This window comes from Rhodococcus sp. 14-2470-1b (assembly GCF_002259415.1).
Classification (GTDB): Bacteria; Actinomycetota; Actinomycetes; order Mycobacteriales; family Mycobacteriaceae; genus Rhodococcoides.
In genome coordinates this window covers 57,672-115,342 of sequence record NZ_NPFY01000008.1, presented here as the reverse complement: position 1 = coordinate 115,342, position 57,671 = coordinate 57,672, and the positions used below count along the sequence as shown (strand labels likewise).

General features: G+C 65.0%; 53 protein-coding genes (2 of these 53 cut by a window edge). 23 read left to right on the top strand and 30 right to left on the bottom strand.

The window, feature by feature from the left end:
- Positions 1–457: the beginning of a gamma-glutamyltransferase gene (gene ggt / locus CH293_RS05475; protein WP_094719600.1), read on the bottom strand. 1,472 nt of this gene lie to the left of the window's left edge; 457 of the gene's 1,929 nt are visible here — the first part of the coding sequence; it begins with the start codon at positions 455–457; its stop codon lies off the left edge, out of view.
- 60 nt (positions 458–517) lie between these two features.
- Positions 518–1,450: a LysR family transcriptional regulator gene (locus tag CH293_RS05470; protein ID WP_094719599.1), complete on the bottom strand. Its 933-nt coding sequence runs from the start codon at positions 1,448–1,450 to the stop codon at positions 518–520.
- A 141-nt stretch (positions 1,451–1,591) separates the two neighbouring features.
- Here CH293_RS05470 and CH293_RS05465 point away from each other — a divergent pair, with 141 nt between their 5' ends.
- A complete protein-coding gene (locus tag CH293_RS05465; protein WP_037108223.1) occupies positions 1,592–2,989 on the top strand; it encodes an SLC13 family permease in 1,398 nt (465 codons plus the stop codon).
- Between the two features lie 108 nt (positions 2,990–3,097).
- A complete protein-coding gene (locus CH293_RS05460) occupies positions 3,098–4,234 on the top strand; it encodes a PrpF domain-containing protein (protein ID WP_094719598.1) in 1,137 nt (378 codons plus the stop codon).
- Between the two features lie 3 nt (positions 4,235–4,237).
- Here the strand turns inward: CH293_RS05460 and CH293_RS05455 are convergent, their stop codons facing one another.
- From CH293_RS05455 to CH293_RS05435, 5 genes are read right to left on the bottom strand one after another with little or no spacing between them, the layout of a single operon-like run.
- Positions 4,238–4,714, bottom strand: coding sequence for a RidA family protein (locus CH293_RS05455; protein WP_094719597.1), 477 nt, complete (start codon positions 4,712–4,714; stop codon positions 4,238–4,240).
- Entirely contained in the window at positions 4,711–6,369 is a 1,659-nt protein-coding gene (locus tag CH293_RS05450) for a M24 family metallopeptidase (protein WP_094719596.1), read from the bottom strand. The genes CH293_RS05455 and CH293_RS05450 overlap by 4 nt, the downstream gene beginning before the upstream one ends.
- Positions 6,370–6,400: 31 nt before the next feature.
- Complete coding sequence (locus tag CH293_RS05445) at positions 6,401–7,174, bottom strand: ABC transporter ATP-binding protein (RefSeq protein WP_019663763.1); 774 nt, start codon at positions 7,172–7,174, stop codon at positions 6,401–6,403.
- 25 nt (positions 7,175–7,199) lie between these two features.
- Entirely contained in the window at positions 7,200–8,222 is a 1,023-nt protein-coding gene (locus tag CH293_RS05440) for an ABC transporter substrate-binding protein (protein WP_094719595.1), read from the bottom strand.
- A 21-nt stretch (positions 8,223–8,243) separates the two neighbouring features.
- On the bottom strand, positions 8,244–9,098 hold the full coding sequence (locus CH293_RS05435) for an ABC transporter permease (RefSeq protein WP_231383853.1): 855 nt from the start codon (positions 9,096–9,098) through the stop codon (positions 8,244–8,246).
- A 490-nt stretch (positions 9,099–9,588) separates the two neighbouring features.
- Here CH293_RS05435 and CH293_RS05430 point away from each other — a divergent pair, with 490 nt between their 5' ends.
- A complete protein-coding gene (locus CH293_RS05430) occupies positions 9,589–10,236 on the top strand; it encodes a TetR family transcriptional regulator (protein WP_037108205.1) in 648 nt (215 codons plus the stop codon).
- A gap of 115 nt (positions 10,237–10,351) precedes the next feature.
- On the opposite strand, the gene dctA is transcribed toward CH293_RS05430, so the two are convergent.
- Both dctA and CH293_RS05420 read right to left on the bottom strand, forming a co-directional pair.
- Positions 10,352–11,794 (bottom strand): C4-dicarboxylate transporter DctA, encoded by a 1,443-nt coding sequence (gene dctA, locus CH293_RS05425; protein WP_020111918.1) that lies wholly within the window; start codon positions 11,792–11,794, stop codon positions 10,352–10,354.
- An 80-nt stretch (positions 11,795–11,874) separates the two neighbouring features.
- Entirely contained in the window at positions 11,875–12,975 is a 1,101-nt protein-coding gene (locus CH293_RS05420; RefSeq protein ID WP_037108199.1) for a tartrate dehydrogenase, read from the bottom strand.
- Positions 12,976–13,165: 190 nt separating this feature from the next.
- On the opposite strand from CH293_RS05420, the gene CH293_RS05415 reads away from it, so the two are divergent.
- From CH293_RS05415 to CH293_RS05405, 3 genes are all read left to right on the top strand, one after another.
- Positions 13,166–14,074 (top strand): LysR family transcriptional regulator, encoded by a 909-nt coding sequence (locus CH293_RS05415; RefSeq protein ID WP_094719594.1) that lies wholly within the window; start codon positions 13,166–13,168, stop codon positions 14,072–14,074.
- Positions 14,075–14,228: 154 nt separating this feature from the next.
- Positions 14,229–14,948: a VIT family protein gene (locus CH293_RS05410; protein WP_094719638.1), complete on the top strand. Its 720-nt coding sequence runs from the start codon at positions 14,229–14,231 to the stop codon at positions 14,946–14,948.
- Positions 14,949–15,045: 97 nt separating this feature from the next.
- Positions 15,046–15,942: a glucose 1-dehydrogenase gene (locus tag CH293_RS05405; protein WP_094719593.1), complete on the top strand. Its 897-nt coding sequence runs from the start codon at positions 15,046–15,048 to the stop codon at positions 15,940–15,942.
- Positions 15,943–15,947: 5 nt separating this feature from the next.
- Here CH293_RS05405 and CH293_RS05400 read toward each other — a convergent pair whose 3' ends face one another.
- The 8 genes from CH293_RS05400 to CH293_RS05365 all read right to left on the bottom strand — a co-directional run bounded on the left by CH293_RS05400 (position 15,948) and on the right by CH293_RS05365 (position 26,256).
- Positions 15,948–16,439 carry a WhiB family transcriptional regulator gene (locus CH293_RS05400; protein WP_094719592.1) on the bottom strand — a complete coding sequence of 164 codons (492 nt, stop codon included), beginning with the start codon at positions 16,437–16,439 and terminating at the stop codon, positions 15,948–15,950.
- A gap of 9 nt (positions 16,440–16,448) precedes the next feature.
- The gene (locus tag CH293_RS05395) at positions 16,449–17,627 is read right to left on the bottom strand and encodes a glycerate kinase (protein ID WP_094719591.1); all 1,179 of its coding nucleotides are present in this window, start codon (positions 17,625–17,627) and stop codon (positions 16,449–16,451) included.
- Between the two features lie 94 nt (positions 17,628–17,721).
- Positions 17,722–18,843 carry a sugar diacid recognition domain-containing protein gene (locus CH293_RS05390; protein ID WP_094719590.1) on the bottom strand — a complete coding sequence of 374 codons (1,122 nt, stop codon included), beginning with the start codon at positions 18,841–18,843 and terminating at the stop codon, positions 17,722–17,724.
- A 22-nt stretch (positions 18,844–18,865) separates the two neighbouring features.
- Positions 18,866–20,449 (bottom strand): alkyl hydroperoxide reductase subunit F, encoded by a 1,584-nt coding sequence (ahpF, locus tag CH293_RS05385; RefSeq protein WP_094719589.1) that lies wholly within the window; start codon positions 20,447–20,449, stop codon positions 18,866–18,868.
- A gap of 131 nt (positions 20,450–20,580) precedes the next feature.
- Positions 20,581–21,144: an alkyl hydroperoxide reductase subunit C gene (ahpC, locus tag CH293_RS05380; RefSeq protein WP_037114445.1), complete on the bottom strand. Its 564-nt coding sequence runs from the start codon at positions 21,142–21,144 to the stop codon at positions 20,581–20,583.
- 181 nt (positions 21,145–21,325) lie between these two features.
- Positions 21,326–21,730, bottom strand: coding sequence for an SRPBCC family protein (locus CH293_RS05375; RefSeq protein ID WP_019663745.1), 405 nt, complete (start codon positions 21,728–21,730; stop codon positions 21,326–21,328).
- 17 nt (positions 21,731–21,747) lie between these two features.
- Positions 21,748–25,248, bottom strand: coding sequence for a bifunctional proline dehydrogenase/L-glutamate gamma-semialdehyde dehydrogenase (locus CH293_RS05370; RefSeq protein WP_255122706.1), 3,501 nt, complete (start codon positions 25,246–25,248; stop codon positions 21,748–21,750).
- A gap of 33 nt (positions 25,249–25,281) precedes the next feature.
- Positions 25,282–26,256, bottom strand: coding sequence for a LysR family transcriptional regulator (locus tag CH293_RS05365; protein WP_037114349.1), 975 nt, complete (start codon positions 26,254–26,256; stop codon positions 25,282–25,284).
- A gap of 136 nt (positions 26,257–26,392) precedes the next feature.
- Between CH293_RS05365 and CH293_RS05360 the strand changes: the two genes are divergently transcribed.
- The 4 genes from CH293_RS05360 (at position 26,393) to CH293_RS05345 (ending at position 30,387) form a co-directional block, all read left to right on the top strand.
- Positions 26,393–27,250 carry a DMT family transporter gene (locus CH293_RS05360; protein ID WP_037114441.1) on the top strand — a complete coding sequence of 286 codons (858 nt, stop codon included), beginning with the start codon at positions 26,393–26,395 and terminating at the stop codon, positions 27,248–27,250.
- A gap of 140 nt (positions 27,251–27,390) precedes the next feature.
- A complete protein-coding gene (locus CH293_RS05355; protein WP_255122705.1) occupies positions 27,391–28,041 on the top strand; it encodes a DUF3159 domain-containing protein in 651 nt (216 codons plus the stop codon).
- Positions 28,042–28,105: 64 nt separating this feature from the next.
- Complete coding sequence (locus CH293_RS05350; RefSeq protein WP_094719586.1) at positions 28,106–28,837, top strand: MerR family transcriptional regulator; 732 nt, start codon at positions 28,106–28,108, stop codon at positions 28,835–28,837.
- Positions 28,834–30,387 carry an alpha/beta fold hydrolase gene (locus CH293_RS05345; RefSeq protein WP_094719585.1) on the top strand — a complete coding sequence of 518 codons (1,554 nt, stop codon included), beginning with the start codon at positions 28,834–28,836 and terminating at the stop codon, positions 30,385–30,387. Before CH293_RS05350 ends, CH293_RS05345 begins: the two co-directional genes overlap by 4 nt.
- On the opposite strand, the gene CH293_RS05340 is transcribed toward CH293_RS05345, so the two are convergent.
- Complete coding sequence (locus CH293_RS05340; RefSeq protein WP_037114338.1) at positions 30,384–31,178, bottom strand: alpha/beta fold hydrolase; 795 nt, start codon at positions 31,176–31,178, stop codon at positions 30,384–30,386. The two genes, CH293_RS05345 and CH293_RS05340, sit on opposite strands and share 4 nt — an antisense overlap.
- Before the next feature lie 156 nt (positions 31,179–31,334).
- On the opposite strand from CH293_RS05340, the gene CH293_RS05335 reads away from it, so the two are divergent.
- The 9 genes from CH293_RS05335 to CH293_RS05295 all read left to right on the top strand — a co-directional run bounded on the left by CH293_RS05335 (position 31,335) and on the right by CH293_RS05295 (position 41,847).
- Entirely contained in the window at positions 31,335–31,742 is a 408-nt protein-coding gene (locus CH293_RS05335; RefSeq protein WP_094719637.1) for a YciI family protein, read from the top strand.
- Between the two features lie 40 nt (positions 31,743–31,782).
- Positions 31,783–32,934: an RNA polymerase sigma factor gene (locus CH293_RS05330; protein ID WP_217900740.1), complete on the top strand. Its 1,152-nt coding sequence runs from the start codon at positions 31,783–31,785 to the stop codon at positions 32,932–32,934.
- A 146-nt stretch (positions 32,935–33,080) separates the two neighbouring features.
- On the top strand, positions 33,081–33,419 hold the full coding sequence (locus CH293_RS05325; protein ID WP_094719583.1) for an L-rhamnose mutarotase: 339 nt from the start codon (positions 33,081–33,083) through the stop codon (positions 33,417–33,419).
- A gap of 39 nt (positions 33,420–33,458) precedes the next feature.
- Positions 33,459–34,805 (top strand): MFS transporter, encoded by a 1,347-nt coding sequence (locus tag CH293_RS05320; RefSeq protein ID WP_019663735.1) that lies wholly within the window; start codon positions 33,459–33,461, stop codon positions 34,803–34,805.
- A gap of 11 nt (positions 34,806–34,816) precedes the next feature.
- The gene (gene rhaI, locus CH293_RS05315) at positions 34,817–35,986 is read left to right on the top strand and encodes an L-rhamnose isomerase (RefSeq protein ID WP_094719636.1); all 1,170 of its coding nucleotides are present in this window, start codon (positions 34,817–34,819) and stop codon (positions 35,984–35,986) included.
- Positions 35,987–35,989: 3 nt separating this feature from the next.
- Positions 35,990–38,050, top strand: a complete 2,061-nt coding sequence (locus CH293_RS05310; RefSeq protein WP_094719582.1) for a bifunctional aldolase/short-chain dehydrogenase — start codon at positions 35,990–35,992, stop codon at positions 38,048–38,050.
- A 7-nt stretch (positions 38,051–38,057) separates the two neighbouring features.
- Complete coding sequence (locus CH293_RS05305; RefSeq protein WP_094719581.1) at positions 38,058–39,518, top strand: rhamnulokinase family protein; 1,461 nt, start codon at positions 38,058–38,060, stop codon at positions 39,516–39,518.
- Positions 39,519–39,585: 67 nt separating this feature from the next.
- A complete protein-coding gene (locus CH293_RS05300) occupies positions 39,586–40,821 on the top strand; it encodes an alpha-hydroxy acid oxidase (RefSeq protein WP_094719580.1) in 1,236 nt (411 codons plus the stop codon).
- A gap of 27 nt (positions 40,822–40,848) precedes the next feature.
- Positions 40,849–41,847 carry a LacI family DNA-binding transcriptional regulator gene (locus CH293_RS05295; RefSeq protein WP_080733127.1) on the top strand — a complete coding sequence of 333 codons (999 nt, stop codon included), beginning with the start codon at positions 40,849–40,851 and terminating at the stop codon, positions 41,845–41,847.
- A gap of 49 nt (positions 41,848–41,896) precedes the next feature.
- Here the strand turns inward: CH293_RS05295 and CH293_RS05290 are convergent, their stop codons facing one another.
- The 6 genes from CH293_RS05290 to CH293_RS05265 all read right to left on the bottom strand — a co-directional run bounded on the left by CH293_RS05290 (position 41,897) and on the right by CH293_RS05265 (position 50,156).
- Entirely contained in the window at positions 41,897–43,588 is a 1,692-nt protein-coding gene (locus tag CH293_RS05290; protein ID WP_094719579.1) for a Na+/H+ antiporter, read from the bottom strand.
- Between the two features lie 19 nt (positions 43,589–43,607).
- Complete coding sequence (locus CH293_RS05285) at positions 43,608–44,255, bottom strand: PadR family transcriptional regulator (RefSeq protein ID WP_037114331.1); 648 nt, start codon at positions 44,253–44,255, stop codon at positions 43,608–43,610.
- Between the two features lie 89 nt (positions 44,256–44,344).
- Positions 44,345–45,679, bottom strand: a complete 1,335-nt coding sequence (locus tag CH293_RS05280) for a serine hydrolase (RefSeq protein ID WP_094719578.1) — start codon at positions 45,677–45,679, stop codon at positions 44,345–44,347.
- Between the two features lie 37 nt (positions 45,680–45,716).
- Positions 45,717–47,375: a serine hydrolase gene (locus tag CH293_RS05275; protein WP_094719577.1), complete on the bottom strand. Its 1,659-nt coding sequence runs from the start codon at positions 47,373–47,375 to the stop codon at positions 45,717–45,719.
- 254 nt (positions 47,376–47,629) lie between these two features.
- Positions 47,630–48,451 carry an alpha/beta fold hydrolase gene (locus CH293_RS05270; protein ID WP_037114325.1) on the bottom strand — a complete coding sequence of 274 codons (822 nt, stop codon included), beginning with the start codon at positions 48,449–48,451 and terminating at the stop codon, positions 47,630–47,632.
- 130 nt (positions 48,452–48,581) lie between these two features.
- The gene (locus tag CH293_RS05265) at positions 48,582–50,156 is read right to left on the bottom strand and encodes a GAF domain-containing sensor histidine kinase (protein WP_094719576.1); all 1,575 of its coding nucleotides are present in this window, start codon (positions 50,154–50,156) and stop codon (positions 48,582–48,584) included.
- Between the two features lie 75 nt (positions 50,157–50,231).
- Here CH293_RS05265 and CH293_RS05260 point away from each other — a divergent pair, with 75 nt between their 5' ends.
- The gene (locus CH293_RS05260) at positions 50,232–50,618 is read left to right on the top strand and encodes a response regulator transcription factor (RefSeq protein WP_342585484.1); all 387 of its coding nucleotides are present in this window, start codon (positions 50,232–50,234) and stop codon (positions 50,616–50,618) included.
- Here the strand turns inward: CH293_RS05260 and CH293_RS05255 are convergent.
- The 4 genes from CH293_RS05255 to CH293_RS05240 form a co-directional block, all read right to left on the bottom strand.
- A complete protein-coding gene (locus tag CH293_RS05255) occupies positions 50,593–51,264 on the bottom strand; it encodes a response regulator transcription factor (RefSeq protein WP_094719575.1) in 672 nt (223 codons plus the stop codon). The two genes, CH293_RS05260 and CH293_RS05255, sit on opposite strands and share 26 nt — an antisense overlap.
- A 59-nt stretch (positions 51,265–51,323) precedes the next feature.
- Entirely contained in the window at positions 51,324–52,043 is a 720-nt protein-coding gene (locus tag CH293_RS05250) for a haloacid dehalogenase type II (RefSeq protein WP_094719574.1), read from the bottom strand.
- Positions 52,044–52,127: 84 nt separating this feature from the next.
- Positions 52,128–52,325: a hypothetical protein gene (locus tag CH293_RS05245; RefSeq protein ID WP_094719573.1), complete on the bottom strand. Its 198-nt coding sequence runs from the start codon at positions 52,323–52,325 to the stop codon at positions 52,128–52,130.
- A gap of 55 nt (positions 52,326–52,380) precedes the next feature.
- Positions 52,381–53,853 (bottom strand): MDR family MFS transporter, encoded by a 1,473-nt coding sequence (locus CH293_RS05240; RefSeq protein WP_255122704.1) that lies wholly within the window; start codon positions 53,851–53,853, stop codon positions 52,381–52,383.
- A gap of 134 nt (positions 53,854–53,987) precedes the next feature.
- Between CH293_RS05240 and CH293_RS05235 the strand changes: the two genes are divergently transcribed.
- Positions 53,988–54,659: a TetR/AcrR family transcriptional regulator gene (locus CH293_RS05235; protein WP_255122703.1), complete on the top strand. Its 672-nt coding sequence runs from the start codon at positions 53,988–53,990 to the stop codon at positions 54,657–54,659.
- A 10-nt stretch (positions 54,660–54,669) separates the two neighbouring features.
- Positions 54,670–55,248 (top strand): hypothetical protein, encoded by a 579-nt coding sequence (locus CH293_RS05230; protein WP_037114308.1) that lies wholly within the window; start codon positions 54,670–54,672, stop codon positions 55,246–55,248.
- Between the two features lie 40 nt (positions 55,249–55,288).
- On the opposite strand, the gene CH293_RS05225 is transcribed toward CH293_RS05230, so the two are convergent.
- Both CH293_RS05225 and CH293_RS05220 read right to left on the bottom strand, forming a co-directional pair.
- Complete coding sequence (locus tag CH293_RS05225; protein WP_094719570.1) at positions 55,289–56,233, bottom strand: phosphoglycerate dehydrogenase; 945 nt, start codon at positions 56,231–56,233, stop codon at positions 55,289–55,291.
- Between the two features lie 2 nt (positions 56,234–56,235).
- Positions 56,236–57,327, bottom strand: coding sequence for a tartrate dehydrogenase (locus CH293_RS05220; protein WP_094719569.1), 1,092 nt, complete (start codon positions 57,325–57,327; stop codon positions 56,236–56,238).
- 137 nt (positions 57,328–57,464) lie between these two features.
- On the opposite strand from CH293_RS05220, the gene CH293_RS05215 reads away from it, so the two are divergent.
- A protein-coding gene (locus CH293_RS05215) for a LysR family transcriptional regulator (protein WP_037114303.1) crosses the window boundary here: on the top strand, positions 57,465–57,671 show its beginning. The gene runs 690 nt beyond the window's last position; only the first 207 of its 897 coding nucleotides appear in the window; the start codon lies at positions 57,465–57,467; the stop codon falls past the right edge of the window.

The following is a 57,671-nucleotide window of genomic DNA, read 5'->3' as shown; positions in this document are numbered from 1 at the left end:
CGGGTGCGACCTCGCGTCCGTCGTACGCCTGTATGTCACCCGACGCCGCGTCGTAGTAGAGAAGGAATGCTCCTCCTCCGATTCCCGACGACTGAGGTTCCACCAGACCGAGGACGGTCTGCGCGGCGATCAACGCGTCGGCGGCGGTTCCGCCGTCCGCCAGCACCTCGCACGCAGCGTCGGTGGAGATCGGATTGGCCGTCGACACTGCGAAGTCCGCGGTGTCGACCGGTTCCATTCCGGAGCGGTAGCCGGTTGCGATCTCCGGATTGGTACCGATGTCACCTCCGGCCGGCGGCGCCGCCTCCACCGTGGTCACCGAGTCCGATGCGGGCAACGTACAGGGCTCGGGCGCGGAGGCGTCGTCCTGTGATGTGGTGCAGGCGGTGATGGGAATCAGCACCAGAGCGCACGCCGCAATCGTCAGTTTCTTCGCACTGAACTCCGAGACACCCATTGCCCGACGCTACCTCACGGTGTGATGGTGACGCGTCGCTTCAGGCGTGATCGGCCCGGCTCACGCCGTTGCAGGGGCTCCTGCGATTCGGTCCGCGGCACCCCGCAGGGCGCTGGAGATCGCGTACATCGCGGGTGTGTACTGGCGGCGAGCAAGCGACGCGATGTAGATGACGCGTGTCGGAACGTTGTCCTGTGCTCGGAAGCGAACGGTTTGCACATCCGGGCGATGGTGCACCACTGCAAGTCTGGGAACCATAGCAATGCCGACTCCGGCGGCGACCATGGCTTCGATCTCCTGATAATCGTGGGCCTCGTACACCACTTCCGGCTCGAATCCTGCTGCGCGGCAACTGCGAAACAATACCTCGGCGGCCGGGTGGTCGCTGCTACGGATGATCCACCTCGACTTCTCGAGGTCGGACAGGGCAACTTCCCTGTCTGCGTGAACGTCGGTGATCGGGCGCAGCAGGAGAGTCTCGTCCTCCATCAACGATTCGAGCGACAGCGACCTTTCGGCTTCCTCCGTCCATGCGTAACTCCACAGCAGGGCCAGATCCACTTCGCTGGAGTGAAGCATGTCCAGCAGTTGAGGGCGTACCGCCGACCTGACTCGGACGTCGACCCCCGGCCATCGCGCGTGGTAGTCCTTCAACGCGTCCGAGAGCAGTGACGCGCTGACTGTGGGGAACGAGCCGAGTCGCACCGATCCACGCGTCAATCCCCGGATTGCTTCGAGATCACCGCTTGCCGCGCGCATCTCACGGCGGAACAGTCGGGCCCTGCTCGTGAGGATCTCTCCTGCTTCCGTCAACTGCACGCCGCGGGGGAGCCGCGTCAGGACCGGCTGCTTGATGCTGTGTTCGAGCTTGGCGATGCGTTGGGACGCAGCGGACGGGGTCATGTTCGCGCGTTCGGCGCCTGCGGTCAGCGAACCCGCCTCGGCAATGTCGAGCAGGAGGAACAGGGTCACCACATCGAAGGAATGCTGCACAGCCGGTCTGCTTTCAGTTGAGCTAAACGAGTTGGTAGCAGAACGATATTGTTCTGAACGGCACAGGTCAATAATGTGACGTGGACAACGTTCAAGCGCTGAATGTAACCAAGGATCGACCCAGCCACCGAAAGACCTCCCATGACCTCCATCGAGTTACTGCCACTCGTCGCCCTGGTCGCGATGTTCGTGATTGCAACCTTCTTCCCGATCAACATCGGAATCCTCGGCTTCATCGGCGCGTTCGCCGTCGGGTACTTCGCGCTCGGATACGACGACAAGGAAATCCTCACGGCCTTCCCGAGTTCGATCGTCCTGACCATCGTCGGCGTCACCTACTTCTTCGGAATGGCGAAGAAGAACGGCACTATCGACCTACTGGTGAACAGCTGTATCCGGGCCGTTCACGGCCGAGTGACGGTGGTGCCGTGGGTGTTCTTCTTCGCCGCGTCGGTACTCACCGCGTTGGGAACGTTCAGCCCGGCGGCCGTCGCGTTGATCACACCCGCCGCGATGGGATTCGCCGCTCGCACCAGGATGAGCCCTCTGGTCATGGGCATCATGGCCATCAACGGCGCTCATGCAGGCGCATTCTCACCGATCTCCGTGTCGGGCGTGCTGGTCCGCGACATCGTCGAATCCAACGGGTTGTCCATCAACCCGTGGACCCTCTTCTTCGCCAGCTACGGCATCAACCTGCTGCTCTCGGTACTGACCGTCGTCGGCTACGCCACGGTGGCTCGTGTCCGCGGTCTCGAGTACACCGCCACCGGCACCAGCGAACCCGAGCCCACCAGCGGGTCGCGTGACGGTTCGCCTCGTCTGACTCCCCGGACCGGCGGCGACGGGGGTGCGAGAATCCCGGCCGGCGGTGGTCGTCAGGCCACGCAGGTTCTCGCCAGGCCAGGCGGCACCGCAGTGCTCGGCGCGCCCGAGCCCGTCACGGCAGTGCAGAAGCTGACGTTGTTCCTCATCGGCGCGCTTCTCGTTCTCGTCCTGGTCCTGCATCTGCCGATCAGCTTCATCGCGATCGGCGCGGGCGCCGTCCTGGCCTTCACGGACTTGAAGAAGCAGAGCGAGGCGATCGCGGACATAAGCTGGTCGACGGTCCTGCTGGTCGCAGGCATGGTCACCTACATCTCGATCCTCGAAGAGGTCGGCACCATCGATCACCTGGCCGAGATGGCAATCACGATCGGCGCACCGATCGTCGTCGCGATCGTTCTCTGTTACGTCATCGGCGTCACCTCGGCATTCGCGTCGTCGACGGCGCTGCTGGCCGCGATCATCCCGCTCGCGATGCCGCTGCTCGGAACAGGCGCACTGCCCGTCGTCGGAGTAGTCGCTGCCCTCGCGATCTCGGCGACCGTCGTCGACGTCTCCCCGTTCTCCACCAACGGCGCACTGGTGCTGGCCAACGCTCAGAACATCGAGCGACCGCGTTTCTACCGCCAGCTTCTCCTCAACGCAGGCATCGTCGTCGCCATCGCACCTGCGCTGTGCTGGCTGATCCTCGTCGTCATCCCGGAGATGCTCTGATCGCGTTAAGTTCTCCTGAACCTCGCGAACATATTTCGTAATTGTCCTTGACGCGCCGAGAACGCACGCTGGAATCAAGCTTCAGAACATGATCGAAAGGCACATCGGATGTTCACTCTTCGAGGAACCTGGATGCGCGGCGGCACCAGCAAGTGCTGGCTGTTCAATGCCGTGGACATCGACCCCTACATCGCGGACGCCGGGGGACTGGACGCAATCCTGACCGCGGCCTTCGGGTCGGGAGATCCCCGCCAACTCGACGGAGTGGGCGGGGGAAGCTCGACAACGTCCAAAGCGGCGATCGTGCGACGCTCGGCCACCCCCGGCATCGACGTCGACTACCTGTTCGCGCAGGTCGCCGTCGAGAATCGAACCGTCGAATGGGGAAGCAACTGCGGCAACTGCGCCACCGCGATCGGTCTCTACGCGGTGCAGGCGGGACTGGTTCCCGTAGGCAACACGGTCACCGTCGTCCGGATGCGCAACGAGAACACCGGTGCCATTCTCGCCGCGGACATCGCGACACCCGACGGCCGAGTCCCCACCGAGGGCGACGCCGCAGTGCCCGGCACCACCGCACTCGGCGTCCCCGTCGGTCTGACCTTCACGGACCTCGCTGCCGATCGGGTCTCGCTTCTGCCGACGGGTGAAGCCGTCGACAGGATCGAACTGGACGGGAAGGACTACCGGGGCACCCTTGTTCGAGCGGGCGCCCCGGCGGCTCTCTTCGACGCCTCGGACCTGGGACTCGGTGGGTCCGAACTCAACGACGTTCTCGGCCTGCATCTGCCGGTTCTCGTAGCGCTGCGCAGACAAGCAGCGCTACGCATGGGACTCAGCGCACCCGACGAGCCGATCACCCACGCGATCCCCAAGGTGGGGGTCGTCGGACCGCCCCGGGACTACCGCACAACCGCTGGTGTCGACGTCGACGCAGCCGACTACGACATCTCCGTCCGCATGCTGTCGATGATGGCGCCCCATCCGGCCATCGGTCTGACCTCCGCTGTCGCCGTTGCCGCCGCAGCCACCGTGTCCGGTGGGGTGGTCGCCACCAATGCCCGTATCGGATGGCCAGGTTCCATCCGAATCGGCACCGCAGCAGGGGTTCTCGACGTCGACATCGCCCTGGACTCGGCCGGACTGCTGCACTCGGTCACGCTGCGTCGGGCGGTTCGCCGCATCGCCACCGCCGAACTGTTCGTGGCCGTACCGTCGCCGATCCTGGCCTCGGTCGGTAGCTGAACGCTACTGCCGGACAGCGACGACGGCTTCCAGTTCCACCAGTGCATTCTTCGGTAGGACGTGCGTCGGCAACGTCGTTCGAGCGTGACGACCCGCAGGTCCCAACACGTCGATCAGGAGCCCCGACGCGGATTCGGCGGCGGCCGGTTGGTCCGTGAAGTCCGGTCCGCTGGCAATCCAGACGTTCAGTTTGAGAACCTGAGCCACGTTCTCGAGTCCGACGGCCTGATCGATTCTGGCCAGCAGATTGAGCGCGGCGACCTCGGCGGCGGCCGCGGCATCTTCGGTGGTGGCGTCCACGCCTGCCTTGCCGCCGAGGATCTCTCCGCTCGGGGTGCGCGAGATCTGTCCCGACAGATACAGCACATCGCGGTGCTGCGTCCAGGCGTAGTAGGAGTAGGCCGGGGCGCCGAGCTCGGGCAGAGTCAAGTTCCGTTCTGCGAGACGCTGCCGGGGATCGATGGTGCTCGTGTCGGTCATGCCGTGGTCCTGTCGCGTCGAGTGAGGTTGTACGTTCCGTTCCGGCCGATGAACCAGAGATCTTCGGTACCGATGGCCACATCTCCGTAACGCCAGGGGATCTCGGCAGCACCGAAGGAGCCCACGTCGAGCGCGTGTTTGTAGCCGGGACGCAGCTCGTTGGCGAAGGACTCCTGTTTGCCCATGAGATGGCCGACGTTGCGGCGACGATAGATGGTGTTAAAATCGGTGTCCTCGCCGAGCATTCCGATCTCGATCATGCGGGGGAGGTGCGGGGCCAGGAACTGCAGCGTTCCCTCGTGGACGTCCTCGCACACGACACCCGGGCGGAGTTGGCCGATGATGCCCTCCCGTACGACCGTGAAGAAGAACTCGTACGCTTCCTTGGCCGCAGGGGTGCGCGGAAGCGAACGAGCCATGTCGGACGTCGCGACGACGACGCCGTCGATGGTCACCTGCACACCGGCGTCGAGCTGAATGCACGTGGTGTCCCCGTTGATCGGGAAGTCGACGGGTGGGCCAGGGAACAGCATGCGGTTCGACGAGTGCAGGTTGGTGAAATACGGCTCGACGACGAACCCGATGGCATTCTCGGTCGTGAACTTGTCGATGAAGTCGACGTAGCGGCCGTAGATGTCCAGTTCGGTGAACTCGTTGCCTGCGTCGATTTCCTGTTCGGCCCAGGCCAGCGCCTCCTCGATCGCGTACACGCTCGTCCTGGCCGCGATGACCTGGAACGGTAGGTCTTCGTGATCGCGGATGTCGCGCCAGTGCGCCAGATCGATCGACGCGGAGACCGGATTCAACCCGGCGGCCACGAGCTGTCCGGCGATCCCGACGGACATGAATTCTTCCTCGATACCGATCCGCTTCCCGGGCACCAGTGCCGCGACGGCCTCGGCGAGAGAGGCATAGTGGCCGACCGCGTCGCCGTACTCGCTTCCGTCGGCGGTGGTGATCACGAACACCCGGTCGCTCCCCGGTGACCACACTGCGATGTCACCGCGTGCCGACCTGCCGGTGATCTCGGAGAAGTTCGGCGGCGCGAGCACGACCAGACCGTCGACACCGCGTTCGGCGGCAATGGATTCCAAGCCCCTGAAACGAGTGTCCGCGGCACCGAAATCCTCGGTCAGACCCTGCAGGTGCGGCACGTCGGAAATCAGCGCGGTGGCGACGTCGGCCCCACGTCGACGCCAGTCGGTGAACCGATCGACGATCTCCGACGTCGAGATCGCGTGAACACGAACAGGACTCGGAGCGAGAGGTTCGGTGGTGACCGTCAGGCTGTCCGAGAGCGTCAACTGGTGGCTGTAGACCACGTCGGCGTCGAGATGCACGGCGTCGTCGTCGGCAAGGTTCTTCACCAGGGAGGTAAGACTCTGCGCGACGGTGACATCGGCGATGGGACGTGGATCGATGGTGACCCACGGTGCGTAGAAGCGGATGCGCTCGGGGGCGACGCCGGCCGAGAGGACGTTGCCCTGTTCCTGCTGGCGGACGAGGAGGATGGCGTCCTCACCGTCGCGGGATGCGATCAGTGGCGTGACGAGCGGATGGGAGTCCAACCGAATGGCCGAGAACAGCAGACTCTTCCGGGGGTGCAGGCCGAACTCGTCGGCCAGCGTGTCGAGATGTGCGGATAGACGCAACATGATTACTCCTGTCGTTGAAAACTAGTCGAGGTCAGCTGATTCCGGCAGTGACCCCGATGTGCGACTCGACTTCGGTGACGTAGTCGGCGAACGTGGGTGAATAGCGGTGCTCTTTGTCGCGGGGGCGGGGCAAGTCGATCGTGATGTCGGCGATGATCCGGCCCGGGCGGTCTCCGACGACCACGACGCGGTCACCCAGCCAGACGGCCTCGGAGATGCTGTGGGTGACGAAGACGACGCTGCATCCCGTCTTCTGCCAGATGCGCTGGATCTCGAAGTTCATGGTGTCGCGGGTCATCGCGTCGAGTGCACCGAACGGTTCGTCCATCAAGAGCAGTTCCGGGTCCGATACCAAAGCCCGACAGATGGCGACTCGCTGCTGCATACCGCCCGACAACTCGTAGGAGTAGCGCTTGGCTTTGTCCTTCAGCCCCACCATGTCCAGGAGTTCGAGTGCCCTGGCCTTCGATGCGTTGTCGCGAGTGCCTCGGAACTCCAGCGGCAGCAGGACATTGTCGAGGTTGTTGCGCCACGGCAGCAGCACCGGGCTCTGGAAGACCATGCCGATCTCTTCGACACCCGCGGCGATCGGATCGCCCTTGATGAGCACCTCGCCCTTCGTCGCCGCCTGCAGCCCGGAGATGGTTTTCAGAAGGGTCGTCTTGCCGCTGCCGGACTGGCCGACGATCGAGACGAACTGGCCGTGCTCGACGTCGAAGTTCACGCCGTCGAGGACCGCGTTGGTGTCGCCGTCGCGCGATCGGAACGAGACCCCTACATTGTTGACTTCAACTGCCTTGTTCATTGTTCTCTCCCGGTCAGGTAGGCGGTCATGGTGCGGAGATCTCGTCGGAAGTGGGTAGTGGGTCGATGAAGTCGTTGCTGTAGACCTGTGCGGGCGTCAGCGTCGAGTTCGGATCGAGACCGAGAAACTCTCGGGAGACGTCGATCATCTGTTGGACGCCGTCGTCGGTCATGAGGCCGAAGGGCTCCGACTCCTCGCCGAGGCGATTGTTCAGCGCGCACTGTTCGTCCAGGGCAAGAACGACGGTGCTGGTCTCGTACCCCTGCACCTCCTTGTGGAACGAGTCGGCAGCGCCCTCCGGGTTCTCGCAGGACCACAGGTAGGCCTTCTGCAGCGCCCGGTTGAACTTGACGACGCGCTCCGGGTTGTTCTGCAGTTGCTCGTTGGAGAAGACGATTCCGTTGCCGTACAGATCGATGCCGAGGTCGGACCACTTCAACACCACCGGCTCCTTGCCGAGGGCATCGATAGCCGGACCGTCGGAGACCGAGAGAGCCAAATTGGCGTCCCACTGGCCCGAGACGAGCCCGGGAATCTTGGCGCTGCTGGCCGCGTGGATCACGTTCACGTCGTCGGCGGAGAGGCCCAACTTGCTCAGAGCGTACGGCCACATGGCTGTCATCGCGCCTGCACCCTCGGTTGCAATGGTTTTGCCCGGCAGGTCTTCCCAACTGTGGATGTCGCCGTCGGACAAGGCAACCACCGCATAGGCCGACCGGGCCTGCAGCAGGTCCACCTGCGTCACCTGAGCGCCGCGACCCTGGTTGAGGACGGTGACACCGAAATCGGCCCACCCGGCGTCGACCTTGCCGGTATCCACGGCGGCGACGGTGTTACCCGACCCGGATCCGGGCATCACGGTGACGTCGAGGCCTTCCTCCTCGAAGAATCCACGATCCACGGCCGCGAAGAAGGGTGCGTGCTTGGGCAGGTACCCGACGTCGACCATCAGCGACATCTTCTCGCCGGATCCTGTTGCGCTACAGGCGGTCAACGGTGCGACGAGGGCGGCGGCGATCATCAACGCCGCAGTGCGTGTCCTACGCATTCTGGTCTCCAGTTCGATCGGTCATTTCGCGTGGGACTTCCAGGGCATGAGCTTCTTGCCGGCGAAGTCGACGACGAAGAACAGAACCAACGCGATGGCGGCGAGTACGAAGAACGCCGCGAACATGGCGGCCAGATCCACCTGACTGTTGGCGAGCATGATCACGTATCCGAGGCCCTTCGACCCGGCGATGAACTCACCGACGACGGCGCCGCCCACAGCAAGGGAGATCGAGATCTTGGCACCGGAGAAGATCGACGGAAGTGCGTAGATGAACTCGATTTTCGTCAGACGCTTCCATGTCGACGCCTTGTTGATCCGCGCCAGTTCCTTCAGCTCGTGCGGAACGGTGCTGAGACCGTCGAACGTGTTGATGACCAGTGGGAAGAATGCAATTGCCATGGCGACGAACGCTTTCGACTCGAAGCCGAAGCCGAACCACACGATGAACAGAGGTGCCAGGGCGACCTTGGGAATCGTGTCGATCGTGACGAGGGCCGGATAGAGAAACGTGCGGATCGTCGGTGAATAGTGCAGCAGGCCGCCGCACACGATGCCGAGCAACGTGCCGCCGACGAATCCAGCCAGCGCCTCGCCGATCGTCACCCAGGCGTTCGTCGCGAAATAGTCGAAGCGGGAGAACAGTTCGGCGAACGCCGCGACGGGTCCGACCAGAATGTATTCAGGAGGTCGGGTTATCGCCACTGCCAGTTCCCACAGGCCCAACAGCCCGAGGATGCCGACGACGGCTTTGGTGCCGGTGACGAGCGAGTCGCGACGAGGCCACGGCCTGCGGGTCGGTACTCGAACCGGCGGTGCGGCAGGAGTCGGAACGCCTGCGGGCGCTGCGCTTGTCTGTATTTCGGATGCTGTCATGGCCATTCATCCTTCGGTGAGGGATCGAATTCAGGGCTGGATCGTTGTGACCGAACGACGACTGGGGTTGCCGACACGGTGCGGGCTCGACGAGGACTGGTGGGCGCAGGCATTCCGGCGTGCCTGCACCGCTCGGTGGTGCGACTGCTCCCGATTGCGCGATCGGCAGCGACTACTTCGTCTGCATGAACAGGGTTTCACTTTTTGGTGAACTAGGCGAACCGTACAACGTGATCGTCGACACGTCCATAGATCGCCGGCAGACAATGTCCACGCGCTGACCGCTGGAGACGGCTGTTCGTGCCGCTTTACCTGTGTCGATGCCCCAGTTGAATCGACGGATGCCAAAAAGAATGGGCGTGTACCGGCCTTCCGGCCCCGCGATCGACGTCTTCGTCCACCGGATCGGCCTGTGCCGTGGTTCACTGTCTGGTGTAAGTCGCCGAACAGGCGTAGGGAACGAGTGGAGACAGCCAGGGGGTTCGACACGATGTCGACAGCGTCCGAGGTTCAGGGCCGCCGAGGTGCACGCGGCGGGGATGTTCGGGGCAACATCTTGACGGAGGCCATGGCGGAATTCGCTGCCAAGGGCTTCACCGGCGCACGAATGGACGACATCGCGCTGCGAACGAAGACGACGAAGAAGATGATCTACTACTACTTCGGCGACAAGAAGGGCCTCTACCGATCGGTGCTGGAGAGCGCGATCGTCAACATTCGCGCCGAGGAGCAGCGGGTTCACGTCGACGAACTCGACCCCGTGGACGCACTCCGGCGCGTCGTCGAGCTGACCTTCGACTACCACGAGCGCAACCCCGACTTCGTCCGTCTGATGGCGAGCGAGAACACGCTCAAAGCCTTCTACCTGGGACAATCCGGGGAGCGAAGCGAACTCGCCGGCCCGGCACTGGATCTACTGTCCGACATCCTCCGACGCGGCCGCGAGGCGAAAGTCTTCAAGGACGGTATCGACGCCGTCGACCTCCACTTCACCATCACCAGCTTCAGTTTCTTCCGCGTCTCCAACCAGTACACCTTCGACTGGCTGTTCCAGTTCGACCCCGTCGCGCCCGAGAACCGGGAGCGCCTTCGAAAAATGCTCACCGACATGGTCATCGGATACGTGACTGTCGGCTGACGCTGCACAGAGTGTGGTCGCGAGACACGAATTGCCCGATACTTCGTCGATTCGGCGGTATTCCGCGAATTCGTGAAGTATCGGGCAATTCGTAATACTCGGTCGTAGTGGCGCCCTAGCTGTGACTCGAGCTGCTCGACTGTGTCGCGGGCTGCAGTTGTTCGTGAACTGCCGAGGAGCGCGCGGTGACGGGTTGCGGCTGGTGTTCGAGGACTTCCATGTCGAAGTCGTTCTCGGTGTCGCCCTCGGGAGGGGGAAGTACTTCGCCGGCGAAGACGCGGCGGGCGCGGTCGACGTCGAGTTCATGGTTCCATTTGGCGACGAACAGGGTGGCGACGGCGTTGCCGATGAAATTGACCAGTGCGCGGCATTCGGACATGAACTTGTCGATGCCGAAGATGAGCATGATGCCTGCGGCGGGGATGGTGCCCAGTGTGCTCAATGTCGCTGTCAGGGCGATGAATCCGCCGCCGGCCACTCCTGCCGCTCCCTTGGAGGTGAGGAGCATGACGCCGAGGAGTCCGAGCTGCTGGGCGATCGTCAGGTCGGTGTTGGTGGCCTGCGCGATGTAGAGCGCAGCGAGGGAGAGGTAGATCGCGGCGCCGTCGAGGTTGAAACTGTAGCCGGTGGGGACGACGAGGCCGACGGTGGTCTTCTTGACGCCTGCGTATTCGAGTTTGCGCATCAACCCCGGCAAAGCGGGTTCGGCGGTTGATGTGCCGAGGATCAGCAGGAGTTCTTCTTTGAAGAAGCCCAACATTCGGAAGATGTTGAGCCGCAGGTACGCCATGACCGACCCGAGTACGACGATGACGAACAGTGCCGAGGTGGCGTAGAAGAGAAGGATGAGGCTGCCGAGGCTGGTGAGCGTGGACACGCCGTACTTGCCGATGGCGAATGCCATGGCTCCGAAGGCTCCCAGTGGGGCGAGCTTCATGATGAAGCTCAGGACCTTGAACACGACCGCAGTGAGTCGCTCGACGGCATCTCGGATCGGATCCGAGATCTGGCCCACCGCATTGATGGCGACGCCGAAGATGACGGCAAGGAAGATGACCTGAAGGATGTCGCCCTCGACGAAGGGGCCGACGACACTGTCCGGGACGAGGTGGGTGATGAATTCCCACCATTCCTTCTCCTCGCCTGCCTTGATGAAACTGTTTGCCGAGTCGGTGGTTTCGAGGGATGCTGCGTCCGCGTTGACCCCGTCACCCAGTCGGAAGATGTTGATGGCCACCAAGCCGGTGAGCATCGCGATGATGGTGCCGACTTGGAAGTAGGTCAGAGCCTTGATGCCGGTCAGGCCGACCTTCTTGAGGTCTGCGACCGAGGCGATGCCGCCGACGATGGTCAGGAACACGATCGGCCCGATGAGCATCTTCATCGCGGTGATGAAGGTGGTTCCGATCGGTTCCATCGCTTCGCCGGTGCTAGGCCAGAGCCATCCGACACCGATGCCGGCGACGATGGCGACGATGACCCAGAAGTAGAGCTGTTTGTACCAGGGTTTCTTCACCGTGGTCGGTTGGTAACTCGCTGTGCTGCTTGTTGTTCCCATGAGATTCACCTCGGGTGAGAGTTCGCATTTTTCTTCGTTGGTGGTCGAGAGTTACCGACCGACGTGGGTGACGCGGTGGATCAGGCGGGTGTCAGGGCGTTCTGCAGTGCATGGACGATGGCCTCGGTGACCTCGTGGGTGTCCGAGGTACCGCCGATGTCGCGCGTCAGTGCGCCGCCACCGGTCGCCGTTTCGATCGCAGCTTCGACGCGGCGTGCCTCCTCGTGCAGCCCGAAGTGATCGAGCATCAACGCTGCGCTGGCGATGGCGCCGATCGGGTTACTGATCCCCTTGCCTGCGATGTCGGGGGCCGAGCCGTGAACGGGCTCGAACATGCTCGGGAAGCGGCGCTCGGGATTGAGGTTCGCGCTCGCGGCGACGCCGAGACTTCCCGCGAGAGCCGACCCGAGGTCGGAGAGGATGTCGGCGTTGAGGTTGGAGGCCACGACGACGGACAGGTCCTCCGGATGCAAGATGAACTTTGCGCTCATGGCGTCGACGAGCACGCTTTCGGTCGTGACGTCCGGGTAATCGAGTGCGACGCGCTTGAAGACGTCGTCCCACAGCACCATTCCGTACTGCTGAGCGTTGGATTTGGTGACGCTGGAGACTTTCTTCACGGTACGGGTGCGGGCGAGGTCGAACGCGAAGCGCATGATGCGCTCGCATCCCTTCTCGGTGAACAGCGCGGTCTGCAGTGCGACTTCGTTCCCGGGTCCGCGGCCGCTGAGGTTGCGCCCTCCGAGGCCGGCGTACTCGCCTTCGCTGTTCTCACGAACGACGACCCAGTCGAGCTCGGTGTCATCGGCCTTCCGAAGCGGCGACTGGACGCCGGGGAGGAACTTCACCGGACGCACGTTGGCCCATTGGTCGAAGTTCTGCGTGATGTTGAGCCGCAGACCCCACAGGCTGATGTGATCCGGAACGTTTTCCCAGCCGACAGCACCGAAGTAGATGGCGTCGTAGCCCTTCAGGGTGTCCAGTCCGTCGTCGGCCATCATCTTGCCGGTTTCCGCGTAGTAACCGCAGCCCCAGGGGAACTCGTCCCACTGGAAGGCGAACTTGCCGCCGGACTGCGCGGCCAGAACGTCCAATACGCGCTGGCCCGCCTCGACCACCTCCCGGCCGACACCGTCGGCCGGGATGGACGCGATCTTGTACGTGGTGGGTTCGATTGCCATGAGTTCCTCCGTTGTTGTGCAGGTCACATTCTGTCTTGAACCATTAAGGGGTGACAGGGCAATCGGCGTCCAAGACCAAAAGCCGATCCGGCTTATCGGTTTTTCCTAATCGAGTCGGATTTTCGCAGGTAGAGTGCGTGCTCGGGCACCGGCTTCACGGAGCGTCATCACACCCGAGGAGGTTCGACGGATGGACGCGCGGCATCTGAGGTACTTTCTGGCCGTCGTCGACGAAGGGGGCATCAACCGGGCAGCCGAGGCGCTTCTCATCGCGCAGCCGTCTCTGTCTCAGTCGATCGCATCGTTGGAGCGGGAGCTAGGTGTTCCGCTTTTCCACCGCATCGGACGACGCTTGGTCCTGAGCGATGCGGGCGAGACCTTGATCGGCCCCGCGCGGGTGGTGCTGCGAGACCTCGACGACGCGGCCGCCTCGGTCGAGGAGTTGAAGGGTTTGCGTCGTGGACGTGTAGATCTGATCACGATGCCCTCACCGGGTATCGAGCCGTTGACGACCATCCTGACTCGGTTCAGCACGTCGTATCCGTCCGTCACCGTGAACGCCGAGGCTGCCTTCACCCCGGACGAGGTTTTGCACGCAGTGCGAACCGGCGCGTGCGAAGTGGGAATTCTGGGTTCGCCCAGTGACGTCCGTGCCCCCGAGCTGGAGGTCGTGGCACTGGAAAGCCAACCGTTGATCCTCATCTCGGGCGCCGGCGCGAGCACGCCGGACGGCCCGGTCATCGAACGGTCCGAACTGTCCGGACTGAGACTGATCGTGTCCCAGCACGGTTCGTTGATGCGGACACTCGTCGACGAGGTTCTCGCGAGTGGCGTCGACGCCACCATCGCCGCCGAGGTTGCACATCGAACGTCGATCCTGCCGATGGTGCTCAGTGGATTCGGTCAGGCGGTCATGCCGTCGTCGTGGGCGCCGTCGGCGCGGCAGGCGGGCGCCAGAATTCACCGGATCGTCCCGGAGTCGTACCTGCACGTTGCCGCCGTCTGCCGGAAAACCCACCTCACACCGCCTGCGCAGAAACTGATGGACGAAGCGCGATTGTATGCAACAGGGCAGCCGGCGGTCTGGGATCTCAGTTGAGACAACGACGGGTACGGACATGGAGACTGCGACGTATCGAACACGGTGCCCTGCGGCGTGGGAAGAGGTAGACGCTTCGGCGCAGGCGCAATATGGACCAGTCCGATGACGGGTGATCCCGATCGATCGTGATTACGGCCCACAGGAGGCGAGCATGCCGGACACTGTTCCCGGGACACACGAGGCAGAACCACACCGAGACATCGGTGGGCGCCTGAACTGGCTGCGTGCCGGAGTTCTGGGTGCCAACGACGGCATCGTGTCGACCGCCGGACTCGTCGTGGGTGTCGCGGCTGCCACCGTCGAGCGTGGGCCTGTGCTCACCGCGGGCGTTGCGGGTCTGGTCGCCGGCGCGGTGTCGATGGCGCTCGGTGAGTACGTTTCCGTGAGCACGCAACGCGACACCGAGCGATCGCTGCTGGACAAGGAACGCCGTGAGCTCGAGGACGAGCCCGAGCAAGAACTGGCAGAGCTCGCCGCTCTGTACGAGGCCAAAGGGCTGTCGCCGGCGACAGCCATGACCGTCGCCGAGGAATTGACCGCAAGTGACCCCTTCGCAGCGCACGTCGACGCAGAACTGGGAATCGATCCGGACGCTCTGACCAACCCGTGGCAGGCGGCGGCGTCGTCCGCGGTGGCGTTCGTCAGTGGAGCGCTTCTCCCGCTGCTTGCCATCGTTCTGCTACCGGCGTCGGTTCGTATCCCGGTGACCTTCGTCGTCGTCCTGATTGCACTGGCCGCGACGGGAACGATCAGTGCGTGGCTCGGGGACTCACCTGCTCGACCGGCAGTGACGCGGATCGTGCTCGGGGGTGCGCTGGCTATGGTCGTCACCTACGGCATCGGTCAACTCGCGGGCGTCGCAGGGATCTGACGTACCGGTCTCGAACAGTGACACCTGCATCGGTGTCGCCGGCGACGGTTGCCGGTCCCATCGACGGGTAACCAGTTCTCCCGACGAAAGGACACCGATGGCAGACCAGTTCACCAAACAGGACCCGACCACGTCGTTCCCGATGCCGGAGCGAGCGGACCAGGACGAGATAGAGCACCCCGGCCTGACTGCGGATCTGGTGTCGGCACCGGACCACGGTGAAGCCTCGTACCGCGGTGCCGGACGTCTGGACGGACGTAAGGCTCTCGTGACCGGAGGTGACTCCGGCATCGGCCGCGCGGTCGCCCTGGCGTTCGCACGCGAAGGCGCCGACGTGGTGATCGGCCACCTGCCCGCCGAGGCCGCCGATGCGCAGGTGACGGTGGATCTGATCGAGTCGGCAGGACGATCCGGCGTTGCAGTTGCCTGCGATCTCACCGACGAGTCGCAATGCATCCGGTTGGTCGATTCCGCGGTCGACGCACTCGGTGGCCTGGACATCGTCGTCAACAACGCGGCGTTCCAGATGGCCAGGATGGGCGGGATCGCCGAGATCAGCTCCGAGCAGTTCGACCGTGTGCTCAAGACCAATCTGTACGCGCTGTTCTGGATCAGCAAACGTGCCGTCGAGATCATGACCGCCGGAGCGACCATCATCAACACCACCTCGATCCAGGCGTCGAACCCGTCTCCGGAGCTGCTCGACTACGCGACCACCAAGGCTGGAATCGTCGCCTTCACGAAGGGCTTGTCCGGTGACCTCGCGTCGCGGGGAATCCGCGTCAACGCCGTTGCACCCGGACCCATCTGGACTCCGCTGATACCGGCGACGATGCCGGCGGGCAAGTACGAACAGTTCGGTGAGACGGTTCCGCTCGGCAGGCCGGGACAGCCGGCCGAGCTTGCTCCCGCCTACGTGTTCCTCGCGTCGAACGAGTCGAGTTACATCACCGGCGAGACCATTGCCGTCACCGGCGGAACACCGTTCAACTGAGCCGATCAGAATTTCGTCGGCGGCCGGTCCGGGGTGACGGGCTGCGCCGAGTCGGGGCGGGGAATGCGTCGGTAGGGGCGCTGCGGTGGTCCGATGCGGTGCTTGCGCCGGGGCGGCTGCTCGGCCTCCGCGATCGACTCCACTGCCGGTGGTGTCGGTGCCGGTGGTGTCGGTGCCGGCCCGATATCCAACGAGGCACCGGCCAGGGCCCGTTCCTTCGATGTGGTGGCACCCCAGATGCCGTGCGGCTCGGCGGCTTCCATCGCGTAGTCCCTGCAGGTGTGCAGTACCGGGCAGTCGGTGCAGATGGCTTTGGCGCGAGCCTCCATGGCCGCGAGCGACCGCCCGCGTGCACTGGTCGGCGGGTAGAACAGCAGTGGATCCTCGTGCCTGCACGATCCATGCAGCTGCCAATCCCACTGCTCGGCCACGGGCTGAGGCAAGCTCGGCGGCAACGAACGGTAGCGCGTGACGGCGGAATGCGGATCGAGCGACATTGTTCTCCTTCACACCGCCGCGTGCTGCGCGAGCGTCTTGTACAGGCCGGCGACGTGCGCGGCCGTGTCGTGTACCAGTTCCGTTGTCCGCGAGGACATGTCCTCGAGGGTGGACGGCCCGGCGGCGATGGAGAAGGCCGCGGCGATCCCCGCGTCGCGTATCTCCGCGGGCGTCAGGACGACTCGTCCGGCGATGACGACGACGGGGCACGAGGGTGGCGCGGCGCGTCGTACACCGGCAACTACCTTGCCTCGCAACGACTGTGAATCGAACGATCCCTCACCGGTCACGATCATCGATGCGCCGGAGCACAGTTCTTCGAACCCGATCGCAGTCATGACCATGTCCGACCCGGGCATCAGCTGCACATCGAGGTAGGCCGCGAGAGACGCAGGCAACCCGCCCGCCGCACCAATGCCCTCGGTCGTGGTGACGTCGGTCCCGGTGGCGGATTTCAGCACGTCGGCGAGATGCGCCAAACCGGAGTCGATGGTCTCCACGTCCGACGGGGTTGCGCCCTTCTGCGGCCCGAACACCGCTGCGGCACCGCTGTCTCCGAGCAACGGATTGTCGACGTCGACGGCGATTCGAACGGTCACCTCGCCTGCTCGCGGATGCAGGCCGCTGACGTCGATGCTGTCGATGTTCGCCAGGCCGGCGGCACCCGGCTCGACGACACTGCCTGCGCCGTCGAGAAAACGTGCGCCGAGGGCAGACAGGAAACCGGTACCGCCGTCGTTGCTCGCGCTCCCGCCGATGCACAGCAGGATCTCGGAGACACCGTCGTCGAGAAGTTGTCGGGCGAGCACGCCCACCCCGTGACTGTCCGCTCGCAGAGGCTGCAGCGGGGCGTCGGAGACATGGGGGAGACCGTTGGCTTCAGCAGCTTCGATGACGCCGGTCCTGCCGTCGGCGGACACTGCGATCCGCGCGGTTCGGGGTCGTCCGATCGCGTCGACGGTGTCGATCTCGCTGATGCGCGCGTCGAGAGATGCCGCGAGCGCATCCAGCGTCCCCTCCCCGCCGTCGGCCATCGGGCATTCGACGATCCTCGCGTCCGGTCCCAGTACGTCCCGGAAGCCGGCGGCCATCGCCGACGCCACCTCGGCGGCCGTGCCGGAGCCCTTGAACGAGTCCGGGGCAACGACGATCGTGGTGCGTCGCGCGTCGGTTCTGTGCTGTTCCATGACAGTAGGTTAAGTCACCGACTCCGGTCGGGGTATGGGCTTCGTGCACATTGTTCGGTCGGAATTGGCGCCGATATCGGTGCGCGGCGCACACTCATCGGACAAGCTCGTCCGCATCGACTCGTCGGGCCGACGCAAGGGCCAGCTTCATGGCCACGGCGTCGTCGAACACCCGCAGGTCCAGCCCCGTCAGTTGCTCGATGCGGTTCAACCGTTGCACGACGGTGTTCCGGTGGGTGTGCAGAGCAGAAGCCGTCGTCACGATCGACAGATTGTTCTCGATCAGGACTGCCGCGGTCTCGCGCAACGCCTCCGACAGGGGTCCGAGGATTCGCCTCGCAGAGTCCAGCGCGATGGCCTCGGGCTGACGACCGACGAGGATGTCGATGTCGAGTGCGGAGAGCTCGTGGACGATGCCGTCCGGAAGGTGATGCCGGAGCAGAACGTCCATCTGCTGCACGTCGACGACCAGTTCGGGTGTGGACGCTCCCACACGCCCGGCGACGACGGAGGCGCCAGCCGCGCGCAGTCGATCGACGACGACCGCGCGGGTGCTGGCGTCGGACGAACCGACGAGGAGCCACAGCGTGGTGTCGCGCTCCCACGCGACGACGTTGCCGATGCCCACCACGCTGTTGCGGAACCGACCGAGCGCAGCCGGGCCGGGCGACGTACCGCGAGCAGTCACGATCGACCACGGCGGCCGGATCGGTCTGCCCACGTCGCGAAGCCTGGCCACGACGCGAGCCTCGGACACGTGGGAGTCGACGATCATCGCGTTCAGTAGATCGCGCAGCGACGATTCCCTCCACCGCGCGTCGTCGAGGTGCTGCTCCTGCTTCAGCAGAAGCGACACGGTGAGCACGAGGATGCGGGCGAGAGGCTCGACGACGGCGGGGTCGCCGGTGATTCCGACGACCCCCACCGCCTCGCTCTCCGCTGCTTCGTTCTTCACCGCGCCGGGTTCCGCCCCGTCGTCGCCCAGGTAGAACGGAACGTTCACACCCTCGCGCATGTCCGGATCGGCACCGTCGGCGTCGATCCGGACGACGTCCCCACGCTCGAGCGCCCGCACTGCACCGTCGTGCAGCGTGCCCAGGCGCGCTGGGTCGACGGACGCGATGATGATGCCGTGCGCATCCATGATGTTGACGTTGTGTGCCACAACAGGACGCACTTGGTCGACCACGCGCTGGGCGAGTTCGGCGGTCAGCATCGCCCGAGCGTACCCGGGAGCGTCAGACCGAGACTGCTTCCTCGGCCGGGGTGCTGGTGCGAATCAAGTGATCGAACGCGCTGAGCGCTGCCGTCGCACCCGATCCTGCCGCGACGATGATCTGCTTGAACGGCGCGGTGGTGCAATCACCTGCTGCGAAGACGCCCGGTACCGATGTCCGTGCGTGATCGTCGACGATGATCTCCCCGCGCGGGGTGAGATCGACGGTGCCGGAGAGGAACTCGGTGTTGGGCAGCAGGCCGATCTGAACGAACACTCCGTCGAGGTCGACGGTGTGCGCGGTGTCGTTCGTGCGGTCGGTGTACGCCAACCCGGTGACCTTGGAACCGTCGCCGATGACCTGGGTGCTCAGGGTGCTGACCAGGATGTCGACGTTGGGGAGGCTGCGGAGCTTGCGCTGCAGAACGTCGTCGGCGCGCAGCTGCGAGTCGAACTCCACGAGGGTGACGTGCGCGACGATGCCGGCCAGGTCGATCGCTGCCTCGACGCCCGAGTTGCCGCCGCCGATGACGGCGACGCGCTTGCCCTTGAACAGCGGGCCGTCGCAGTGCGGGCAGTACGTGACGCCCTTGTTGCGGTATTCGGTCTCGCCGGGAACGTTCATCGAGCGCCACCGTGCGCCGGTGGACAGGATCACGCTACGTGAGAGAAGCCGTGCGCCGCTTGCGAGTTCGACCTCGACAAGTCCCTGCGGTGTGGCGGCGGGGGTCAACTTGGTGGCGTTCTGGACGTTCATGATGTCGACGTCGTACTGGCGAACGTGGTTCTCCAGCTCGGCGGCGAACTTCGGTCCTTCGGTGTACGCAACGGACGCGAAGTTCTCGATACCCATGGTGTCCAGCGTCTGACCACCGAAGCGCTCGGCGACGACGCCGGTGCGAATTCCCTTGCGCGCAGCGTAGAGTGCTGCGGTTGCACCCGCCGGGCCGCCTCCGACGACGAGCACGTCGAACGGGTCCTTCTCGGAGATCGCTGTCGCGGTGCGTTCCGCGGAGCCGGTGTCGAGCTTGCCGACGATCTGTTCGAGGGTCATGCGGCCGGACCCGAAGGGCTCACCGTTGAGGAACACCGACGGAACGGCCATAATGCCGCGGTCGTCGACCTCGTCCTGGAACAGGGCACCGTCGATGGCGATGTGCTTGACGTTGGCGTTGAGTACAGCCATCACGTTCAACGCCTGCACCACGTCCGGGCAGTTCTGGCAGGAGAGGGAGAAGTAGGTTTCGAAGTAGAAGTCGCCTTCGAGGTCGCGGACCTGGGCAAGCAGCGCGGCGTCTTCCTTGGAGGGGTGGCCACCGACCTGCAACAGCGCGAGCACGAGAGAGGTGAACTCGTGTCCGAGCGGGATACCGGCGAACTGGACCTCGATGTCGGTGCCGATCCGACGGATGGCGAACGACGGCTTGCGCGGGTCGGTGCCGGTGCGGGAGTGGGTGACCGAGTCCGACAGTCCGGCGATCTGGTCGAGAAGTTCGCCGAGTTCGACGGATTTGGGTGCGTCGCCGAGAGAGGACACGAGCTCGATCGGCTGCGTCACGTTCTGGAGCAGGGTCTTCAGTTGATTGGCGAGTGCGGCGTCGAGCATGAGGTGTACTCCTGAGATCGGAAGGAATGGTCGTGGATTCTCAGCTCGGGCCGAGTGATCCGAACGTGGGGGATGCGCAGGCGGCACAGGGCTTTGACGCTCCTGTGCCGCTGCGCATCGATCCGAACGAATCAGATCTTGCCGACGAGCTCCAGCGACGGTGCGAGGGTGTCTTCGCCCTCTTCCCACTTCGCCGGGCAGACCTCACCCGGGTGGCTGCGCACGTACTGTGCGGCCTTGACCTTGCGGAGAAGCTCGGATGCGTTGCGGCCGATACCTTCTGCGGTCACCTCGGTGAACTGCACGACGCCGTCCGGGTCGACCAGGAAGGTGCCGCGGTCGGCGAGGCCCTGGTTCTCGCGGAGAACCTCGAAGTCCGTGCTGATCTTCAGCGTCGGGTCACCGATCATCGTGTACTTGATCTTGCCGATCGTGTCGGACGACGCGTGCCACGCCTTGTGGGTGAAGTGGGTGTCGGTCGAGACCGAGAACACCTCGACGCCGAGGCGCTGCAGCTCGTCGTAGTGGTCGGCGAGGTCGCCGAGCTCGGTGGGGCAGACGAATGTGAAGTCGGCGGGGTAGAAGTAGAAGACCGCCCACTTGTCCTTGATGTCCTCGTCGGAAACGGTAACGAAGGCACCGTCTTTGAAGGCCTCAGCGGTGAACGGCTTGATCTTCTTGTTGATGAGCGACATGTACGGCCTCATTCGTATTCGGGTGCGTTGGTGTCGGTTGACGACCCTAATGATCCTGGATTGATCGGGCCAATCGATGATTGCTCAGATCTCGATAGCTCGAGCTTATCGATCCAGCGTGGGCTTTCTGGACTCGATCAAACCTAGGTCCGGGCGTGACGGACTACACAGCCTCCCGCGATCAGTGCGCGCGTTCCGCAGCCAATCGCTCGATCCGGGGGAGCGCAACGGCCATGATCGTCAGATACGCGGGCGCCCAAATCGGTACGCCGAAGCTCACCACGCAGCCCTCGCCGTCGGGGATCACCTCGTGCCGAGTCGCCGGCACACCCGCCACCCGCCACGCCCAGAGTCGGCCGTCCTCGAACTCGGTGATGCGGAACGGCAGAGGCACTCCGACCGGGGTGAACACCCGGCCTCGGGAACCCAGGGCAAGCGGACCGGGTCGGTCCAGTTCGGCGCCGGCCACCGTCGGACCCCACACCGGCCATGCCGTCAGGTCCACCAGAACCTCCCATGCCGCGGCAGGCGGAACGGACATGGGGAGTTCGACGACGGGCATCCCGCGACGAAGGTTCAGGCGCATGCGGTGTGAGTAGCCGTTCACGGCGAATCGAAACGGTCGCCGCCTGTCGCGATGTTCAGCAGAGCGTCCACCCGAGGCATCTCGCGGTAGGTGCCGAACCGGTGATGGGTGATGCTGATGGACTGCTCGCGCAGGAACGGCAGCATCTCGACGCGACCCGCTTCGGTCACGGCGCCCGACCACACTGCGGCCGACGGCCCGGTGGGCACGTCGGTTCCGGACCCGACGACGCGGGTTCTGTCAGCCCCGCCGTGCGAAACCGCACGCGCCCAGTCCGTTTCGGTGTCGACCGACACGCCGTTGGTGGTCAGGAACCCGAGCACGCCCTCTCCGAGGGCGACGGACGCGTGCACGGACAGGCGCAGAGTGGAACGGGCACGCAATCCGGCTGCGACGACGCGCAGAACCTCCACGGGGCGAGCGTCGGCCTCCGCTCGCACGGTCACCGTGGCAGGAAGGTAGCGCAGCACGTTCGCCTCCACCCCGAGATTCGATACGTCACGGGTGACGCCGAACTCCGTGTCCCACGCCACGAGATCGCTTGCCAGAGAACGCCGTAGAAAGTCGAGGTCGTCGCCGACAAGCGCGGTCTCGCGCAGGAACTTCTCCGCCCACGCGTCGACCACGCAGCCGACGGTCGTGCCGGACGCGGGCGCAGGAGACCAGTCGGACAGACCCACGAGGTAGTTCGGTCCTCCTGCCTTGCTCCCCGTGCCGACCGTCGACTTCTTCCACCCGCCGAAGGGCTGCCGTCGCACGACGGCACCGGTGATGCCCCGGCCCACGTAGAGGTTGCCCGCGGCGACCTCCTGGATCCACTGCGCCTGTTCGGCATCGTCGAGGGAATGAAGGCCTGCGGTGAGCCCGTAGTCGACGTCGTTCTGCACCTCGATCGCCTCGGCGAGAGTGGCGACGGTGATGATGCCGAGGATCGGACCGAAGTACTCCGTTCGATGGAACTCGGAACCAGGAGACACGCCGACGCGTATCCCAGGCGACCACAGCCGGCCCTCGTCGTCCAGTGCACGGGGTTCGAGCAACCACGACTCACCAGGGTCGAGGTGGGTCAGACCCCGGAGAACCTTGCCGCTCGCAGGTTCGACGAGAGGGCCGATACGCGATTCGGGGTCCGTCGGGTACGCAACCTTCATGGACCGGACGGCGTCGACCAGCTGGCCCAGGAAACGATCCGACGTACCGACGGATCCGACCAGAATCGCCAGGGACGCTGCGGAGCACTTCTGGCCTGCGTGGCCGAAGGCAGACCTCGCAAGGTCCTTCACCGCCAGGTCCAGATCGGCTGCGGGTGTGACGACCACGGCGTTCTTGCCGCTCGTTTCCGCGAACAGTCGAATGTCGGGGCGCAGCCGGTGGAACAGCTCTGCCGTCTCGTAGCCACCGGTGAGGATCACCTGATCGACCCGCGGATCCGCGACGAGGGTGCCGGCGAGGGACGCCTCGTCGACGTGCATGAGGCGCAACACCTCTCGCGGCACGCCAGCCCGCCACAGAGCGTCGACCATCACCGACCCGCAACGCTTCGCCTGCGGCGCAGGCTTGATCACGACGGCAGAACCCGCAGCGAGTGCAGCCAGCGTCGATCCGGCCGGTATGGCCACCGGGAAGTTCCACGGCGGTGTGACGACGGTCAGACGCCTCGGCCGATGGAGTGCGCCGTCCACCCGTGAAAGCTCCTCGGCGAGTTCGGCGTAGTACCTGGCGAAGTCGATGGCCTCGCTGACCTCGGGGTCGCCCTCCTCCAAGGTCTTGCCACATTCCGCGGCCATGACCTCGAGCAGGTCCGCACGTGCGCTGGACAGCTCGCGCGCCGCGGACCTCAGGATGCGTGCTCGCTCGGTCGGCGGGAGCGAACCCCAGCCCGCCCCTGCGTCGCACGTCTGCTGAATCAGCTCGTCGAGGCGGACGGGATCGTCGACGGTGTACTCGGTGACGAGCTCCACCCCGATGTCCGACGCCTCGGCGCGCTCGAGGATGCCGCGGCCCCACCGTCTGTTGGCGGCCACGGAGGGATCGGTGTCGGGAGTGTTGGCGAACGGTACTGCGACATCGGCGCTGTCGGCGCTGTCGGCGCTGTCGGTGCTGTCGGTGCTGCCGGTGTTGTCGGTGGTGCGGTTCTGGATCCGTCGCGGCACGGGAACGGAGTCGTCCAGCGCGGTCAGCGACGCACGGAATCGATTCTCCTGCATCGTGAACTGCGGGGTCGGTTGCCCGCTCGCGGTGGTCAGTTCGAACATCGAGGGCATGAAGTTTTCCGGCGCTGCTCCTTCTTCCAGCCGGCGGACGAGGTAGGCGATCGCGACGTCGAATTCGTCGGCGCCGACAACGGGGGTGTAGAGAAGCATCCCGCCGGTGTCCTCGGCGATCACCTGTGCCGTCGCCGACGCCATGCCGAGCAGCATCTCGAATTCGTATCCGGAGTCGATGCCGCGATGTTCGGCGAGACACCGTGCCCAGGCGAGGTCGAACAGGTTGTGCCCGGCAATGCCGATGTGCACATTGCGGATTCGATCGGAGTCGAGCGCGTAGTCGACGATGCGCTTGTAGTTGGTGTCGGTGTCCTGTTTGGACGACCACGTGGCCAGGGGCCATCCGTGCAGAGCGGATTCGACTCGCTCCAGCGGAAGATTCGCGCCCTTGACGATGCGGATCTTGACCGGGGCGCCTCCGCGTGCGGTGCGCTGGGCGGCCCAGTCCTGCAGCCGCATCATCGCGGACAGCGAATCGGGAAGGTATGCCTGCAACACGATTCCCGCCTGAAGCGACAGAAGTTCAGGTCGGTCCAGCAGGGTCGTGAACACTGCGATCGTCAGATCGAGATCGTGGTACTCCTCCATGTCCATGTTGATGAACTTGGGTGTGCCGGACTGCGCGGCCGCCGAGTACAGCGGTGCGAGCTCGTCGACGGTGTGTGCGACGGCCTCCTCGAAGGCCCAGGGCGAGTGCGGCGCAACGACCGCCGAGACCTTGACGGACACGTAGTCGACATCCGATCGCGCCAGCAACGCCGTGGTTCCGTCGAGACGTGCCCGAGCCCCGTCCGATCCCAACACGGCCTCGCCGAGCAGATTGATGCCCGGACGCATTCCGTCCCGGCGAATGCGAGCGAGACCGCTAGACAGTGCGCGCGGCGAGGCGTCGAGCACGAGATGGCCGACCATCGCTCGCAGAGCCCTCTTCGCGACGGGGACGACCAGTGCCGGTGCGATCCTCGCGGCCACGTTGCCGAGCCGAAGGGCGACGCGCAGATGCACGCCCAGGAACTCAGGCAGATCACCGTCCGTCAGATGCGCCCAGTTCCTGGCGGCGACCCGCACATCCTCCGGTCGTACGACGCCGTCGATGAACCCCACGGCGAACTCCAGACCACGCTCGTCGCGCAGCAGGCCCGCCAGACGGACGGCGGCACGATCGGCGGGACGGTCGGCGGAGCGTGTCACCCAACTCCGTGCCAGGGCAACCGCGTCGTCCGCCAGCTGTTCGCGCGTCCTCGGTGCCATGGTCCACACTCCTGAAGGATCGACGGGCTTCGTCTAGCGGGCAGGGCTTGTTTCGGATGTCACCAGTCCATTCTGTATGCGAAGTCGATCGGCGGTGTTCCACTCGGAGGTTCGAGATGCCGCCGTCGACGCGAGCGCTGCTCGGAACGCGCGAATTGCTGGGTGACCGGCTCGCCCGGCGCGGACTGCCGTGTAGATGGTTCGGTCCGGACGCCCCGGCAGTGCGCGAAGATCGAGTCCGTCGGACTGGGTCGCGGCGATCAGCGCGGGGATGAACGCCGCGGCGTGGCCGGTGCGCACCAGATGCGCATGCATCAGGGGGTCCGGGCTGACGAAGCGGACCCTGGGTTCGAATCCTGCGGCACGGCACACCGACCGGGCCCACGTGCCCGTCGCACTGTCCGGCGGGTCCATCGCCCAGGGCACGTCGGACAGGCCTGCCAGGTCGGTACGCGCGGACGGCAACCAGGCGGCCTCGGACGGGACGGCGAGCAGCAGTGGATCGGCGGCGAGGTCCGCTCGGTCGATGTTGTCTCGGACGGGTTCGGGCATGCCGGGGTATTCCTCGCCCAGAATCAGGTCGAAGGAGTGCGACAGCAGACCGTCGTAGGCGGCGGAGACCTGTAGCTGGTCGAACTCGACGGTCAGCGAGGGTTCCTCGGCGGCAAGCAGGTCCAGCACTGCGGGCACGATCGCGAACACGACCGTCTGGAACGACGCGACCCGCAATGTTCCCTGAACGGCCGATTGCGCGGACGCGAGATCCGCCTCGGCTTCCTCGAGTTGGCGAAGGACGATCTCGGCGTGGGCGGCGAGTCCGACTGCGGCGTCGGTCAACGTCACCCCTCGCCCCACCGGTTCCAGCAGCCGAACGCCGGACTCCTTCTCGAGCAGCGACAGCTGCTGTGACACCGCGGACGGCGTGTAGGACATCACACGGGCTACCTCGGCGAGCGTGCCGCGCCGGTGTAATTCGAGAAGGATCCGCAGGCGAGGGACGTTGAGCATCGGATTCCCGTCATAGGTAAGCAATAGTGACTGTTATTCTACAAAATGATTCGCTGGACTTACGTGACTTACACGAGAAGCATTCACTGTCATGACGGCAACCTCCCGGACACCCGGCACGGGCTCAGCAGTGGCGATGATGGTCGGGTCGTGTTTGTCCCTGCAGTTCGGCGCAGCTCTTGCCGTTCAGATCTTTCCTGTCGCCGGGTCGTGGGCCGTCACTGCGGCGCGGTTGGCCATCGCAGCCGCTCTGCTGCTTCTCCTGGTGCGTCCACGGGTGCGCGGATGGTCGAAGGCGCAATGGAAGAGCATGGCCGCGCTGGGGTTCGCATTGGCCGCCATGAACGGATGCTTCTACGCCGCGATCGATCGAATCCCTCTCGGCGTGGCGGTGTCGATCGAGTTTCTCGGACCACTCGTTCTGGCCGCTGTCCTGTCACGCAGGCGCGCCGACGTCGGATGGGCGTGCCTCGCATTGGTCGGCATGGTGCTGCTGGGCGTCGAATCCGCCGTACACGCAACGAGTCTCGATCCTGTCGGAATCATGTTCGCATTGTTCGCCGCGTCGTTCTGGGTTCTCTACATCCTGACCAATGCACGGGTAGCGGCAACGGTTCCCGGCACAGGTGGCCTGGCTGCGGCCATGGTGATCGCCGCCGTCTGCGTACTTCCGGCCGGGATGATGCAGGGACTGACCGCCTTCGCGGACCCCGAAACTCTTGCCCTCGCAACGGTGGTTGCGCTGTTGTCGTCGGTCGTTCCGTACACCCTCGAACTTGCTGCGTTGCGGATCATTCCGCGCAACGTCTTCGGCGTCCTCCTGGCCCTCGAACCGATCTTCGCGACACTGGCCGGGTGGCTGCTCCTGCATCAAACGGCAGGGGCGATCCGGCTGACCGCCATCGGACTGGTCATCGCCGCGACGGTGGGAACCGTCCTGACGGCCGAGCGCATCGCGTCGGTACCTGTCCGGCCCGAGGTGAAAGCCCTCTGACCTGGCAGTTCCTGACATCTGTCATGCCCGACCCGTGACGAAGTAGCGCAGTTTCGATTCCCGTCTGCACTGTTGTGGACCCTCCGTGTCGACGACTCTGGGAACAGACAGAGCGACGACTTCGACACGAGGAGGACACGATGACGACTCCGGATTCCACACCGATTCAAGACGAGAAGAAAGTCGACGCCACCCAACTCCTGCTGCACAACCTCGGCGGCGTGAGCGGCATGATCTACACCGCTGTACCTGTGGTCGCCTTCGTGACCGCCAATGCGTTGGTCTCGCTTCCGATCGCCATCGGAGTCGCCGTCGCCATCGCCGTCGTGCTGACAGTGCTGAGGATGGTGCGCGGTGAACCGATCGTCCAGGCGAGCGGTGGACTGATCGGCGTCGTGACGGCGGGTGCCGTAGCGGCATGGACGGGCTCGGCCGGTGGGTACTTCCTGATCGGGATCTGGACCAGCCTGGTCATGGGTGCGCTGATGATGCTGTCCCTGCTCGCACGTCGACCGTTGACCGGCCTCCTGTGGAACGCGCTGCACGGCAACAAGTACCAGTGGCGATCGAATCGCTACACCCTGCGCGCGCACGACATCGCGACCGGCGCCTTCGTGCTGCTGTTCGGCGCGCGCTACATCGTGCAGGACCACCTCTACGACACCGACGCCACCGGATGGCTGGCGTTCGCGAGGATCTCGATGGGCACCCCGTTGTTCGCGCTCGCGATCCTGGTCACCGTCTGGGCTTTCCGACGCTCCACGAAGCGGCTGGTGAACGAAACCTCTTGACTGTGCCGTAAGGGCACAGTTCAGACTGAAACCCACGAGATCCGATCTGCGAGGAGTGTCCGGTATGGGCTGGAGCACCAGGGAGGTAGCCGACCTGGCGGGGACGACATTGAAATCGGTACGGCACTACCACGACGTCGGTCTGCTCGACGAGCCCGAGCGTACGTCGAACGGCTACAAACAGTACGGCGTTCGGCATCTCGTTCGGCTGTTGCAGATCGGACGGCTGACCGACCTCGGCTTCTCGTTGGCGCAGATAGCCGCACTGGGAGACAGTCGTGAGCATCCCGAGCAGGCCCTCCGAACCCTCGATGCCGAGCTGGAGGCCACGATCGAACGGTTGCAGCGAGCACGCACGGAGCTCGCGATCATTCTTCGCGATTCGGTCCCGACAGATCTGCCTGCCGAGTTCGCAGACGCGGCCGCGGAGCTCTCCGAACCGGACCGCACGTTCGTGTCGTTCGCCACCACGATTCTGACGCCCTCCGCACTCGATGCGTACGGCGAGTTGATCAGGAACACTCCGCGTACATCCACCGACACGGAGTTCCAGTCGCTTCCGCGAGACGCGGACGAGGCCACCCGCATCGACTTGGCCGAGCGGATGGCTCCACACATCCAGGACCTGACGATGCGGTATCCGGGATTGTTCGACGCGAACACCTCGGCGCTCGGTAAGGAGCGGGCCACACGAGCATTCGCGGTAGCAGTGGAAGAGCTGTACAACCCCGCCCAACACGATGTTCTGCGCAGGATTTCCGTCATTCTGAACACACCAGGAGTGAGCCACTCGTGAACTATCGTCACCGACCACGCCGGACCGTAAGCGTCCTGGCCGCAGCAGTTCTCGTCCTCGGAGGGTGTAGCCAGGCCGAGCCGGAACCGGATACGACTGCCGATCTGGATCGCTTCTACGGTCAAGCGGTCACGTTCGAGCCATGCGAGGGGTATGGCACGACGTCGACCGACGAGGCAGCGTTCGTCAGCGATCCGACGTTCCAGTGTGCGCGAGTGGATGTCCCGCTCGACTACGACGACCCGGACGGGCGAACGGCGCAGATCGCGCTGCTGAAAGTTCCCGCGAAAGGCGAGCCCATCGGGTCTTTGCTCCTCAACTCGGGTGGCCCCGGAGGACCCGGCATGAGTATGGCCGCAGCTGCGGCGACAACGTTGGCAGACAGCCCGTTGACCGAGAAATTCGACATCGTCGGATTCGATCCACGCGGCGTCGCGGCCTCGACGCCGGCTGTCGACTGCTTCACCGACTCCGAGAACGAAGCAGGCGAGGCGTACACGACGGTTCTGACGGGAGCGAGAACGCTGTCGGAAGACGGGGCACGCGCGCTGGTTCAGCAGTGTGCCGAGCGGTCCGGCGGCGAGGACGTACTGGCGAACGTCGGAACCCGTGACGCAGCCCGGGACATGGATGTGCTGCGCGAAGTGCTGGGCGACGACCAGCTCAGTTACCTCGGACAAAGCTATGGCACGCGCCTGGGCGCGGTCTACGGAGAGATGTTCCCGCAGAACGTTCGTGCCATGGTGCTCGACGGTGCCATCGATCCACTGCAGAGCACTGCGGACCGTCGGATCGATCAGTTCACGGCGTTCCAAGAGGCATTCGACGCCATGGCTGCGGATTGCGCCACCAAGCCCGACTGCCCTCTCGGCCAGGATCCGACGAGGTCCGTCGAGAATTTCCAGAACATCGTCCGCCCGCTGATCGACGATCCGATCGTCACCCCGGGCGGCAGGAAGATGGACTTCGACGCCGCCTACGGGGCCGTGATCGCCGGTCTCTACGACTCGACCGTCTGGCCCGTCATCACCCAGGGCATCGCGGAACTACAGGTGGGGCAAGCAGAGACGTTGCTGAAGATCAGTGACGTGTTCGGCGGGCGTGACGTCGACGGTGCGTACCCGAACTTCGCCGAGGCGCTGTACGCGATCAACTGCAACGACGAGCAGCGCAACACTGCCGAGCAGGAGGTCGAGCTCAAGGAGCGAATTCAGGGCGTCGCACCGTTCACCGACTCCGGTCTGGGGCCGGATGGCGCACGCGACCCGTGTGAATCCTGGCCCGTCGAACCCACTTTGGGATTCCCGTACGCAACCGACATCGACGGTCTGCCGGACACGTTGACCATCTCCATCACCGGCGACCCGTCCACGCCGTACGCGGGTGGTGTCAGTCTTGCCGACACGCTGGGTGGTTCACTGCTCTCCGTCGACGGAGACCAGCACACCGTCGCGTTCTCCGGAGCGAACGACTGCGTCGACACGGTCGTGGCCGAGTACCTCGTGGACCTGAGATCTCCGCCCGAAGGCACCCGCTGCGCTCTTGACTAGACCGTGCGAGTTTCACTTCCTGCCAACAGGATCGACGCGATGAGCTCGGGATTGTCACTCATCGGGACGTGTCCGACGCCAGGCACGGTGATGAACTTGGCGTGCGGCAGGTTCCGCTTCGCGACCGCACGCTCGTAGAACGGCAGGGTGAGGTCGCGTCGGCCCCAGGCGATGGTGATCGGAACCTGCGGCTCCGCCGCGACAGGCAGTTCGAACACAGCCTCCAGTCCCTCGTCGACGAAGGTGTTGGAGACCAGGGACGCGGTGTCCACCACTGCGTCGGCATACGGCACTCGGCTGGGGTGGGCGAAGAACGCGGAGATGGCCGGGTAGCGCACGGCTTTGTAGGACAGCAGACGAGGCGCATGCTCACCCATTCCGCGGGCCAGGGTTCGCAGAACGCGGAACGTGCCGATCGCGCGACGTCGATCGAGGTCGTTCACGAAGAATCCGGCGGGAGACAGCGCGGTCGCCGACGCCACTCGCCCGCGGCACGCCATGGCGATCGCCAGCCAGCCCCCTAGTGAGTTACCCCCGATGTGAGGCTTCGCGTCCGGAGTGTCGAAGTCTCCGAGCAGATCGTCGAGGGCATCGACGACGTAGCCGAGCGGATCGGTTACGTTCGCCTCGAGTGCGGGGGACTCGCCGTGACCGAGCAGGTCGACGGTGACCACCCGTCGATAGGGAGTGAGTAGGTCGAGGACCGGATCCCATGCCTGCCTCCGGTGAACCACTCCGTGAACGAGGACGAGAGTGGGACCGCTACCGGCGACGTCGTACCGCATCTTCATGGGAGCACATAGTAGCTGTGAATAGAGGTAACACCTACTACTTCGCCGAATCGGAGAAATATCTTCGTGGATGATGTCGAAAACACTCACCCGGTTCCGTCCCAGTGTTGGATGCAGCCGAAGGGGCTGCACGAACGCACGCAGAAGGAGACCATCATGGCCAAGTACCTGTTTCTCAAGCACTACCGCGGCGCTCCCGAGGCAGTCAACGATGTCCCCATGAACGAATGGACGCAGGACGAGGTGGAGGCCCACCTGAAGTACATGGACGACTTCGCCGCCACGCTGCAGGAGACCGGCGAGTTCGTCGACAGTCAGGCTCTGAAGCAGGCCGGGGCGTGGGTCCGGTACGACGGCGAGGGAAAGCCGCCGGTCACCGACGGCCCGTTCGCCGAGACCAAAGACCTCGTCGCCGGGTGGATGGTGGTCGACGTCGATTCCTACGACCGCGCCCTCGAACTCGCGGCCGAGCTGTCCGCAGCACCCGGTGCAGGCGGTAAGCCGATTCACGAGTGGCTCGAGGTCCGCCCGCTGATGAGCACGCCCACCACCATCGAAGACTGACATGCACCCCGGGGCCGACACGACTCCGGATCAGCCCGGGATGGACGACGCCCTGGTCCGGCAGTTGACTCCCGCTGTGATCGGCGTCCTCACTCGTCGCGGACTCGATTTCGCGACAGCCGAGGACGCCGTCCAAGAGGCGTTGATCCAGGCCACGACGTCCTGGCCGACGAGGATGCCGTCGGACCCCAAGGGGTGGCTCGTCACCGTCGCCTGGCGGAAGTTCCTGGACGTGTACCGAGCCGACGAAGCCCGTCGAACACGGGAGCTGCGGACCTGGGCCGAGCCGCCACCGGGGGACACCCAGAACGTCGACGACACCCTGCAGCTGCTCTTCCTGTGCGCGCATCCGTCGTTGACGCCGTCGGCGGCGGTCGCGTTGACGTTGCGCGCAGTCGGTGGCCTGACCACCAAGCAGATCGCCGACGCATACCTCGTCCCGGAGAAGACGATGGGTCAGCGCATCAGCCGCGCGAAGAAAACCGTCGGGCACGTGCGATTCACGGAGAACGGGGATCTGTCGACGGTTCATCGGGTGCTCTATTTGATCTTCAACGAGGGGTACACCGGCGACGTCGACCTCGCGGCCGAGGCGGTCCGGCTGACCCGGCAGTTGGCCGCATCGATCTCCGACGAGGAGACGTCCGGTCTTCTCGCGCTGATGTTGCTGCACCATGCCCGCCGGAGTGCCAGGACACGCCCCGACGGCAGCGTCGTTCCCCTGGCCGAGCAGGATCGATCACAGTGGGACACGACGCTGATCGCCGAAGGCGTCGACATCCTGCAGGCCGCGTTGGCGCGCGACCGACTGGGTGAGTTCCAGGCGCACGCCGCGATCGCCGCGCTGCACGCCGACGCCAGGAGCGTCGACGAGACCGACTGGGTGCAGATCGTGAGCTGGTACGACGAACTTCTCGCCGTGACCGCGAGCCCTGTCGTGCAGCTCAATCGGGCTGTCGCAGTGGGGGAGGCCGACGGTGCGGCCGCGGGTCTGGCGGCTCTCGGAGCCGTGGATCCGGGCGTGCCCCGCTTCGCCGCTGCCTCGGCGTATCTCCACGAGAAAGTGGGTGACCTGGTCTCGGCCGCGCGGCTGTACTCCGAGGCGGCACAGGCGGCGTCGAATCTCGCCGAGCGTCATCACCTGTCGTTGCAGGCGTCGCGTCTGGGCAGGACGATGCGCGAGGCCGAGTAGAGGGCCGGACTCCCGAGACAAGGGGTTGACGCGCCGCACTGGCGGGCCCTAATGTGATCCAAGCCATCGATTGAAACGTTTCAATATCCTCGAACGTGCAACAGTCGATGGCGGCACCCACACTCTGATCGTCGAGAAGGTCTTCCATGGCATCGGTTCTGTCCGACACGAAGAAGCTGTGCTTCCTGTTGAAACTGCGCCCCGAGCGAGTGCAGGACTACCTGGCCGCGCACGAGACCGTCTGGCCGGAGATGCTCGATGCTCTGCGCGAGACGGGGTGGAAGAACTATTCGCTGTTCCTTCGACCCGAGGACGGTCTCGTCGTCGGCTACGTCGAGTCGGACGACCCCACGGCGATGACCGCAGCCATGAGCGCGACCGACGTCGACGCACGCTGGCAGGCCACCATGGCCCAGTACTTCGAACCCGCGGCGCGCCCCGACGCCCCTCTCGAGTTTCTGCACCACTACTTCCATCTCCCCTGATCCCCCCTCACAACGACCCCCTCACAACACGGAGCCCTCATGAAGATCGGCGCCAAGTCCACCACCGGGTGGCGAGCGACCATATCGGTCGCGATGAGCAACTACATCGAAGCCGGATCGATCATCGCCATCGCCACGTCGTTGACGTTGTGGCAGAACGAGTTCGGCATCAGCAACCTCGCCGTCGGTCTGCTTGCGGCCTTCAGCGCCAATGCATTCGGTGCGGCGATCGGCGCCGGCATCGGCGGTCCGCTGTGCGACAGGTTCGGCCGCAAGGCGATCTACACCTACGACCTGATGGTGTACATGGTCGGTGTGCTGATCGCAGCGTTCGCGATGAACTTCGCGATGTTGCTGACTGCGTTCGTGATCACCGGCATCGCCGTCGGAGCAGGCGTCCCTGCGTCGTGGACGTACATCGCCGAACAGGCGCCGTCACGTGAGCGGGCGCGGCACGTCGGAACCGCACAGTTGGCGTGGTCGGTCGGGCCGTTCGTCGGATTCGCACTCGCCGCGTTGCTCGCGCCCCTGGATCTGCTCGGCTCGCGCATCATTTTCCTGCACCTCTTCGTCGTGGCCGCGGTGGTGTGGTGGATTCGCCAGGGCCTGCCGGAGTCGGTGATCTGGAAGAACGAAACGGGCGACACCGCAGGGGCCGCTGCACGCGAGAAGACGTTCGGTGCAGCAGGATTGAAGGGTCTGTTCACCAAGAAAGTGAACATCACCGCGCTGCTGGTCCTCATCGGCATCTACGGCTTCTGGAACACCGTCGCGGGACAGGCAGGCATCTTCATGCCGCGTGTGTACGAGAGCGCAGGCGTCGAGAGCGCCGTCGAACAGAATCTCCTGCAGGTTCTGGTGTGGGGCTGCACCGTGCTCGCCACGTACTTCGGCTTCATGAAGTTCGCCGATCGCGTGTCCCAGAAGCTGCTCTACTCCATCGGAGCTCTGCTCGGCATCGCGGCCTGGGCGATCCTGGTGTTCTTCACCGACAACGGACTTCCGACACTGCTGATCTTCGCCATCACCTGGGGCATCTCCAGCGGCATCGGTGCCCAGGCGTTCTACAGCCTCTGGGCGAGCGAGCTGTTCGCCACGCCGTACCGTGCCAGCGCACAGGGCTTCATGTTCTTCGTCGTCCGCACCGCCACCGGCCTGCTGAGCTACTTCTTCCCGACCCTGCTCGCCGCCACCGGGCTCACCACCGTCGGCCTGCTGCTCATCGGCCTGCTGACCGTCGCCCTCGCGATCGGTGCGATCTTCGCGCCGAACACGCGTGGAAAGTCCCTGCCGGAAATCGAGACCGAGCGATACGGTGCGGTCGTGTCCCCTGAACTTCCCGACTCTCGAGACGGAGTCACCCAGACCCGAGAGCCTGCACTGTGACTACACGAGCCGTGACCACACATACCGTCAGTCCCGACGCCGTTCTCGACGCCCTCGCCATCGAACTCCCGTCATGGGCCTTCGGAAACTCCGGGACCCGCTTCAAGGTGTTCGGCACTCCCGGCACACCCCGCACGATCGAGGAGAAGATCGCCGACGCAGCCACCGTGCATCGGCTCACCGGATTGGCCCCCGTTGTCGCGCTTCATATCCCGTGGGACAACGTCGACAGCTTCACGACACTGAAGTCCTACGCCGCCGATCTCGGTGTTCGTCTGGGAACGGTGAACTCCAATACCTTCCAGGACGACGACTACAAGTTCGGCAGTCTCACGCACACCGACAAAGCCGTGCGGCAGAAGGCGATCGACCACCATCTGCGGTGCCTCGAGGTCATGACCGAGATCGGCTCGCAGGACCTGAAGGTCTGGCTGGCCGACGGCACCAACTACCCGGGTCAGGGCGACATCCGCGGTAGGCAGGACCGTCTCGCGGAATCGCTGGCCGCGATCTACCAGCACGTCGGCGACGGCCAGCGGTTGGTGCTCGAGTACAAGTTCTTCGAGCCTGCCGTCTACGTGACGGACGTACCGGACTGGGGCACGTCCTACGCGCACACCGTCGCCCTCGGTGAGCGCGCGGCAGTGTGCCTCGACACCGGGCACCACGCGCCGGGAACCAACATCGAGTTCATCGTCGCGCAGCTTCTGCGCCTCGGAAAACTCGGTTCCTTCGACTTCAACTCACGCTTCTACGCCGACGACGACCTGATCGTCGGCGCGGCGGATCCGTTCCAGCTGTTCAGGATTCTGTTCGAGGTCATCCGCGGCGGCGGGCTCGCACCCGAGTCGGACCTCGCGCTCATGCTGGACCAGTGTCACAACGTCGAGGCGAAGATCCCCGGGCAGATTCGCTCCGTCCTCAACGTCCAGGAGATGACGTTGCGTGCGGCTCTCGTGGACACCGAGGCACTCACCACGGCGCAGGAAGCCGGAGACGTGCTCGGCGCCAACGGCATCTTCATGGATGCCTTCTACACCGACGTGCGTCCACGGCTCGCCGAGTGGCGTGAGAACCGCGGTCTACCGGCCGACCCGATGCGAGCCTTCGCGGAATCGGGCTACCAGCAGCAGATCGAAGCCGACCGAGTCGGCGGCACCCAGACCTCCTGGGGTGCATGAGCTATGACGACACAGCAGGAAGCGAACACGATGAACCGGACTGTCGCAGCGTTGTTGGCACGATCGAACCGTCTCGGGTCCGATCCGAGCAACACCAACTACGCCGGTGGTAACACCTCCGCCAAGGGAACCGACACCGACCCGGTGACCGGTGCCGATGTCGAACTCATGTGGGTGAAAGGATCCGGCGGCGATCTCGGAACGCTGACCGAGTCCGGCCTGGCCGTCCTGCGGCTCGATCGGCTGCGCGCACTGGTCGACGTCTACCCGGGGCTGGACCGCGAGGACGAGATGGTCGCGGCGTTCGACTACACCCTGCACGGACGCGGGGGAGCGGCGCCGTCGATCGACACCGCGATGCACGGACTCGTCGACGCAGCACACGTCGACCACCTGCATCCGGACTCCGGCATCGCGATCGCGACCGCCGCGGACGGCCCCGAACTGACCCGAAAGATATTCGGCGACACGGTGGTGTGGGTTCCGTGGCGACGACCCGGATTCCAGCTCGGACTCGACATCTCCGCGATCAAAGCCGAGAATCCGCAGGCGATCGGCTGCATTCTCGGCGGACACGGCATCACCGCATGGGGTGAGACGTCCGAGGAGTCGGAGGCGAACTCGCTCGAGATCATCCGCGCTGCCCAGGCCTACCTCGCCGAGCACGGCCGAGCAGAACCGTTCGGCGCCCCGCTGGACGGTTACTCGGCCCTGCCGGAGGCCGAGCGACGCGCCAAGGCAGCAGCCCTGGCCCCGTACATCCGAGGGATGGCATCCACCGACGAACCCAAGGTCGGGCACTTCACCGACTCCGACGTGGTCCTGGACTTCCTGGCTGCCGCCGAGCATCCGCGTCTGGCCGCGCTCGGCACCAGCTGCCCCGACCACTTCCTGCGGACCAAGGTGAAGCCCCTCGTTCTGGACCTCCCTGCAGACACATCGATCGAGCAGTCCGTCGAACGCTTGCAGACCCTGCACGAGGCGTACCGCAAGGACTACCAGGCCTACTACGAGCGCTTCGCGACCGAGGACTCACCCGCGATGCGCGGTGCCGATCCGGCGATCGTATTGATTCCCGGCGTCGGCATGTTCAGTTACGGCGCCAACAAGCAGACCGCCCGGGTGGCGGGTGAGTTCTACGTCAACGCGATCAACGTGATGCGCGGCGCCGAATCGGTGTCCACCTACAGCCCCATCGACGAGTCGGAGAAGTTCGACATCGAGTACTGGGCGCTGGAAGAAGCCAAGCTCGCTCGGATGCCGAAACCCAAGCCGCTCGCGACGCGCATCGCCCTGGTCACCGGCGCGGCGTCGGGCATCGGCAAGGCGATCGCCACACGATTGGCCGCGGAGGGCGCGTGCGTCGTCATCGCCGACCTCGACGCGCAGAAGGCATCCGACGTAGCGGCCGAGATCGGATCGACGGACGTGGCGATCGGAGTTCGGGCCGACGTCACCGACGAAGCTGCGGTGCAGGCAGCTGTCGATGCGACCGTGCTCGCGTTCGGCGGTATCGACCTGGTGGTCAACAACGCCGGCCTCTCATTGTCGAAGCCTCTGCTGGAGACGACCGTCGCGGACTGGGATCTGCAGCACGACGTGATGGCTCGCGGATCGTTCCTGGTCTCGCGTGCCGCGGCAGCTGCGCTGATCGCCCAGAAGATGGGAGGCGACATCCTGTACATCTCGTCGAAGAACTCGGTGTTCGCCGGACCCAACAACATCGCCTACTCGGCGACGAAAGCCGATCAGGCACATCAGGTTCGGTTGCTCGCCGCCGAGCTGGGAGAGCACGGTGTCAAGGTGAACGGCATCAACCCCGACGGGGTGGTGCAGGGATCGGGCATCTTCGCCGCCGGCTGGGGAGCGTCCCGCGCAGCGGTCTACGGCGTCGACGAGGCCGACCTCGGCAAGTTCTACGCGCAGCGCACGCTGCTCAAGCGAGAGGTGTTGCCGGAGAACATCGCCAATGCCGCGTTCGCACTGTGCACGTCGGACTTCTCGCACACGACAGGACTGCACGTGCCTGTCGACGCGGGTGTCGCCGCCGCCTTCCTGAGATGAGACGGGCATGAGTACAGCTCAGGTCGCGGCCGTCGACCTCGGTGCGACGAGCGGTCGCGTCGTGGTCGGCACCGTCGGCACCGATACCGCAGGCAGGGACGTACTGCGTCTGGACGTCGTCACCCGCTTTCCCAACGAACCCTGCCGGCTGTGGAACGGGTCGCGGGCAGCGCTGCACACCGATGTGCCCGGATTGTTCGGGCATGTTCGGCGTGGTCTCGCCGACGCCGCTCGCGACGCGGACAACCTGGTGAGCGTCGGAGTCGATTCGTGGGCCGTCGATTACGGCCTCATGCGCGGAGGGCGCCTGGTCGGGTTGCCGCATCACTACCGTGACGAACGATCCGAGCGGGGCGTCGAGCTCGTGGAATCCGTCGTCGACCGTGCGGAGTTGTTCGCCCGCAACGGTTTGCAGTTCCTCCCGTTCACCACCGTGTACCAGCTTGCGGTGGACCGGGCCGACGGTCTGCTCGAACCAGCGGACCGCGTGCTGCTGGTGCCGGATCTCGTCTCGTACTGGCTCACCGGCCGCGAGGTCGCCGAGCGCACCAACGCGTCGACGACGGGCATTTTCGGTACCGACGGCGTGCTCGACGGTGTCCTGCTGGATCGCCTGGGAATCGACAGGTCGCTGTTTCCCGGTGTCGTCGACCCGGGCGAGGTTCTGGGTCCGATCCTGCCCGGTGTGGTGGACGGTGATCCGTCCGTGTCGGTCACCGCTGTCGGTTCGCACGACACCGCGTCCGCGGTCGCCGCGGTACCGATGGATCCGGATTCGGCGGTCTACATCTCCTGCGGCACGTGGGGCCTCGTCGGCGCCGAGACCTCCTCGCCGGTGGTGAATTCCCGAGTGCGCGACGCGGGGTTCACCAATGAAGCCGGGGTGGACGGCCGTAACCGGTTGTTGCACAACGTGATGGGTCTGTGGCTGCTGTCGGAATCGGTGCGCGAGTGGAGCAGAGCCGACGGCGCGGCGGTGGACCTGCCGGAGATGTTGGCGGCTGCGGCACACTGCCCGGCTCCCACGCATGTCTTCGACGCCGAAGACCCGATGTTCCTTCCTCGCGGCGACATGCCGACACGAATCGCGGCCTGGTACTCCGATCGTGGCCTTGCGGTTCCGTCGTCGCGGGTGGAGATGGTTCGGGCGATCGTCGAATCCCTGGCCGTCGCTTTCAGCGCCGCGGTGTACGACGCCGCGGACCTCGCCGGCATCGATGTGAGGCGGATCCACGTCGTCGGCGGCGGAGCACAGAATTCGCTGCTGTGCCGGATTCTCGCCGACAGGTCCGGACTCGACGTGCTGGCCGGGCCCGTCGAGGCGACCGCGTTGGGTAACGTGCTGGTACAGGCACGGACCCACGGGTGGATCTCCGGAGATCTGACACGGCTGCGGCACACGGTCGCAACCACCTTCCCTCCCGTTCGTCACGAACCTGCGTCCTCCCGCCGGGCGGCATCTTTTTGAGATACAGCGTCATGAGATACAGCGTTATGACACACAGCGTTATGACACACACGACAAAGGATTGACCATGGTCAAGAGGCAAATCCCCAAGGTGCGCGATCTCGCGCCCCTGATGCAGTTCAAGAAGCCGGAGTTGAACGGCAAGAAGCGCAGGCTCGACGCCGCCCTGACCATCGAGGATCTTCGCCGGATCGCCAAGCGTCGGACCCCGACAGCGGCGTTCGACTACACCGATGGGTCGGCGGAGGCCGAACTGTCGATCACCAGGGCGCGTCAGGCGTTCCAGGACATCGAGTTCTCGCCGTCGATCCTGCGCGACGTGTCCAAGGTGTCGACGGGATGGGACGTGCTCGGCGCACCGGTGGCGCAGCCTTTCGGTATCGCCCCGACGGGCTTCACCCGAATGATGCAGACCGAGGGTGAGATCGCCGGTGCGCATGCGGCAGCTCGCGCGGGCATCCCGTTCTCGTTGTCGACGATGGGAACGACCTCGATCGAGGACGTGCGCGACGCCAACCCGCACGGTCGCAACTGGTTTCAGCTGTACATGTGGAAGGACCGCGAGCGGTCGATGAGCCTGGTGGACCGTGCCGCGAAGGCGGGGTACGACACCCTGCTGGTCACCGTCGACGTTCCCGTGGCGGGAGCGAGGTTGCGAGACAAGCGCAACGGCATGACGATTCCGCCCGCGCTGACACCGGGGACCGTGTTGAACGCGCTGCCGCGTCCACAGTGGTGGATCGACTTCCTCACCACCGAACCGCTGTCGTTCGCGTCGATCGACCGATGGTCCGGCACCGTGGCGGAACTGCTCGACACGATGTTCGACCCGACGGTCACCTTCGAGGACCTGGCGTGGATCAAGGAGCAGTGGCCGGGCAAGCTCGTCGTCAAGGGAATCCAGACACTCGACGACGCCAAGGCCGTCACCGCCTTGGGCGTCGACGGTCTCGTTCTGTCCAACCACGGTGGACGACAACTCGACCGTGCTCCGATTCCGTTCCATCTTCTGCCCGAGGTGGCCCGCGAGGTGGGCAAGGACACCGAGGTCATGATCGACACCGGCATCATGTCCGGCGCCGACATCGTGGCGTCGATCGCCCTCGGAGCCCGATTCACCCTCGTCGGTCGCGTATACCTGTACGGGCTCATGGCAGGCGGCGAAGCCGGGGTCAACCGTGCCGTGGACATTCTGTCCGAGCAGGTCGAACGCACCATGCGTCTCTTGGGTGTCACCGCGTTGGAGGAATTGGGCCCTGGCCACGTCACTCAGCTCGAGCGGTTGGTCCCGCGCCCACGGTGACCGTGGCCGGCTGGTAAGACTTCTGTCGTGGCGAAGAGCATGAAGCAGGTTGCTGCGGCGGCGGGTGTGTCCGTCGGCACGGTGTCCAACGTGCTCAATGCACCCGACAAGGTTGCGCCCGCGACGGTGAAACGTGTCATGTCCGCGATCGACCGACTCGGTTTCGTCCGCAACGACGCTGCCCGGCAGTTGCGTGCCGGCCGGTCTCGATGCGTCGGGCTGGTGGTGCTCGACATCGGCAACCCGTTCTTCACCGAGATCGCACGAGGCGTCGAGTCCAGTGCCACCGACCGAGGCCTCACCGTTCTCCTGGGGTCCACGGACGACGACCCGGAACGTGAGCGTCTCTACCTGGACACGTTCGACGAGCAACGTGTCCACGGCCTGCTGGTGTCTCCGGTCGGGGAGGATCTCGAGCGACTCGAACTCCTCCAGTCCCGAGGCACCCCGGTGGTGCTGGTCGACCGAGACGGAGCGGGCACGTCGTTCTCGTCCGTCGCGGTGGACGACATCGCCGGAGGCGAACTCGCCGTCCGGCATCTGTGTGAGCAGGGCCGGCGCAGAATCGCCTACGTCGGTGGGCCCGCCTCGCTGAGGCAGGTCGCGGATCGACTGCGAGGCGCACGCACGGCCGCGGAGGCGGCGGGCGCAGTCATCGAGGTCGTGCCGACCCGCGAGCCCAGTGTCCTGGCAGGCCGAGCGGCTGCGGCCTCGATCGCCGAGCGCGCCCCGAAAGATCGACCGGACGCCATATTCTGCGCCAACGACCTGCTCGCACTGGGGGTTCTGCAGAGCCTGGTGATGCTGGGCAACTCGGTCGTCCCCGACGACATCGCCGTGATCGGCTACGACGACATCGATTTCGCAGCGTCGGCCGTCGTATCGCTGTCCTCGATCAGGCAGCCCAGCCGCGACATCGGCAGTGCTGCGGTGGATCTGCTGGAGGAATCGGCACAGGACCACCGCGCCGAACCACGCCACGTGCAGTTCCAGCCGACGCTCACCATCCGCGATTCCACGCGCTGAGGAAACTGCGCTGAGGAAACTGCACTGAGGAAACTGCACTGAGGAAAACCTAGCCCGGTTGGTCCGTCTCGTCCGGGTGCTGTTTGAAGGAATGCTCCTCGTGGTCGAGTTCGTGCTCGAGACTCCGCATTCCGGCGTCGGGGAGGCGTCCGCAGTCACGCCAGCGCACCAGTTCCTCGCGTTGGGCGTCGATGAGGCGCCGGCGAACCGTTGTCGCGGCCTGCTGCTCGGGGGAGATGACGGGTGCGTCGTCGTTCGTTTCGTCGAGATGATCGAGCCTGCGGTTGTACCGGTCGATGCGCTCGTCGAGCTCGCGGCGCATGAGTGCTCTGCCGTCGTCGTCGAGCTTTTCTTCGTCGGCGATGTGATCGAGTTGTTGCAGTGCAGCTTTCGTCACGCCCACGCGTGCTTCGTTGCGCAACCTCGATTCGGCGGCGGGGTCGGCCCGCACGTTCAGCAGCCGCACGAGAGGAGCGAAGGTCGTACCCTGCGCCACCACGGTCACCAGGACGACCACGAATGCGCAGAACAGCAACAGATTTCGGATCTCGAACGGCTCACCCGATTCCGTCGTCAGCGGTAGCGAGAACACGGCGGCGACGGTGATCACTCCGCGAGTTCCCGCCCAGCTCATCACCACGACCTCGCGTCCCGACAGCCGTGAAGACCGCGATGAGGACCGTGATGACGACCGGTCGACCATGCGTGCCACTGCCTCGGTGCCGAGCAGCCACACGGGACGGACGAGCAGCACACCGGCGAGCGTGACCGCGACGGCGCCGACGACGGTGGTGAGCGGGTAGGCAGCAAGCCCCTCGATCACTGTCGGCAACTGTTCGCCGATCAGCAGGAACACGAAACCCTCGAGAAGTAGATCGATCAATCTCCACACGGCTCCCGTCTGCAATCTGCTGGCTCCGGACACGGCGTGGCGAGTGTCGTGGCCGATGAAGAGGGCTGCGACGACGACAGCGAGTACCCCGGAGGCGTGCACTTCCTCCGCGGCGACGTAGGCGACGAACGGAGTGGCCAGGGATACGACGTTGAGCAGAAGCGCGTCTCCGAGAAACTTCTGTACGAACCTGATGACGAGCGCAATGGCGCACCCGACGATGACTCCGCCGACCGCGGCCAGCACGAAGAGTCCGCCCGCGTGCGTGAAGGTCATGTCCTGCGACGCGATCGCGGTGGCCGCGACGGTCAGCATCGTCAGTGCGGTCGCGTCGTTGAGCAGTCCCTCGCCCTCGATCAGCGTGATCAGCTTCGGCGGTATCCCGGCTCGCCTGCCGACCGCGAGTGCGGCCACGGGATCGGGCGGTGCGACGGCAGCTCCCAGGGCCATTCCCGCGGCGAGGGTCGCCCCGGGTATCAGCAGTGCCAACCCGACGCCGACGATCGAGGCCGTCACCACGACCAACGCGACGGACAGGCTCAGAATCGTCCACACGTTGCGGCGGATCGCGACGAGTGACGAGTTCAACGCTGCACTGTAGAGCAGCGGTGGAATCACCAGCGTCAGAACGAGTTCCGGGTCCAGCACGATGTCCGGTAGCGACGACGTCGACACCGCAAGACCTGCCACGGTGAGCAACGCTGCGGCGGGTATCGACGACTTCTCGGACACGACCTGCGCCAGCACGATCAGTGCCGTCGCGGCCAACACGAGTCCGAGGATGCTCAGCACGTGGGCGCGCCGCTGGGTGAGTTCACGAGCATGGATTCCCACCTTCCGTTGTCTCAAACTTGCACTTTCCGAGTGTTCAGTCGGGCGACGGCCGATCCTGCTGCAATGATTCTTCGAGAATTGCGCAGCTGCGCTCGCGGTGAGTCGTGGCCGGAGACGTCGTGTCCGACCAGGTGTCGGTCTCGGTCAGAGCCCACTCCGCCCAGTCCGAGATGTGGGTGAAGTGCCCGATCATGAAGCGGTTGGCCAGCGTCATCAAGTGTTGGCGTTCGGGGAACGTCGAGCTGTCGACGTCGTGTAGACGCTCGGCGTGGGCCAGGAACAGGGCGCGGGTCTGCTGAGCGTGATCGCGCATCGTGGTGATGTTGTTGCGCAGGTCGGTGAGCGAACCCTGCTCGGCGAACAGCACTCGAATCATGCCCTCGAACTCCATGGCCGACGGCTTCGACGCGGTCGCGAGCCATGACGCGAGGGCGTCGCGACCTGCGTCGGTGATCGAGTAGACGGTGCGACTGCGGCCGGTGCCCACCGGATCCGTCGATGCCGAGACCAGGCCACGTTCGAGCAGCTTCTTCGGCGCGTTGTACAGCTGGCGGTCGGCCCGGGGCCACAGTTCGGCGACTCCACGGCCGAACTGCACCGAGATGTCGTAGGCCGTCCAATCCCGCGTGGCGAGCAATCCGAGGATGACGTACGAGGTTGTATTCAGATCGCCCTGCGCCACCGATGGTCCTTCCTGCCGAAAGACCGATCGCCGATCGGCGCCGACGTCCCGATCCTAACTATCGGCCCGAGCTGTCACTCGCCGGCCAGTCACTCGCCGGCGTCGTCGCTGTGCTCCTCGACGGCGTCCGAGGCCTCGGCGGACGGCGTCGCGTACACGTACGGGAACAGTTCTCGGGCGACCTTGGCGGCGGGTGCACTGCCGTCGACCGCGGGGGCGAGGTTGGCCCAGACGACGAAGGTGACGTCGTTCTCCGGGTCGTATCCCATGAAGGAGTTGTATCCCGGCATCTCGCCGATGTGCCCGTACAGCGGACCCATCTGTGCGATTCCGTAGCCGTACGCCGCGGTTCCCGTGTCGTCGCTCGGAGTGATGCTGTCCATCCGCAGCTGCTGGGTGTCGGCGTCGAGCAGTTCGCCGACGGCGAGAGCCTTCACCCACGTGGCCATCTCGTTCGCCGTCGAAATTCCTTGTCCGGCCGACCACGTCCACGACGGGTTGTCGTTCGTCGTCGTTCTCGGCGTGACGGAGCCTGCGTCGATGGCGGCGATGCGTTCGGGTGACAGCGATTCCTTTCCCTCGCCCAGGGTTTCGAGGTTTCCGCTGTAGGAGTATCCGGCGGTGTACGGCGCGGGAATGGAGGTGTCGGTGTTCGCCGGGAACGAGGTGTCCGTCAACTCGAGCGCGGAGAACAGTCGATCCTGGTAGATCTGCGCAATCGGCTTTCCGTCCAACTGCTCCGCGATCAGCCCGAGCAGCACGGTATTGGTGTTGGAGTAGTTGTATTCGGTGCCCGGCGCGGACGTCGGCGAATTCGAGAGCCCGAGCGCAACCAGTTCCTCTGGTTCCCAGACCCTTTCGGGATCCTCGTCGAGCGCTCGGTTGAGCTCGACGGTCTGGGTGTAGCTGTAGAGACCGCTGCGCATGTCGAGGAGTTGTCCGATGGTGATGTTCTCACCGTTGGGGACATCGGGGCGATACTTGCTCACCGGGTCGTCGACGGAGATCTTGCCTTCCTGAACCATCTGCAGGATGACGGTGCCCGTCCACGTCTTGGTGTTGGATCCGACGCGCACCTTGGTGTCGAGCGTAGGTGGCGTCGCTGTGCCCGCGTCCGTGCTGCCCCAGGTGTTCACGTACTCGCCGTCCGGGGTCCGGACCAACACCACCATGCCGATTGCGCGGTACTCTTTCGCCTTCTCGTCCACTATCGCGTCCATCGCAGCGGTGTCGAACGGTACGAGGGCCGAGGACGAATCAGGAGAGCTGGAACCGGTAGAGCTCTCCGAGGCAGCATTCTCGGACACAGCACTCTCGGACACAGCACTCTCCGAGACAGCACTGTCGTTGCCCGACGAACATGCCGCGACGAGCAGTCCTGCGGTGAACAGAATGGTCAGTAGTTTGCCTGAAGTGCGGTGCATCGTCTGGGGTCCGTTCGTGTCGTGGGCGTCTACGAAGTCAGGAGCGGGTGAACGTGCCGAGTCCGAGAGGATCGAGATACTCGACGGTGAGTGTGGTCGGTGCCCCGGCGGTGACCATGAATTCGGCACCCGTCGGCCCCGACGCGTTCTCGCCGACGGGTTCGAACCAGTAGGTGTCACCGTCGTAGTGAGTGAGGGGATAACGCGACTGGAGTTCCTTGCCGATGTTCAACACCAGTTCGTCTCCCTCGGCGGTGACCTCGGCGGCGCCGTAGAACGGGCTGGTGTACGTGCCTTCGTAGCTGCTCGGCTCCCGCGCAGGCGTCGTCGATGCGGGCGGATTCTCGTAGTCCGTCTCGGAACGGCCGTGCTCGACCATCTTCTCGAACTGGCCCGCGACGAACGGCGCCCAGTCGACGGTGAGTTCGCCGTTCTTGGCGTAATCCATGAACTGTGCCGCAATGGTTTCCGAGACACCGACGGGTGCGGTGTTGGCAAGTACGACGATGCCGAGTTGCTCGCTCGGTAGCATCACGACGTCGGTGCTCGCGCCGAGTCCGAACGCCCCTGCATGACTGACCTCGACGCGGCCCTGACTGTCGGTGCCGACATTGAAGCCGATGCCGTAGAAAGTGTCTCGCGCTCCTGGCGTCTCCGAGGGGTGGGCGAGAGAATGCGCCTGGTGGGTGAACTGCAGGGCTTCGGGCTCGACGACGGTGGTGCCGTCGAACTCTCCGCCTGCGAGTTGCATGCGGATCCACTGGGCCATGTCGCCGACGGAGGACGCTGCACCACCCGCCGGGGCCTGACCTTCGGGATCGCTGACGTACTTCGCCTCCCACGTGGTCGAACCCGGTTCCGTCAGAACGTGATTGAAGGCATGGTTGGGCGAGTCGACCCATTCCTGCTGACTCGACGTCGTGTTGGTCATGCCGAGGGGTTCGTAGATCTTCTGCTCGGACAGTTCCGCCCACGTGGTGCCCTGGGATTTGGCTGCTGCCACGCCTGCTGCGGAGAACCCGTAGTTGGTGTAGTCGTAATTGTCTCGAAACGTTTCCAACGGAACCTGATTCAATCGGGCGATGATCTCGTCGTAGCTGTAGCCGAGGTCTTCGAGAAGGTCGCCTGCGTGATCGGGCAGGCCGGAGCGGTGCGACATCAGGTCGGTGAAGCTGGCATTCTCGGTGACGTACGGATCCGACACCGCGAAACCCGGTTCGAACCGGCGGATCGGCTCGTCCCACTCGAGCTTGCCTTCGCCGACCAGCGAGGCGACCACCGACGACGCAACGGGCTTCGACACCGAGGCAAGCTGGAACATGGTGTTGGTGTCCACCGGGTCCGGTTCGCCCACCTTGCGTACACCGAATCCCTTCGAATACAGCACTTCGTCCTGGTAGACGACCGCGACGGCGATACCGGGAGCGCCCGTTCGCGCCATCATGTCCTCGACGTACCCGTCGAGTTGTCCGACGGCGGCGTCGACGGCTGCCCGGTCGATCGATGCCGGTGGAACCTGCGGGGGCGTCTCGGCGAGTGCGCTCCCGTTCGTCTCGGATCCGGCGTTGGAATCGGTGTTGGAATCGGAGTCCGTGCCGGCGGTGGAACTACACGCCAGAAGCACGGTCATCCCGAGTGCGAGGAGGGGGAGAGCCGACAATCGCGCACGAACGAGGGGAGTGCATGTCCCGACCATCGAGTTGCTCCATCCAAAGCGTCACGTGTTCTCGCGTGGACGGTTCACCGGCACTGTCCGAGAGTCCGCGAGCACAGATCGATTTGGCAGGCGCGCCGATCCCGACGATGGACGCTGCGCACTGTGGCGATGACGATACACCCGTGACTGCATGTTGCACTATGTAATTTGCAGTATCAGATAGTTTCCCTCCGCGCATGTGGAATCACGACGATCGGCGACTCCACACGCGCGGAGGGAAGTGCGCTTCGGCGCTACTTCGCGATGAACGCGAGAATGTCTGCGTCCAAGGCTTTCTGGTAGTCGCCGTAGATGCCGTGCGGTGCCCCGGGGTAGACCTTCAGTGTGCCGTCCTTGACGAGTTCGATGGACTTCAGCGCCGCGGCGGCGATGGGCACGATCTGATCGTCGTCGCCCTGGGCGATGAACACGGGAACGGTGAGTGCCTTCAGATCCTCGGTGAAGTCGGTCTCGGAGAACGCCTTCACGCAGTCGTACGCCGCGGCGAGGTTCACCAGCATGCCCTGACGCCAGAAGTCGTCCTTCGCTCCCTGCGACACCTGGGCACCGTCGCGGTTGGCGCCGAAGAACGGCTCGGCGAGGTCCTTGTAGAACTGCGATCGGTCGGTCAGGACACCGTTGCGGATGTCGTCGAGCGCCTCGATCGGGGTGCCCTCCGGGTTGGCGTCGGACTTCAGCATGATCGGAGGAACGGCACCCGCAGTGATGACACGGGCGACGCGGCTGCCGCCGTGCTGCGCCGCGTAGCGGACGACCTCGCCGCCCCCGGTGGAGTGACCGATGAGAGTCAGCTCCTGCAGATCGAGTGCCTCGACGAGTTCGGCGAGGTCGCGTGCGTAGGTGTCCATGTCGTTGCCGGTGTACGTCTTCGAGGAGCGTCCGTGACCGCGACGGTCGTGCGCGATTGCCCGGTACCCGGCGTCGGCGAGCAGTTTGAGTTCGAGCTGCCACGCATCCGAGGACAGCGGCCATCCGTGGCTGAGCAACACCGGCTTGCCGGTGCCCTGCTCGGTGTAGTAGATCTCGGTTCCGTCGGTCGTGGTGATGTACGGCATGGGGAGCTCCTCGAATCGGAAGGCTGGGGTTCGACAGGGTGGTACCGAGAACACTCGTCCACACGCGCGTCGATGTCGTCGCGGCTGGCGTCCACACCGTGTGCCTGGTTTCGGCCGGTCGCGATACCTGCTAGCCGGTAGACGCCGCGATCGTGACCGTGACGGATGTGCCCTCACCTGCAGGGCTGTTCAGTGCCAGTGTGCCCCCTGCTGCGGCCACCCTGTCCTGCAGGCCGATCAGGCCCGATCCGAGGGCAGGGTCTGCGCCGCCACGACCGTCGTCGCTGACGGTGAGCGTCAGGTCCCCGTCGGTGACGACCGCGGTCACCCTGATATGGGAGGCATCGGCGTATTTGGCTGTGTTGGTGAGTGACTCGGCGACGACGTAATACGCTGCCACTTCGATGGAGTCGTCCAGGCGAACCGGAATGTCGGTCGTGAGCGACACCGGCACCGGGCTGCGACGGGCGAGCGTCTTGAGCGCCGGTGCCAGCCCGCCGCGAGAGAGGATGGCGGGGTGTATGCCGCGCGAGAGCTCGCGAAGATCGGTGTGAATCTGTGCGAGTGTGTCGACACTGCGGTCCAGGCTCTGTCTCAGCTCGCGCAGATCCTCGGGAACGACGGCCTGTGCTGTTCTCAATTCCATTCCGAGAGAGACGATTCTCTGTTGCGCGCCGTCGTGCAGGTCTCGTTCGATGCTCCGTCGGGCCTGGTCCGCGGCGGCGACGACACGAGCCCGCGACCGGGTGAGCTCTTCTCGCGTTTCGCTGTTGTAGACGGCGGTGGCGAGGAGGTCCGCGAAGTCGGTCAGTCTGTCTTGCAGATCGGGCTCGACCGAGCTCTCGGTGGAGCCGACGACGATCGCACCCCAGATTCTGCCGTCGACGTTGATCGGTACACCCAGTCCGACGGCTATTCCTCGGCCATCGAGACGATCGACGATATCGCCTGTTGCGGTGGCGAAGTCGATCGTCGCGGGTCGGCCCGTCGCGGCCACCGCGGTGCACACGTTGTGCCCGCCGAGCGTGAGCCTTTCACCGGGAGTGAGCCGATGCCCCTCGGTGGTATCGCGCCCCGCGAGCACCACGTACGTCCCCAGCGTCGAGCTGTCCAGCCCCGAACGAGCCTGCACGGGGTCGAAATGCACGGGGTCGAAATGCACGAGGTCGAATTGCACGACGGAGACGTGCTCGATGCCCAGGCCCCCGGCGAGCTCGTCGGTGACGGCGGCGTAGACCTCGTCCGGCTCGGCTCTGGAGGCGACGAGGGTGGCGACCCGTCGGAGCGAGGCTTGCTGTCGCGCCAACGCCGTGGCACGGCGGTTCTGCCGCGCCGATTCCACGGCGCGCAAACGGGACTGCCCGACGAGCATGTTCGTCAGCAGCGCGAGAGCCAGGAAGACGACGACTGCAGGGACCAGGCTTTCGCTGCTTTCGATGACGTGGATGTACGCGTATGCCGCGGCGCTGGCAATCGAGGTCGCGATCGACAACCGAAATCCCCAACCGGCGGAGACGACCAGCACACCGAACAGGAAGACCGCGCCGAAGGCGTTCTCGGGTGCGATCCGTTTGAGCATCAGAACAACGACGATCTCGATCAGAACGAGCGCCGCCGCCAGGGCGATTCCACAGGCGACGGGAGGGGAGCTGGGACGCAGCACCAGGGTGACGAGGCGCTCCTTGCGCGCAACGGACGTCGTCATCGGTGCGAACCCGCGGGACGAGTATTCCGGCTAGCGGGCATGTTGCCCGCGGCGGCGTCTGACACCCTGGGTGAAGTGAAGTCCTTCGCCCGCAGCTGCCTCATCGTCGACGACAGCGACGCGTTCTGCATGTCGGCGCGCCGAATGCTGGAGGCGGCAGATGTCACTGTCGTCGGGACTGCGTCGACGCTCGCGCAGGCGGTGGAGATCGTCCTGGGGTCGCGCCCCGATCTCGTCCTCGTCGACATCGACCTCGGTGACGAAAGCGGGTTCGACGTGGTGGAAGCAATCGCCGAGGCGAGCGCTGAATCACGGCCGTCGATCATCCTGGTGTCCACGCACGACGAGGACGACTTCGCTGACCTCGTGGAATCGAGCTCGGCCGTCGGGTTCCTGCCGAAGTTCGACCTGTCGGCCCAGTCGATTCGAACACTGCTCACGACAGCGTGTCGAGATACATGATCACGGCGCGCACCCGTCGGTGGTCGTCCGCCGTCTCGGCCAGATCCAGCTTGGTGAGAATGCTGCGGACGTGCTTCTCGACGGTGCCCTCGGTGATCCACAGGCGACGGCCGATACCGGCGTTGGAGAGCCCCTCGGCCATGTGAGTCAGCACGTCTCGTTCCCGCGTGGTCAGCGCGCCCAGCGGATCGTCGCGGCGTTTCGCGGCAACCAACTCGTAGACGAGCGCGGGATCGATCACGGACGATCCCGCGGCGACGCGTTCGACGACGCCGACGAAGTCGTCGACGTCGGTGACGCGACTCTTGAGCAGATACCCGATGCCCTGAACCGACCCGTTCTTCATGTCGTCGAGCAGTTCCAAGGCGTGCTCCACCTCGACGTGAGCGGAGAGCAGAAGCATCGAGACGCCGGGGAACTCGCTGCGAATGCGGAGTGCGGCGTCGAGCCCTTCCGCGGTGTAGGTCGGCGGCATTCTGATGTCGATGATCGCCAACTGCGGTCGCTCACGGCCTACCAGCGCGAGCAGTTCCTCCCCGTCACCTGCCGTGCCGACCACGTCGAGCTCTGCCCGAGTCAGAAGGCTGGAGAGCCCTTCCCTCAGCAGCACGTCGTCGTCGGCGATCACTACCCGCAGCCCTGCCATCACGCTCCCTCACGCTGGTGTCGAGAAAGCAGTGTGCGTCAGCGGGTCGTCCGCCGTCATCAGTCGTTCGACTCTAATGCTGCTGCAGCGAAGTCCGCCATGGACGGAAACTCGAGACCGTAGCCGACGTCGCCCGTCGGCTCGGGTGTCGCGCCCCACCCCGGTCGTGCGTGTCGACGGTTGATCCACACGGAGTCGAGGCCGTGGCGCGCAGCAGGGACGTGGTCGTGGAACAGGCTCTGCGCGACATGCAGTAGTCGGGTCCTCGGGATGCCGAGATCCGCCAGCGTGGTTTCCAGAGCGTCGAAGTGCTGGGATGCCGGCTTGTAGGCGCCGACGTCCTCCGCGGTGATGATCCGATCGAATCGAACGCCGAGACGGGCGTTGCTTCCGGCGAATCCGTCGCGGTGGACGTTGGACAGGATGATCAACGAGTATCGCGACGCGAGAGCCGCCAGAGCGTCGTGACTGTCTGCGAACGCGGGCCACTCGGGGACCGAACTGCCCAGGCGCGCCGCCCACGTATCGGATACCGGAGCCCCGAGGACCTCGCCGGTGCGACGGAACGCGTCGGCGAGGATGTCGGGATACAGCGAACCGGGTGAATCCACCTCGGCCTGCGCCTCGTTCGCGGCGTACGCGAGCAACAGTTCCTCGTCGGACATCGTCAGCCCGACATCGCGCGCCCAGGGCGCGAGAACCGCGGCGATTCCGGTTTCCCAATCGATCAGAGTGCCGTAACAATCGAAACTCAAGGCGTCGTACTGGGCCAGATCCACGGACGGTCCTCACTGCTCGGCTCGGCTCATCACCGTAACGCCGAGCTCCGCGGACCGCACGCGGTGCGAGGTCGACGGCGGGCGTCAGTCCGAGGACTTGCCTTCAGCTGCATCCCCGTCGGCGAGATCCGGAGCGAGCTCGCGGGTGGCCATGCCGCCGTTCTTGCCTTCGTCGACGGGACCAGGATGCCCGCCCTTCGGAGAATCCTCGGGGCGGGCTCTGATACTGCTGTCGTCGGTGTTGCTGTCGTCGGTCTTGCTGTGGTCAGCGTTGTCGGTCATGCCGACTGGAGTAACCGTTGTCCAGCGGCTTCAACCGCCGGGCACGGTGCGGGAGCTAGGCGGTCCGAACTTCCTCCGGCTGAACGTGCTCGGCCGGCTGGTCGGTTGCAGGCCTGCGGATGAAGAACGAGGCCGCCACCGCGACGAGGGAGACGACGCCGCCGCACAGGAACGCGGTGTGGATGCCGTCCTGGCTGGCGGCGGTCTCCGCGACACCGGACGCGACGCGCGAGGCCGCTGTCGTGGACATGACGGTCACGAACAGTGCGGTACCGGCGGCACCCGCCAGCTGCTGGAGGGTGTTGAAGATCGCGCTGCCGTGCGAGTACAGGTGCTTCGGCAGCGATCCCAGCGACGACGTCATCAGCGGCGTCATGATCGTGGCGAGACCGACCGAGAGGACGCAATGGATCGCGACGACCATCGGGAGCGAGGACTCGGCGTCGAGCAGGGTCATCGCCCAGAGAGCGGCGCTGACGATCATCGCACCGGGAATGACGAGCGGCCGCGGGCCGATTCGGTCGAACGCGCGTCCGACGAACGGCGCCAGCAAGCCCATCGTCAGACCGCCCGGCAGGAGCATCAGACCGGTGGTCAGCGTGTCGAGCCCGAGGATGTTCTGCAGGTACATCGGCAGCAGAATCAACGCACCGAACAGCGCCATCATGCTGATCATCAGCATGCCGAGGCCGATGGTGAACGTCGGTGTCGAGAACGGCCGCATGTTGAGCAGTGCACGCTCCGAGTCCTGACGCGCGATCTGTCGCATCACGAAGATGGCCAGTGCGACGACGCCGACCGTCAGCGGAACCCACACGGGGATCGACGATCCCTCGGCCGAGTGGCCGATGCTGCTCAACCCGTAGACGAGTCCACCGAATGCCAGCGCGGACAGTACGACGGACAGTCCGTCGAAGGACGGCCTGCTGGTCGGCGTCACGTTCTTGACCAAACCGACGCCGATGCCGAACGCGATCAACGCGATGGGCAGTACGAGCCAGAACATCCAACGCCAATCGAGCGCGTCGAGGATGACGCCGGAAATCGTCGGACCGACGGCAGGGGCCACCGCGATGACGATGGAAATGACGCCCATCATCTTTCCGCGCTCGTGGGCAGGGACGAGGTTGAGGACGGTGTTCATCAGCAGCGGGAGCATGAGAGCGGTACCGCTGGCCTGGACGATGCGGCCCGCGAGCAGCAATTCGAAGCCGGGAGCCGACGCCGCCAGCAGGGTGCCGACGGTGAACAGCGTCATCGCGGCGACGAACACCTGGCGCAGGGTGAAGCGTTGGAACAGGTACCCGGTCGTCGGGATGACGACGGCCATGGTGAGCATGAAGCCGGTGGTCAGCCACTGCGCGGTCGTTGCGGTGATGCTCAGGTCCACCATCAACCGCGGCAGCGCGACACTCATGATCGTCTCGTTGAGGATCATGACGAATGCCGCGACCACCAGGACGCCGATGAGCAGCTTCCCTCCCGGCGGCAGCTGTGCGGCCTCGTTCTTGTTCGGCGAAGTATCCATCGCGTCTGTCTGCATGTTCAGTGATTCCTCGAAGTGTGGCCGACGTTCTTGTTGACAGTGTGCGGCGAACTGACAGTGACTGTCAACTTGGAATGGACTGGTATGTTGAAGGCAACAGAAAGGGTGACGCGGAGATGAACGATGCGAGTGAGGCGCCAGCGCAGTCCGATCACGCACAGTCCGATTACGCGCCGCCGGTTCTCGATCTGAGGGAACGACGGCGGCGCGAGACCCGGCTGGACATCAACCTGGCCGCGCTCGACTTGTTCGAGCAGCGTGGAGTGGCGGCAACGACCGTCGACGAGATCGCCAAAGCGGCAGGCGTGTCGCCCAGTACGTTCTTCCGTCAGTTCAAGACGAAGGAAGAGTCGATCCTGTCGGTGGATCTCGATCTGGACGCCGAGATCGAGCACTGGCTCGAGCACACCGACGCACGCGATATCGACATCGCCGGGATGGAGGCGATCTACGAGCGCGCTGCGCTACGGCTCGTCGGAGCCTCGGAGGAAACGAAGAGCCGGGTGCTGCGTGCGCGTCGACTCATCAACTGTGACGCACACCTGCGGGCTACCGCGATCGCGATGGACGCAACCACGCTGTGCCGCCTGGCCGATTCCCTGGCGAGCAAGCTGGAGGGCACGCAGTCACGCTCGTTCGCACGGCTGATGGTGGAGAGTGCGGGGATGACGTTGCGGATCGCGTTCGACGAGTGGGCCACCCGCGTCGACGCCGGCGAGGAAGCCGATCTCGCCGAGATCTACAGAACTACGCGCGGTGAACTGCGCCAGGTCATCGGGCGGCAATAGTCTTCTACACATGATCGATAATCTGCGGAGCCGCATCGTTCGGACGGCCGCGTACCGGCGCCTGTCCACCCGGGCGAGCGGACCGCTGACCCCCACCCGCGCTGCCGCGAGACTGTCCGCGTACGTCTACGGAAACATTCTCGTGTTGACCGCGGTGGTTGCAGCGTCGCCCGCGAGTATCGACGACGGTGACGCGTTTCTTCTCGTGCTCGCAACCGCGTCGACGACGTTCGTCGCCCATGTGTTCGCCGAAACCGTCGCGCGCAGCAACATTCCCGAGTCCGTGCACGGGTCGACGGACAACGAGAAGAAGCAGACGGTGATCGACGAAATTCGGGACGCCGTCCCCATCGCGTCGTCCGGCACCGTTCCGGCGGTGATCCTGGCCCTCGCGTGGCTGTGGATCCTGCCGACGTTCTGGGCGCAGCTCATCGCAGGCGGGGTCGTGGTGTTCCGCATCGCGACGCTTCAGATCGTCGCGCAGCGGCTGCGCGGCCAACCCCTCACGTTCAAGGTGTTCGTCGCCGGTTTGGTGACTGCGGCTCTCGCCGCCGTCATCGTATTCCTGAAGGTCTACACCTCGCACTGAAGTGTCAGTGTCAGTGTCAGTGTCAGTGTCAGGGTCAGGGTCAGGCCAGGTCGACACGGGAGAGCGGCTCGTCACCGTCCAGGACTCGCAGAATGTCCTCAGCTGCAGAGCGACTGGCGACTGCGCGTGCCTGCGCAGTCTGGCCGGCGAGGTGCGAGGTGACCACCACGCTCGGAAGCTCGCGTAGCGCACTGCCGGCCGGCAACGGTTCGATGTCCACCACATCGAGCCCTGCCCCGGCGATCACCCCCGAGTGCACCGCATCCGCCAACGCGTCCTCGTCGACCAGAGAACCTCGGGCGGTATTGATCAGCGAAGCAGTGCTTTTCATGATCGCCAGCTCTCGAACGCCGATCATGTGAATGTTCCCGGCTGTCGGTCGCACGTGCAGCGACACGAAATCGGACTCGCGAAGAACCTCGTCGAGGCCGCAGTACTGCACCGGTCTCGTCGCGTCCGGGTACGACGTGTGAACCAGGACTCTCATTCCGAAACACGCGGCGAGCTCGGCCAGACGTGACCCGCTCGGCCCGAATCCGACGATCCCCAGCGTCGAACCGCGCAATTCGACGGTGTCGTGGCGAGGCCAACCGCCGCTTGCCACTCCGGCGAGCGTCTCGCCGATGCGTCGGGCGCACATCGAGACCAGCATGAACGCCATCTCGGCGACGGCGTTGCTGTTGGCCCCCGGTGTGTTGCACACGGCAATTCCTCGTCGCGAGGCCGCGTCCACGTCGATGGTGTCGTAACCCACCCCGCTGCGCGCGATGACGGTGAGATCAGGTGCTGCGTCGATCATCTCGGCCGTGATCGGTTCCCCCGCCACGAGGGCGGCGTCGGCGACGGAGAGCAGCGAGGCCATCTCACCCGGAGGGCGCGGACCGCGTGACGGGCTGTGGACGGTGGTGTGCCCACGGCCGCGAAGAAGGCGGTCGACGTCGTCACCCGGTTCGAGATAGTCGGTGGTGATCAGAATCCGTGCCATGCTCAGTGCCCGCTGACGTCCGACGCGAGGAGAGCATCCTTCACCGCGGCGCCGAGGCCGGCGGTGGTCCCCGTGCCACCTAGATCCGGTGTTGCGTAGGAGCCGTCGGCCAGAACGGACTCGACAGCACGCAGAACCGCGGCGCCTGCCTCGGGCTCGCCGAGGTGCTCGAGCATCAGCGACGCGCTCCAGATCTGCCCGATCGGATTGGCGATGCCTTGTCCGGCGATATCGGGGGCAGAACCGTGCACCGGCTCGAACAGGCTCGGAAACGTCCTCTCCGGGTTGATGTTCGCGCTCGGAGCGATCCCGATCGTGCCGGTGCACGCCGGACCCAGATCGGACAGGATGTCGCCGAACAGATTGCTGGCGACGACCACGTCGAACCAGTCCGGATGCATGACGAAGTTCGCGGTCAGAATATCGATGTGGTACTTGTCCACTCGCACATCGTCGTACCCGGCGGCCATCTTCTCGACGCGTTCGTCCCAGTACGGCATGGTGATGGAAATGCCGTTGCTCTTCGTCGCCGAGGTCAGGTGTCTCGCCGGCCGCTGCTGAGCGAGGTCGAAGGCGTACTTCAGGATTCGATCGACCCCGGTCCTGGTCATGACGGTCTCCTGGATGACCGTCTCCCGGTCCGTGCCCTCGAACATCGTGCCGCCGATGCTCGAGTACTCACCTTCGGTGTTCTCGCGGACGACGTAGAAGTCGATCTCGCCAGGCTCGCGTCCGGCCAGAGGGCTTGTCACACCCGGCATCGACTTGACCGGCCGAAGGTTGACGTACTGATCGAACGTGCGACGAAACTGCAGGAGGCTGCCCCACAACGACACGTGATCCGGCACCACATCCGGCCACCCGACCGCGCCGAAGAAGATGGCGTCGAAGCGATTCAGTTGATCGAACCAGCCGTCGGGCAGCATCTTTCCGTGCGCGGTGTAGTACTCCGCACTTGCGTAGTCGAACTCCTCGATGTCGAGAGTGAAGTCGAACGTCGACGCGGCCGCCTGGAGAACCGAGAGGCCCTCGGGAACCACTTCCTTGCCGATTCCGTCTCCGGCAATGACGGCGATTCTGTGCGTGGAACCCATCGAGCAGTCCTCCTGGTGTCGGTCTGTGGGTGTCGGTCTGTAGGTGAACGTTCGGTTCGACAGTAATTCGCAAGAAGCCGCGGTGAAAGGGCGCAGGAGGCAAAGTATTCTTTCTTCAAAGGAAAGAAAGGAGTCTGATGCAGAAGGATGATCTGGGATTCTTCGAGGTAGTGGCCAGGTCGGCCAGCCTCACCGCGGTCGGCCGCGAGCTGGGGGTGTCCGTCTCGTCGGTCAGCAAGCGTCTCGCCCAGCTCGAATCCAGATTGGCGGTACGGCTCGTCCATCGCAGTACCCGCCGGCTCACGTTGACTCCGGAAGGCGAGCGATATGCACGCGGTGCCGCG

Bases quoted from the DNA above. Each gene is read 5' to 3' on its own strand.
- CH293_RS05270 (WP_037114325.1), bottom strand. From the start codon at position 48,451: ATGCCGTACATCACCACGACCGACGGAACCGAGATCTACTACACCGAG.
- CH293_RS05265 (WP_094719576.1), bottom strand. From the start codon at position 50,156: ATGACGACGTCCGTTGCGCGCAAGGAGCGCCTCGTCACCCTGGTGCTG.
- CH293_RS05420 (WP_037108199.1), bottom strand. From the start codon at position 12,975: ATGGCAATCGAACCCACCACGTACAAGATCGCGTCCATCCCGGCCGAC.
- CH293_RS05375 (WP_019663745.1), bottom strand. From the start codon at position 21,730: ATGCGCCTGAACCTTCGTCGCGGGATGCCCGTCGTCGAACTCCCCATG.
- CH293_RS05390 (WP_094719590.1), bottom strand. From the start codon at position 18,843: ATGCTGACCGCCGAACTCGCCCAGCGCGTGGTCGACCAAGTGCGTCCT.
- CH293_RS05445 (WP_019663763.1), bottom strand. From the start codon at position 7,174: ATGAACAAGGCAGTTGAAGTCAACAATGTAGGGGTCTCGTTCCGATCG.
- CH293_RS05220 (WP_094719569.1), bottom strand. From the start codon at position 57,327: ATGGGTTCCACGCACAGAATCGCCGTCATTGCCGGAGACGGAATCGGC.
- CH293_RS05365 (WP_037114349.1), bottom strand. From the start codon at position 26,256: ATGCTCAACGTCCCTCGCCTGCGGATCCTTCTCGAATTACACCGGCGC.
- CH293_RS05370 (WP_255122706.1), bottom strand. From the start codon at position 25,248: ATGGCACCGAGGACGCGCGAACAGCTGGCGGACGACGCGGTTGCCCTG.
- CH293_RS05360 (WP_037114441.1), top strand. From the start codon at position 26,393: ATGATGGTCGGGTCGTGTTTGTCCCTGCAGTTCGGCGCAGCTCTTGCC.
- CH293_RS05455 (WP_094719597.1), bottom strand. From the start codon at position 4,714: ATGACCGACACGAGCACCATCGATCCCCGGCAGCGTCTCGCAGAACGG.
- CH293_RS05450 (WP_094719596.1), bottom strand. From the start codon at position 6,369: ATGTTGCGTCTATCCGCACATCTCGACACGCTGGCCGACGAGTTCGGC.
- CH293_RS05235 (WP_255122703.1), top strand. From the start codon at position 53,988: ATGAACGATGCGAGTGAGGCGCCAGCGCAGTCCGATCACGCACAGTCC.
- CH293_RS05430 (WP_037108205.1), top strand. From the start codon at position 9,589: ATGTCGACAGCGTCCGAGGTTCAGGGCCGCCGAGGTGCACGCGGCGGG.
- CH293_RS05300 (WP_094719580.1), top strand. From the start codon at position 39,586: ATGGTCAAGAGGCAAATCCCCAAGGTGCGCGATCTCGCGCCCCTGATG.
- CH293_RS05410 (WP_094719638.1), top strand. From the start codon at position 14,229: ATGCCGGACACTGTTCCCGGGACACACGAGGCAGAACCACACCGAGAC.
- CH293_RS05415 (WP_094719594.1), top strand. From the start codon at position 13,166: ATGGACGCGCGGCATCTGAGGTACTTTCTGGCCGTCGTCGACGAAGGG.
- dctA (WP_020111918.1), bottom strand. From the start codon at position 11,794: ATGGGAACAACAAGCAGCACAGCGAGTTACCAACCGACCACGGTGAAG.
- CH293_RS05395 (WP_094719591.1), bottom strand. From the start codon at position 17,627: ATGGAACAGCACAGAACCGACGCGCGACGCACCACGATCGTCGTTGCC.
- CH293_RS05355 (WP_255122705.1), top strand. From the start codon at position 27,391: ATGACGACTCCGGATTCCACACCGATTCAAGACGAGAAGAAAGTCGAC.
- CH293_RS05400 (WP_094719592.1), bottom strand. From the start codon at position 16,439: ATGTCGCTCGATCCGCATTCCGCCGTCACGCGCTACCGTTCGTTGCCG.
- ahpC (WP_037114445.1), bottom strand. From the start codon at position 21,144: ATGTCGCTCATCAACAAGAAGATCAAGCCGTTCACCGCTGAGGCCTTC.
- CH293_RS05305 (WP_094719581.1), top strand. From the start codon at position 38,058: ATGAGTACAGCTCAGGTCGCGGCCGTCGACCTCGGTGCGACGAGCGGT.
- CH293_RS05280 (WP_094719578.1), bottom strand. From the start codon at position 45,679: ATGCACCGCACTTCAGGCAAACTACTGACCATTCTGTTCACCGCAGGA.
- CH293_RS05275 (WP_094719577.1), bottom strand. From the start codon at position 47,375: ATGGTCGGGACATGCACTCCCCTCGTTCGTGCGCGATTGTCGGCTCTC.
- CH293_RS05440 (WP_094719595.1), bottom strand. From the start codon at position 8,222: ATGCGTAGGACACGCACTGCGGCGTTGATGATCGCCGCCGCCCTCGTC.
- CH293_RS05465 (WP_037108223.1), top strand. From the start codon at position 1,592: ATGACCTCCATCGAGTTACTGCCACTCGTCGCCCTGGTCGCGATGTTC.
- CH293_RS05335 (WP_094719637.1), top strand. From the start codon at position 31,335: ATGGCCAAGTACCTGTTTCTCAAGCACTACCGCGGCGCTCCCGAGGCA.
- CH293_RS05225 (WP_094719570.1), bottom strand. From the start codon at position 56,233: ATGGCACGGATTCTGATCACCACCGACTATCTCGAACCGGGTGACGAC.
- CH293_RS05325 (WP_094719583.1), top strand. From the start codon at position 33,081: ATGGCATCGGTTCTGTCCGACACGAAGAAGCTGTGCTTCCTGTTGAAA.
- CH293_RS05340 (WP_037114338.1), bottom strand. From the start codon at position 31,178: ATGAAGATGCGGTACGACGTCGCCGGTAGCGGTCCCACTCTCGTCCTC.
- CH293_RS05460 (WP_094719598.1), top strand. From the start codon at position 3,098: ATGTTCACTCTTCGAGGAACCTGGATGCGCGGCGGCACCAGCAAGTGC.
- CH293_RS05245 (WP_094719573.1), bottom strand. From the start codon at position 52,325: ATGACCGACAACGCTGACCACAGCAAGACCGACGACAGCAACACCGAC.
- CH293_RS05240 (WP_255122704.1), bottom strand. From the start codon at position 53,853: ATGGATACTTCGCCGAACAAGAACGAGGCCGCACAGCTGCCGCCGGGA.
- CH293_RS05255 (WP_094719575.1), bottom strand. From the start codon at position 51,264: ATGGCAGGGCTGCGGGTAGTGATCGCCGACGACGACGTGCTGCTGAGG.
- CH293_RS05310 (WP_094719582.1), top strand. From the start codon at position 35,990: ATGACGACACAGCAGGAAGCGAACACGATGAACCGGACTGTCGCAGCG.
- CH293_RS05435 (WP_231383853.1), bottom strand. From the start codon at position 9,098: ATGACAGCATCCGAAATACAGACAAGCGCAGCGCCCGCAGGCGTTCCG.
- CH293_RS05230 (WP_037114308.1), top strand. From the start codon at position 54,670: ATGATCGATAATCTGCGGAGCCGCATCGTTCGGACGGCCGCGTACCGG.
- CH293_RS05350 (WP_094719586.1), top strand. From the start codon at position 28,106: ATGGGCTGGAGCACCAGGGAGGTAGCCGACCTGGCGGGGACGACATTG.
- CH293_RS05320 (WP_019663735.1), top strand. From the start codon at position 33,459: ATGAAGATCGGCGCCAAGTCCACCACCGGGTGGCGAGCGACCATATCG.
- ahpF (WP_094719589.1), bottom strand. From the start codon at position 20,449: ATGCTCGACGCCGCACTCGCCAATCAACTGAAGACCCTGCTCCAGAAC.
- CH293_RS05405 (WP_094719593.1), top strand. From the start codon at position 15,046: ATGGCAGACCAGTTCACCAAACAGGACCCGACCACGTCGTTCCCGATG.
- CH293_RS05330 (WP_217900740.1), top strand. From the start codon at position 31,783: ATGGACGACGCCCTGGTCCGGCAGTTGACTCCCGCTGTGATCGGCGTC.